The organism is Streptomyces sp. NPDC037401, from assembly GCF_055602345.1.
In genome coordinates this window covers 57672-115342 of record NZ_JBVJWO010000011.1, presented here as the reverse complement: position 1 = coordinate 115342, position 57671 = coordinate 57672, and the positions used below count along the sequence as shown (strand labels likewise).

Below are 57671 nucleotides of genomic sequence, written 5' to 3'. Positions count from 1 at the left end.
CCTGCCGCACGAACGGCTCTCGCCCCGCAGCGACACCGTCGGCCGACGCCTGGCCGTGCTGCGCCGGCTCGCGCACCCCAGCAAGGACGACCCGGCCGCCGGCCCGGTCTCCGTGGTCGTCGCGCCGATCCGCTCCGTGCTCCAGCCGCAGGTCAAGGGGCTCGGAGACCTGGTTCCCGTCTCCCTGCGCCAGGGCCAGAGCGCCGACCTCGGCGAGATCACCGAGGCGCTCGCGGCCGCCGCGTACGCCCGGGTGGAGCTCGTCGAGAAGCGTGGCGAGTTCGCCGTGCGCGGCGGCATCCTCGACGTCTTCCCGCCCACCGAGGAGCACCCCCTCCGCATCGAGTTCTGGGGCGACGACGTCGAGGAGATCCGCTACTTCAAGGTCGCCGACCAGCGGTCGCTGGAGGTCGCCGAGCACGGCCTGTGGGCACCGCCGTGCCGGGAGCTGCTGCTGACCGCCCAGGTGCGGGAGCGGGCCGCGGCGCTCGCCGAGCAGCACCCCGAGCTCGGCGAACTGCTCGGCAAGATCGCCGAGGGGATCGCGGTCGAGGGCATGGAGTCCCTGGCCCCCGTCCTCGTCGACGACATGGAGCTGCTGCTCGACGTACTGCCCCGGGGCGCCATGGCCGTCGTCTGCGACCCCGAGCGCGTCCGCACCCGGGCCGCCGACCTCGTCGCCACCAGCCAGGAGTTCCTCCAGGCCTCGTGGGCGGCCACCGCGGGCGGCGGAGAGGCTCCCATCGACGTCGGCGCGGCCTCGCTGTGGGGCATCGCCGACGTCCGCGACCGCGCCCGCGAGCTCGGCCTGATGTGGTGGTCGGTGTCCCCCTTCGCCGCGGACGACGCGGACGCCGGCGACGACACCCTCAAGCTCGGCATGCACGCCGCCGAGGCCTACCGCGGCGACACCGCCCGCGCCCTGGCCGACACCAAGGGCTGGCTCGCGGACGGCTGGCGCACCGTCTACCTCACCGAGGGCCACGGCCCCGCCGCCCGCACCGTCGAGGTCCTCGGCGGCGAGGGCATCCCGGCCCGCCTGGAATCCTCCCTGACCACGATCGAGCCGTCCCTCGTCCACGTGGCCTGCGGCGCGCTCGACACCGGCTTCGTCGACGCCGGGCTCAAGCTCGCCGTGCTCACCGAGACCGACCTGACCGGGCAGCGCACCGCCACCAAGGACCTGGGCCGGATGCCGACCCGGCGCCGCAAGACCATCGACCCGCTCACCCTCGAAGTCGGCGACTACATCGTGCACGAGCAGCACGGCGTCGGCCGCTACATCGAGATGGTGCAGCGCACCGTGCAGGGCGCGACCCGCGAGTACCTGCTCGTCGAGTACGCACCCGCCAAGCGCGGCCAGCCCGGCGACCGCCTCTACATTCCCACCGACCAGCTGGAGCAGGTCACAAAGTACGTCGGCGGCGAGGCGCCCACCCTGCACCGGCTCGGCGGCGCCGACTGGACCAAGACCAAGGCGCGCGCGAAGAAGGCCGTCAAAGAGATCGCGGCCGACCTCATCAAGCTCTACAGCGCCCGGATGGCGGCCCCCGGCCACGTCTTCGGCCCGGACACCCCCTGGCAGCGCGAGCTGGAGGACGCCTTCCCGTACGCCGAGACGCCCGACCAGCTGACCACGATCGCCGAGGTCAAGGAAGACATGGAGAAGTCGGTCCCGATGGACCGGCTGATCTGCGGAGACGTCGGCTACGGCAAAACCGAGATTGCAGTGAGAGCGGCCTTCAAGGCCGTGCAGGACGGCAAGCAGGTCGCCGTCCTCGTCCCCACCACCCTCCTCGTCCAGCAGCACTACGGCACCTTCTCCGAGCGGTACGCCCAGTTCCCGGTCGTCACGAAGGCCCTGTCGCGGTTCCAGACCGACACCGAGGCCAAGGCCACCCTGGAAGGCCTCAAGGAGGGCTCGGTGGACGTCGTCATCGGCACCCACCGCCTCTTCTCCTCGGAGACCAAGTTCAAGGACCTGGGCCTGGTCATCGTCGACGAGGAGCAGCGCTTCGGCGTCGAGCACAAGGAGCAGCTGAAGAAGCTCCGCGCCAACGTCGACGTGCTGACCATGTCCGCCACCCCCATTCCCCGTACGCTCGAAATGGCCGTCACCGGCATCCGCGAGATGTCGACGATCACCACCCCGCCGGAGGAGCGGCACCCGGTGCTGACCTTCGTCGGCCCGTACGAGCAGAAGCAGATCGGCGCGGCCATCCGCCGCGAACTGCTCCGCGAGGGCCAGGTCTTCTACATCCACAACCGCGTCGAGTCCATCGACCGGGCGGCCGCCAAGCTGCGCGAGATCGTGCCGGAGGCGCGGATCGCGACCGCGCACGGGCAGATGTCGGAGACCGCCCTGGAACAGGTCGTCGTCGACTTCTGGGAGAAGAAGTTCGACGTGCTGGTGTCGACCACGATCGTGGAGTCCGGCATCGACATCTCCAACGCCAACACCCTGATCGTGGAGCGCGGCGACAACTTCGGCCTCTCGCAGCTCCACCAGCTGCGCGGCCGTGTCGGCCGTGGCCGCGAGCGCGGCTACGCATACTTCCTCTACCCGCCGGAGAAGCCGCTCACCGAGACCGCCCACGAGCGGCTCGCGACGATCGCCCAGCACACCGAGATGGGCGCGGGCATGTACGTGGCCATGAAGGACCTGGAGATCCGCGGCGCGGGCAACCTGCTCGGCGGAGAGCAGTCCGGCCACATCGCGGGCGTCGGCTTCGACCTGTACGTACGGATGGTCGGCGAGGCCGTCGCCGACTACCGGGCCTCCCTGGAAGGCGCGGTGGAGGAGGAGCCGCCGCTCGAGGTCAAGATCGAGCTTCCGGTCGACGCGCACGTCCCGCACGACTACGCACCGGGCGAGCGGCTGCGCCTCCAGGCGTACCGGTCCATCGCCGCCGCCAACTCCGAGGACGACATCAGGGCGGTCCGCGAGGAACTGACCGACCGCTACGGCAAGCTGCCGGAGCCGGTGGAGAACCTGCTGCTGGTGGCCGGGCTGCGGATGCTGGCGCGGGCCTGCGGGGTCGGCGACATCACCCTCCAGGGGCCGAACATCCGCTTCGGCCCGGTGGAGCTGCGGGAGTCGCAGGAGCTGCGCCTCAAGCGGCTCTACCCGGGCGCGGTCCTCAAGCCGGCGACCTCTCAGGTGCTGATCCCGCGTCCGAAGACCGGCAAGATCGGCGGAAAGCCGCTGGTCGGCCGGGAACTGCTCGCCTGGACCGGGGAGTTCCTCACCACGATCCTCGGTTCGTAGCGTTCGTAGCGTTCGTAGCGCTCGTAGCGCTCGTACGCGGGGAGCGGCGGACGGTGTCTAGGATCGGGCCCCATGCGCCGTCTCCCCGCCTCCGCCGCCCTGTTGCTCGCCTGCACCCTCGTGCTGACCGGATGCACGCAGCCGGAAGGGTCCGGGCCGGGGGCCTCGGGCGGCCCGGGAGCCGGTGCCGGGCGCGGCGGCGAAGGCGGCAGGGCACTGCCCGCCGTCGGCGCCCTGACCGTCAAGGGCCGGGCGCCCAGGACGGGGTACGAGCGCGAGCAGTTCGGCCGCGCCTGGCTGGACACGGACGGAAACGGCTGCGGGACCCGCGAGGACATCCTCCGGCGGGACCTGACGGACACCCGGTTCAAGGACGGCGGCCGCTGCAAGGTGGCCTCGGGGGTCCTGGAGCGCGACCCGTACACCGGCAAGCGGCTGGAGTTCCGGCGCGGGCGCACCGGCATAGACGTCGACCACGTGGTCGCCCTGTCGGACGCCTGGCAGAAGGGCGCGCAGAAGTGGGACCGCCGCAAGCGGATCGCCTTCGCCAACGACCCGCTGAACCTGCTGGCCGTGGACTCCTCGGCCAACCGCCGCAAGGGCGACGGCGATGCGGCGACCTGGCTGCCCGCCGACCGGCAGTACCGCTGTGCGTACGTCGCCGCGCAGGTCGCGGTGAAGCGGAAGTACGGGCTGTGGGTCACCCGCGGGGAGCGCGACGCGATGGAGCGCGTCCTCGGCCGCTGCCCCGAACAGGCCCTGCCCGCGGGCGGGAACCCGACCGAGGCCCCGGCCCGCGTCAGCCGCTGACCGCGTCAGCCGCAGGGTCAGGCGGTCTTGCCGCCGCGACGCAGCTTGTCGGCGTCGACGACGTCCGTGTCTGCGGGCGGGGCGACGTTCACGGGCTTGTCGTAGTCGGAGAAGGTGAGCTCCCCCGGGTCCTTCTCGCCGGTCTTGGTCGCCCGCAGCAGGTACGGCTCGCCCCGGGTGGCGACGTAGTACGTCTCCAGCCCGCCGGGGGAGGCCGTGGTCACGGTCATCGCCGGCCGGCCGGCCACCGCGGTCAGGCCGCCCTTGCGCGCCACCGGGCTGCTCTTGCCGAAGGAGGCGAGCAGTTTGTCGAGGTCGCACATCTGCGCCGACTGCCGGGCCTCGGCGCTGCTCGACCGCATCTTCAGCCAGCGGTCGGCCAGCATGGCGACGACGGCGTCCACCTGGTCCGCGGGCGCGTTGCCTGCCTGGGAGCGGTAGAGCTTCTCGTCGCCCTTGTAATAGAGGAAGTCGGCCGACTTGATGATCTCGGCCTTGCCCGTGCCGCCGATTTCGACGGTGCCGGCGCACTCGCCGCGGGTGTTGAGGGCGAGGTTCATCCTCATGTCCTTGCCCCCGGTGCGGACGTTGCCCGCGATCCGCAGGGAATCCGCACGCTTGGTGGCGGCGTAGGCCTTCTCGTGGATCTCGGGACCGGAGAGGCCTGCGAAGGGCTCCGCCGGCCTCGCGGGCGCCGAGGAAGCGGGCGCGGGCTTCTCCGAGCCGGCGGCCTTGGCAGCCTTGGCGGCCTTGGCGGCCTTGTCGTCCTGTGACCCGCTCGAGCCGGTGCAGGACGTGAGCCCGGCCAGCGCGGCGGCGGCGAGTGCGGCCGCGGTCAGCGTGCGGATGCGCATGTGGATCCCCCCTGTGCAACTGCGGTGTGCCCGCAAGGGCCGACACTAGCCGACCCCCCGGACAAGCCCCCGGGGCCGACGTGCCGTCAGGCTGCCGTTCCCCTGGGACCGTTCTGCCCGGTCGCGCGGCCGGTGAAGCCGCCCTCCCCTCGCGGGGCGGCTGCACCGGCCGGCGCGGTCCGTGCAGGTCCGGCTTCAGCCGAGCTTGGACATGTCGACGACGTCCTTGTCGGCGGGCGGGGTGACGTTCACCGGCCGGTCGAATCCGGAGAAGGCCAGCTCGCCCGGGTCGGTGCCGTCCTTCTGGGAGGCCTTGATCAGGTACGGCTCGCCCTTCGCGGCCACGTAGAGCGTGCCGGTGCCGCCGTCGACGGGCACGGTCAGGGGGATGGCCTGCTGCCCGTCGACCGTGGTCGGCGCGCCCTTGCGGGCGGTGCTGGACCCGTCCTCGAACTCCTTGAGCAGCTCGTCCAGGTCGCAGATCCCGGTGAAGTCCTTGGCGTCCGGGGAGGTGGCCGGGGTCTTCATCCAGCGGTCGGCGAGCATCTCGACCACCGCGTCCGTCTGCTCCTTGGGCTCGCCCTTGGAAGCGGCGCGGTAGAAGGCCTCGTCGGCCTTCACGTAGACGTTCGCGGTCGACTTGATCAGCTCGAAGCCGCCCTCGCCCGCCGTGCGCATGCTGCCCTTGCACTCGTCCTTGGTGCTCAGGGACAGGTCGACGGTCATGGCCTTGCCGTCCTCGGTGACCTTGCCCTTGACGGTCAGCGAGGACGCCTTGCGGGTGGCGGCCAGGGACTTGTCGAGCAGCTGAGGACCGGTCAGGTCCGCGTGCGGGGTGCTCTGTGCGGCGGGCTTGGCGGCCGTCTTGCCGCCGGGCTTGCCCGCCGCGGACTCGGAGCCGGAGGTGCCGCAGGCGGTGAGCCCGAGGAGGGCGGCGGAGGCCAGAGCGGTGGCGGCGAGGGTGGTGGTGCGCATCGGGGAGCTCCCTGCGGTGCAGTGGGGTGAGCGGACGCTTCGGTGTGACGATGGCAATCACAACAGATCCTGTGAACCGAGTCAACGCGGTTCACAGGAAATCTTCGATTCACGCCGTGAAGGGGTCTGGTAGGTGTGTACGGGTATGCTCGGCGGCACGCAGCGGGACGCCTGACCAGCCTGACCAGGGGAGCGAGACAGTGCCGGAGAACACCGCAGAGGTGACCGCAGCCGAAATCGCACGGCTCGCCGGCGTCGGCCGGGCGGCCGTCAGCAACTGGCGCCGCCGGCACACCGACTTCCCCAAGCCCGTCGGCGGCACCGAGACCAGCCCCTCCTTCGCCCTGCCCGAGGTCGAGCAGTGGCTGCGCGACCAGGGCAAGCTGGCCGAGGTCCCGCTCCGCGAACGCGTCTGGCAGCAGCTCTCCGGACACCCCGCCGGCGCGGTCCCCGCCCTCGTCCACGCGGGCTGCGCGCTCCTCGTCGTACGCGACCGCCCCACCGACTGGCTGGAGCTGGCCGCGGTCTCCGACGCGCTGCTGGCCGACCGGCTGCGGCCGGTGCTCGGCCAGGTGCTCACCGCCCGCTTCGGCGACGCGCCCCCGGTCCGCGCGGACGGCATCGGACCGGCTTCCGCCCCCCTGATGCGCGCCGCCGCCGAGCTGGCCGCCGAACTCGGCGCCCGCCAGGCCTTCGAGTTCCTGCTCGGCCGCCACCTCGACGCCAACCCGCGGCAGTACACGCTCACCCCGCCCGGCCCCGCCGAGCTGATGGCCGCACTCGCCTCCTCGTCCGCGTCCTCCGCCGCCTCCTCCGGCTCCACCGCAGCGGCGGGCGCCGCACCCTTCTCCGTCCTCGACCCGGCCTGCGGAACCGGCACCCTGCTGCGCGCCGTCCCCCGGGCCACCGCCCTGTACGGCCAGGACGCCCACCCCGAACTGGCCGCCCTCACCGCCCTGCGCCTGGCCCTCGCCGGAGACGCCACGGTCCGCACCGCCGCCGCCGACAGCCTGCGAGCCGACGCCTTCGCCGGGACGGCCGCCGACGTCGTGCTCTGCCACCCGCCGTTCAACGAACGCAACTGGGGCCACGACGAACTGGCCTACGACCCCCGCTGGGAGTACGGCTTCCCCGCCCGCACCGAGTCCGAGCTCGCCTGGGTGCAGCACGCCCTCGCCCGGCTCCGCGACGGCGGCACCGCCGTCCTGCTGATGCCCCCCGCCGTCGCCGCCCGCCGCTCCGGCCGCCGCATCCGCGCCGACCTGCTGCGCCGCGGCGCACTGCGCGCCGTGATCGCCCTGCCCGCCGGCGCAGCGCCCCCGTACGGCATCCCGCTGCACCTGTGGGTGCTGCGCAGGCCCGCGCCCGCCGCCGCACCCGCACCCGAACTGCTCCTGGTGGACACCGCCGAGCTCGGCTCCGACGGGCGGGCCGCCGCCGACGGCCGCGACAAGGGCTCCTGGCCCGCCGTCCACCGCGCCGTGACCGAGGCCTGGGCCGCCTTCGACCGCACCGGCACCGCCGAGCAGGTCCCCGGCGTCAGCCGCTCCGTGCCCGTCATCGAGCTCCTCGACGACGACGTCGACCTGACTCCGGCCCGCTACCTCCCGCCGCCCGCCGCGGGCGGCGGCCCCGCCGGACTGGCCGCCGTCCGCGAACGCCTCGACGCGACCCTGCTGCTGGCCACCCGCCTCGCCCCGCCCGCCGCCGACGCCGCGGGCGCCCCCGCCGACGCGGTCCGCCGGACCGCCACCACCCTCGGCGAACTCGCCCGCGCGGGCGCCCTGGTCCTGCGCTCGGCCGGTGCCGCCGACGAGCCGGTGCTCACCGCGCCCGGAGACGTGGTCGTCCCCGTCGTCGGCGCCACCTCCGTCGCCCGGGTCGTCGACGAGTCCACCGCCGGCGAGCCCCTCGGCCGCGGCCTCCAGTTGCTGCGCCCCGACCCGGCCGCGCTCGACCCGTGGTTCCTCGCCGGCTTCCTGCGCGGCACCGCCAACAACCGTCAGGCCAGCAGCTACGCCTCCACCGCCACCCGGCTCGACGTGCGCCGGCTCCAGCTCCCCCGGCTCCCGCTCGCCGACCAGCAGCTGTACGGTGAACGCTTCCGCGCCCTCGCCGAGTTCGAAGAAGCACTGCGGCTGGCCGGCCGGCTCGGAGAGCAGCTGGTCCAAGGGCTCTACGACGGTCTGACCGACGGCACCATCCCCGCCTGATCGGTTCAACAACGGTTCGGTACAACCCGGAGCCGCTTGTCCGCGTCGGTGTATACCCTCGGTCCGTCGACCGACCACACATCCGCACTCGTCAGGAGCAGCAATGCACGGCCAAGGCTATGCACCCCCTCAGCCGGGGCGCCCCGCCGGCAGCACTCTGGCCGCGCTGCGCGCCCTCTTCGCAGGGCTGACCCTGCTCAGCTGCGGGTTCCTCGGCTGGGTGCCGATGCTGCGGCTGGCGATCGTCACCCGCAGAGCACTGCACTGGGCGCTGTTCTGCCTGGTCATCGCGCTGAACATCGGCCTGCTCGTGTTCGCGGGCGTCGCCGTCCCCGAGGACGAGAACGCCGAGCTGAGCGACTCCGCCGCCGCGGTCATCCTCGTCTGGCTGCTCGTCAACACCGTGGGCGTCCTGACGTACTACTTCTACGCCGAGCTGCGGCACTTCGAGAAGCTGGACACGGCCGCGGACGGCCCGGTCCGGCAGCCCGCAGTCCCGCCGATGCCGCCCGTCGGCTACGGCTACCCGCCGGTCCCGCAGCAGGCGCCGCCGCACCACACCCCCGCTCCGCAGCCGCCGCACCACACCCCGGCCCCGCAGCAGCCGCCCCACCACACCCCGGTTCCGCAGCCGCCCGCCCCCCAGCCGCCCCAGCGCATCGGCCAGGTCCGCGCCGAACTGGACGAGCTGAGCGAGCTGCTGCGCCGCCAGGAGCGCGACCAGTGAGCGGACGCGTCATCGCGGACCGGTACCAGCTCGCCACCCTGCTCGGCCAGGGCGGCATGGGACAGGTCTGGACGGCGTACGACCAGCGGCTGGACCGCCGCGTCGCGGTCAAACTGCTGCGCCCCGACAAGGTCACCGGCCCGGTGGGCTCCACGGCCGCCGAGGAGATGCGCCGCCGCTTCGTCCGCGAGTGCCGGGTCACCGCCCAGGTCGACCACCCCGGACTGGTCACCGTCCACGACGCGGGCAGCGACACCGACGACCTCTACCTCGTGATGCAGTACGTCGAGGGCTCCGACCTCGCCGACCACATCGCCGAGCACGACCCGTACCCCTGGCCGTGGGCGGTCTCCGTCGCGGCGCAGCTGTGCGCGGTGCTCTCCGCCGTCCACGCGGTGCCGATCGTGCACCGCGACCTCAAGCCGCGCAACGTCATGGTCCGCCCCGACGGCTCGGTCGTCGTGCTCGACCTCGGCGTGGCCTCCGTCATGGACTCCGACACCACCCGCCTCACCCACACCGGCTCGCCCATCGGCAGCCCCGCCTACATGGCCCCCGAGCAGGCGATGGGCGGCGCCGTCGGCCCGTACACCGACCTCTACGCCCTCGGCGTCCTGCTCCACGAGCTGCTCAGCGGCGGGGTGCCGTTCGCCGGATCCACCGCGCTGGGCGTCCTGCACCGCCACCTGTACGAGCCCCCGCTGCCGGTCCGCCAGCTGCGCCCCGAGGTGCCGCACCAGCTGGAGGCGCTGGTGCTGCGGCTGCTCGCCAAGGACCCGCAGCACCGGCCCGGCTCCGCCCAGGAGGTCTACGAGGCCCTGGCCCCGCTGCTGCCCACCCGGGCCACGCCCGCCTCCGGGCCGCTCGACCCCACCCGGCCGTTCGTCCGCCCGCACGCCCCCTGGCCGGACCGGGCGGCGGCGCCCGCGGACAACCCCGTGCGGCAGCAGACGCCGGTGCCCGGCCGCCCCGACATCGCCGGGGCCGTGGACCAGGTCAAGCGGCTCCTCGACGAGGGCCGGCTCACCCAGGCCGTGGACATCCTCGGCGGGATCCTGCCGGGCGCCGCCGCCGAGCACGGCGAGAAGTCCCCCGTGGTCCGCTCCCTGCGCAAGCAGTACGCCGCCACGCTGATGGACGACGGCCAGTACCGGCGCGCCCTGCCCGAGCTGCGCCGCCTCGCCGACGAGTACGCCCGGGACTCCGGCGCCGGCGACCCGCAGTCCCTGCGCTTCCGCTACGACGTCGCCCAGTGCCTGGAGCAGCTCGGCGAGCCCGCGGCCGCGCTGGCCGAGTACCGCTCGCTGCTGCCGTACTTCGAGAACCAGTACGCCAACGACGACCGGGAACTGCCCCTCGAAGTGCGCCGCCGCATCGGTCAGTTGCTGCTCGCCCTCGGGGACCGGGCGGGCGCCCGCGACACGCTCGCCCGGCTGCTGTTCGACGCCGAGCGGCTGCACGGTCCGCACCACCCCTTCACCGGCGAGATCCGGCGCACCCTGCACTGGCTGGGGCAGGTCCACGGCTGAGCCGGGGCCGGGCGCGGGCCCGGGGCAGGACCAGGGCGCGGCTGATCGGGCGGCGCACCCGGATCCGCGGCGAATCGTTGGTCGAATCGGTGGCCCAGGCCACCCCGACTGCATACCATCGATCACCGCAAGGCCTTGTGCACCAAAGCACAATCCTTTAGCCGGGAGGCTCCTTTGCACCGTCGCACTGCGCTCTCCGTCTCCGCCGCCCTGCTCGCCGCGGCCCCCCTGCTGGCCGCCTGCTCGGGCGAGGCCCGCCCCGGCACCGCAGCCGTCGTCGGCGGTGAACGCATCACGATCTCGGCCCTCCAGGCCCAGATGAAGGACGTGCGCGACGCCCAGAACCGCTCTCCCGACGCCGCGCAGCTCATCTCGGACACCGCCGGTCTGGAGAAGTACAAGCTCAACTCGATGATCCAGAGCAAGGTGCTCGACCGGACCGCGCAGAACGCCGGGATCGAGATCACCACCGCGGACCTGGAGGCGGCCCGCAAGGAGCGGATCGCGCAATCCGGCGGGACGGAGCAGTTCGAGGCCCTGGCGCTGCAGAAGGGCGGCCTCGCCCCGGACCAGATCGACCGGGCCATCCGCGACCAGCTGATCCTGGCCCGCCTCAACGAGAAGTACGGCGAGGGCAAGATCGCCGCTCCGGCCGCGGCCGCGGCCAAGGAGCTCGGCGTCGAGGTCAACCCGCGCTACGGCTCCTGGGACGCCTCCCAGCTCACCGTGGGCCCCGCGACCACGCCGTGGATCCGCCAGGTCACCAAGCCCCAGCAGGAGCCGGAGGTACCCGTGGCGGGATGACCCGGGGCCCGGAGGTAGGTTCGAAGCGTGACTGCTTCTGATCCCGCCGCCCCCTCGGCCGCCACCGGCCGCATCGTCCTGCTGACCACCAGCCACCGGGTCGCCGCCGGCCTGCTGTCCTGGCAGGCCTGGCAGACCCTGCGCGCCGCGGACCGCGTGCTGTGCGCCGACCCAGGCCACCCGCAGCTGCCGTACCTGCGCGAGGCGGGCATCGCCGTCGCACACGAGCTCCTGGACGCCCGGGAGCTCGTCGAGGCGTGTGCCGGCGGGCACACCGTGGTGGTCGTCCAGAGCGGCGAGGGCGACCGGCGGCTCACGGACGGGCTGGCCCGGATGGCCGGCTCGGGCCGCCAGAGCATGCCGGACCTGGAGCTGCTGCCCGGCTCGTACGACCTGCCCGGCGCCCGGCTGCTCGACCTGGTCCAGGTCATGGACCGGATCCGGCGCGAGTGCCCCTGGTCCTCCCGCCAGAGCCACGAGGACCTGGCCAAGTACGGGATCGAGGAGGCGTACGAGCTCGTCGAGGCGATCGAGGACGGGGACCGCGAGGCGCTGCGCGAAGAGCTGGGCGACGTACTGCTCCAGGTGGTCTTCCACGCGCGGATCGCGGAGGAGGCCGGCGAAGACGAGGAGCGGTTCTCGATCGACGACGTGGCCGGGACGATCGTGGAGAAGCTCGTACACCGCCATCCGCACGTCTTCGGCGACGCCAGCGCCGAGACGCCGGAGGAGGTCAAGGCCCACTGGACGCGCACCAAAGCGGTCGAGAAGCAGCGCGATTCGGTGACCGAGGGGATCCCGCTGGGGCAGCCGGCGCTCGCGCTCGCGGCGAAGCTGGCGGGCCGGGTCCGCTCGGGTGCCGTGGACGTGCCGCTGCCCGAGGGGGAGGGCATCGGGTACGAACTGCTGGCGCTGGCGGCGCGCGCCGAGGCGCAGGGGGTGGATCCGGAGACCGCGCTGCGCGCGGCGGCCCGGGTGTACCGGGACGCGATCCGTGCCGCCGAGGGCGTCGGCGGGCAGGCGTCGGCCTAGGGAGACCTAGCGGTCGCGCCGGGGATCGCGCGGGGCGCGGCCCGAGGGGTTGTGCCAGTGCGGTGCGGGCCGGTCGAGGAACCACTCGCCGAAGCCCAGTGGCCGGGTCCGCGTCGAGCCGGTGGCCGGTACGGAGTCGTAGAACGTCCGGCCGGGGTCCGCGCCGAGCTCCTCCAGGAGGTGCGCGGTCTCGTCGATGAACAGCGGCGGGCCGCTGAGGTACACGTCCTGGTCGGGCCAGCTGCCCCGGTTGCTCAGCGCGGTCGCGAGCCGGTCGGTGGCCTGGTTGCGGTGCTGACCGGGCGCGGGGGTGATGTAGGTGACGGACAGCCACGGCATGCGGTCCTGCCAGGCGTCGATCAGCGGGCGGTCGTAGAGGTGCGCGCCGTCGCGGGCGACCACGAACAGCCGCACGCGCTGGTCCGGAGGCTGCCGGACCAGGTCCTCCAGCATGGCGCGCACCGGTGACCAGCCGGTGCCGGCGGCGACGAAGCTCAGCGGGCGCCCCGATCCGCGGCGCAGGGTCATCGCCCCGCCCGCGGCGCCCAGCCGGACCGACTCCCCGGGCTGCACGTCCTGTACCAGTGCGGTGCTGACGCGGCCGCGGTCGATCCGGCTGACGTGCAGGTCCAGGGTGTGGTCGGGGCGTGGCGCGTTGCCGATGGAGTACGTGCGCCAGGTGGTCGGCACCCGCTCGCTGCTGAGGCTGACGTACTGGCCGGGCACGTAGGGCAGCGGTGCGTGCGGGCGCAGCGTCAGTACGGCGATGTCCCGGCCGTACTGGAGGTGCTGGACGATCTCCGCGTCCCACCAGGGCGGGCCCGTACTGGAGGAGGCGCCCGCCATCATCGCGTCGGCGATCGCCGAGTACGCCTCGCCCCACGCCTTCTCCACGGCGGGGCTCCAGGCGTCGCCCGAGGCCTCGGCGAGGGCGGCGAGCAGGCTGGTGCCCACGGCGGCGTAGTGCTCGGGGCCCGCCAGGAACTTGCGGTGGTCGCGCCCGAGGTCGCGCAGGTAGCGGCCGAGGGCCTCGTCCTCCAGGTGGGTGATCACATGGGTCAGGGCTGCGAACAGCCGGTCCCGCTGGCGCTCCATGTCCTCGAACGCCGGCGGGAACATCTCCCGGACGTGGGGGTTGTGCCAGAAGAGGTGCGAGTAGAAGAACTTGACCGCGTGCTCGGCCCGTCTCTCCACCACCGCGAAGCTGCTTTTCAAGATCCTCACATCCACAAAACCGAAAGTAGGAACGGCCGCTCGCCTCAGGTCAAGGTCTGTCCGATCTACGGACAGCCGTCACGAACCAGTCATATGGGATGTGCGGTGGCCTGGCGGGTTACGGTCGGGTGGTGCACGAAGAGACCGCCGCAGCCCCCGCCGCACCCCCGGCCCCGAACCTGTTCGACTGGGAGTTCGCCACCGACCCGTACCCGGCCTACGCCTGGCTGCGCGAGCACTCCCCGGTCCACCGCACCCGGCTCCCCAGCGGGGTCGAGGCCTGGCTCGTCACCCGGTACGACGACGCCCGTCAGGCCCTCGCCGACCAGCGGCTGAGCAAGAACCCGGCCCATCATGCGGAGCCCGCGCACGCCAAGGGCAAGACGGGCATCCCGGGCGAGCGCAAGGCCGAGCTGATGACGCATCTGCTCAACATCGACCCCCCGGACCACACCCGGCTGCGGCGCCTGGTGTCCAAGGCCTTCACCCCCCGCCGGGTCGCGGAGTTCACCCCGCGGGTGCAGGAGCTCACCGACCACCTCATCGACGGCTTCGCGGCCCGGGGGGAGGCGGACCTCATCCACGAGTTCGCCTTCCCGCTCCCCATCTACGCCATCTGCGAGATGCTCGGCGTACCACGGGAGGACCAGGACGACTTCCGCGACTGGGCCGGGATGATGATCCGGCACGGCGGCGGTCCGCGCGGGGGAGTGGCCCGGTCGGTCAAGAAGATGCGGAACTACCTCGTCGAGCTGATCCACCGCAAAAGGGACGACCTGGGCGACGACCTCATCTCCGGTCTGATCCGGGCGAGCGACCACGGCGAGCACCTGACGGAGAACGAGGCCGCCGCCATGGCCTTCATCCTGCTCTTCGCCGGCTTCGAGACCACGGTGAACCTCATCGGCAACGGCGTTCACTCGTTGTTTGCGAATCCGGAACAGCGCGCGCGGCTGCAGACCTCCCTCGCTGCGGGCGAAACCGGACTCCTCGCCACCGGTGTGGAGGAGCTGCTGCGCTACGACGGACCGGTCGAGCTGGCCACCTGGCGGTTCGCCACCCGCCCGCTCACCCTCGGCGGCCGGGACATCGCGGCCGGGGACCCGGTGCTGGTCGTCCTGGCTGCCGCGGACCGCGACCCGGCGCGCTTTGCCGACCCGGACGCCCTGGATCTCTCGCGCACGGACAACCAGCACCTCGGATACGGGCACGGGATCCACTACTGCCTCGGCGCTCCGCTGGCCCGGCTGGAGGGCCAGACCGCGCTGGCGACCCTGCTGACCCGGCTGCCGGACCTGCGGCTTGCCGTCGATCCGTCCGAACTGCGCTGGCGGGGCGGGCTCATCATGCGCGGGCTGCGCACACTTCCCGTGGAATTCACCCCGCAAACGAACTGAACCGGAGTCAATCATTCCTGACAAGGCGTCAGGAGTGTGACCTTTACGTGATCTGCGCTGCATCGACTTGTGACAAGCGTTCGAAGCCCGCTACGTTCGCCGTCGCCCCTTTGCCCCCACGTGAAAGGTCCAACACATGCGTTCCGGGAACGGCCGTCACAGGCGCCCTCGTCAGGCCCCCGCGCTCGTCGTCACGGCCGGAGTCACCGGCTCCGCACTCGCGCTGCCCCTGCTCGCCGCCACGAACGCGTCGGCCGCGGACACCGCCACGTGGGACAAGGTCGCCGAGTGCGAGAGCGGTGGCACCTGGAGTGCCGACTTCGGCAACGGCTCCTACGGCGGGCTGCAGTTCACCCAGGAGATGTGGAAGTCGGCGGGCGGGCTGGAGTTCGCCCCGCGCGCCGACCTGGCCAGCCGCTCGCAGCAGATAGCCGTCGCCGAGAAGGTCCTCGGCTCGAAGGGGCCCGAGGCCTGGCCGCTGTGCGGCAGCACCTCGGGGCTCACGAAGTCCGGCCCCGCCGCCGACGTGGACCCCGGCTCGGCCGCGTCCCCGCGCCCGGTGGCCCCCTCCCCGGTCCGCCCGGACCACGTCGTCCCCGGCGCCGGGAAGCCGGAGGAGCCCGCGACCCCGGCCACCCCCGGCACGCCGGCCACCCCCGGCACGCCCACGACCCCGGGCACGCCGACGACGCCCGGTACGCCGACCACGCCCGCCACCCCCGGTACGCCGACCGTGCCCGGCACCCCGGGCACGCCCACGACCCCGGGCACTCCGGGCACGCCCGGCACTCCCGGAACCCCGGGCACGCCCGGAACTCCCGGCACCCCGGGGTCGACCGACCCGGGTTCGCCGACGCTGCCCCTCACGCCCGGGACTCCCGGCACGCCGGTCCTGCCCGGCACCCCCGGCTTCCCCGCCACCCAGGCCGCGCCGGAGACCCCCGGCGCCACCACCACCCCCGCTCCGGGTGAGGGCACCGGCCGCCACCGCGGCGCGCCGGCCGACGAGATCCCGCTCGGCGCTGACGACCCGTCGAAGGTGACGCCCGAGCCCTCGTACACCGTCAAGCCGGGTGACAGCCTGTCGGAGATCGCGGATGCCAAGGGCGTGAAGGGCGGTTGGAACGCTCTGTACGAGGCGAACGAGCGCCTGATCGGCGAAGACGCGGACCTGATCAAGCCTGGCCAGAATCTCGATCTAAGCGAGAAATAGGGGCACTTCGGGCGGCCCTGATGACCCGTTACGGTAGCAAATGTCCGACTTCTTCGAAGTGAGACATGCATCTCTTCCCGTCAGTGGGCGAGTTCCGCCGTGATGGTTCCGTAATACACCCGCTCACCTGCGCAAACGCTTCCCGCGTAGGGGTGGGTAAGGGCGTTTTCTCCCCGATGTCCGACCTTGAACATCGGGGAGACGTCTGTCTACGGTCTGAACCGCTCGCCACCGCGGGCTCCTTCGACCGCATCGCCGAATCCTGCCGGCGGACGGGGGGAACAGTCGTCGCGCAAGCGCCGAAGGCAGGAGCGGGGGACCCAAGGTAAGTGCCGGACCCGGCCGTTGAGAGACGGTCACGGAACGGCTTGGGGTGAAGCCGCGCGCCAGTCGCGCGGCCGGGCGACTTCATCCGCCCGAACCCGACAGCTCACCTCGCAGGCGTCGGTGAGGAGAAGTTCCATGCTGCTTTCGGGCAAGGGCAAGCACCGTCGTCCCAGCAAGGCCACCCGCATCGTGACCCTCGCCGGTGTCACCGGTGCCGCGGTCGCCGCCCCGCTCATGGCCGCCGGCACCGCCAGCGCCGCCACCACCTCCGAGTGGGACGCCGTCGCCCAGTGCGAGTCCGGCGGCAACTGGTCCATCAACACCGGCAACGGCTACTACGGCGGCCTGCAGTTCGCCCCGTCCACCTGGGCCGGCTTCGGCGGCACCGCCTACGCCCCCAACGCCCACCAGGCCTCCAAGTCCCAGCAGATAGCCGTGGCCGAGAAGGTCCTCGCGGTCCAGGGCAAGGGTGCCTGGCCGAGCTGCGGCGTCGGCCTGTCCCGCGCCTCGAACGGCGGCTCCTCGGACGAGGGCTCCTCCTCCGGCTCCTCGAAGCCGGCCGAGAAGCGCAAGGAGACCCGCGAGGAGTCGGCGCCGACCACCCGCTCCGAGCGCTCGAAGGCCCCGGCAGCCTCCGCGCCGTCCGCCGCCCCGGCCACGGGCTACAAGAAGGGCAACGGCTCGTACGAGGTCAAGGCCGGCGACACCCTCGGCACCATCGCCGACGCCCAGAAGGTGTCCGGCGGCTGGGAGAAGCTCTTCGAGCTGAACAAGGACATCGTGAGCGACGCGAACCTCATCTACCCGGGCCAGATGCTCAAGCTCTCCTGACCCCGCCCGGCTCCGGCCGGACCTCCCCCGGCCCCCGGCCGGACCGCGGCAACCAGGCCCCGCCCGGTGCGCACTTCCCCCCGGCGCACCGGGCGGACGCGTGTCTCCGGGCAGTTGATCAAGGGCTGATTGTCCTGGAACACGGGTATTCGGACCCTTTTTCGTCCCAGGACCCGGGCGGTCGGGCGGCCGACCGCCCCGGGGCGGTTAGGCTCTAGACCGGCAGGGCCACCGCACGGCCCACGCGCCACCGCACACCCAGCGTCACATCCCAGAAGGAGATGCTCGTGCCGTCCATCGACGTCGTCGTAGCCCGGGAAATCCTGGACTCCCGAGGCAACCCCACGGTCGAGGTCGAGGTGGGCCTCGACGACGGCAGCACCGGCCGTGCTGCCGTTCCGTCCGGCGCCTCCACCGGTGCCTTCGAGGCCATCGAGCTCCGCGACGGTGACCCCAACCGCTACATGGGCAAGGGCGTCGAGAAGGCCGTCCTGGCCGTCATCGAGCAGATCGGCCCCGAGCTGGTCGGCTACGACGCCACCGAGCAGCGCCTGATCGACCAGGCCATGTTCGACCTGGACGCCACCGACAACAAGGGCTCCCTCGGCGCCAACGCCATCCTCGGCGTGTCGCTCGCCGTGGCCCACGCCGCGTCCGAGGCCTCGGACCTGCCGCTCTTCCGCTACCTCGGCGGCCCGAACGCGCACCTGCTGCCCGTTCCGATGATGAACATCCTGAACGGCGGCTCGCACGCCGACTCCAACGTGGACATCCAGGAGTTCATGATCGCGCCGATCGGCGCGGAGTCCTTCTCCGAGGCCCTCCGCTGGGGTGCCGAGGTCTACCACACCCTCAAGAAGGTCCTGCACACCAAGGGCCTCTCGACCGGTCTGGGCGACGAGGGCGGCTTCGCCCCGAACCTGGAGTCCAACCGCGCCGCGCTCGACCTCATCGTCGAGGCCATCAAGCAGGCCGGCTACGTCCCGGGCAAGGACATCGCGCTCGCGCTCGACGTCGCCGCGTCCGAGTTCTACAAGGACGGCAAGTACGAGTTCGAGGGCCAGTCCCGCTCGGCCGCCGAGATGACCGAGTACTACGCCGAGCTCGTCGAGGCGTACCCGCTGGTCTCCATCGAGGACCCGCTGTTCGAGGACGACTGGGCCGGCTGGAAGGTCATCACCGACAAGCTCGGCGCCAAGGTCCAGATCGTCGGTGACGACCTGTTCGTCACCAACCCCGAGCGTCTGGCCCGCGGTATCGAGGAAGGCTCCGCCAACGCCCTGCTCGTGAAGGTGAACCAGATCGGTTCGCTGACCGAGACCCTGGACGCCGTCGAGATGGCCCAGCGCAACGGCTTCAAGTGCATGATGTCGCACCGCTCCGGCGAGACCGAGGACGTCACCATCGCCGACCTCGCCGTCGCCGTGAACTGCGGTCAGATCAAGACCGGCGCCCCGGCCCGCTCGGACCGCGTCGCCAAGTACAACCAGCTGCTGCGCATCGAGGAGATCCTCGACGACGCCGCCGTGTACGCGGGCCGCTCCGCGTTCCCGCGGTTCAAGGGCTGAACCGGCCGAACAGGCTGAACCGCAGAACCCGCTGAACCTCTAGATCCCTCTAGAGCCTCCCTGCGTCCCCGCACTCGGTCCCGTACCGTGTGCGGGGACGCAGGCGCTTAGAGAAGGGGAGGCGGACATGGCCGGGAACCGGGACCGGTTCTCCACCGCGACCAGACTCAAGCAGCTCGGGGAGCGGACCGCCGCCCACGTCTACCGCTCGCAGTCCCGCCGGCAGGTCCGGCGCAGCCGGCTGACCGGCCGTGCGGCCCTGCTCGCCCTCGTCCTCTGTACCCTGGTCGTCGCTCTCGCCTACCCGATGCGGCAGTACGTCTCCCAGCGCTCGGAGATCGCCGAGCAGCAGCGCACGGCCGACGAGGCGCGCCAGCGCCTCGAGGAGCTGCGGGACGAGAAGGCGCGCTGGCAGGACCCGGCCTATGTGGAACAGCAGGCGCGCCGGCATCTGCACTACGTGCGTCCGGGGGAGATCGGCTACACCGTGATCGACCCCGAGGCGGCGGAGGAGGAGCGCCGCCGCGCCGAGGACGGCACGAACGACCGCCCCTGGTACTCCAACGTCTGGGACGGAGTCGACAAGGCCGACCGCCCGGACGACGACTAGCCAGACCGGTCGGACCGGTCATGCCGGTCAGACCAATCCGACCACGAACGAAGAGACTTCACAGCAGGCATGGACACGCCCCCGCCCCAGACCGACCGGACCGAGCCCACGGCCGCCGACATCGAAGCGTTCCAGCAGCAGCTCGGACGCCCGCCGCGCGGCCTGCGGGCCATCGCCCACCGCTGCCCCTGCGGCCAGCCGGACGTGGTCGAGACGGCCCCGCGGCTGCCGGACGGCACCCCGTTCCCGACCCTGTACTACCTGACCTGCCCGCGTGCCGCCGGTGCCATCGGCACCCTGGAGGGCTCGGGGCTGATGAAGGAGATGCAGGACCGGCTCGCCACCGACCCGGAACTGGCCGCCGCCTACCGGGCCGCGCACGAGGACTACATCGGCCGCCGCGACGCCATCGAGGTGCTCCAGGGCTTCCCCAGCGCCGGCGGCATGCCGGACCGGGTGAAGTGCCTGCACGTGCTCGTCGGCCACTCCCTGGTCGCGGGCCCGGGCGTGAACCCGTTCGGCGACGAGGCCCTCGCGCTGCTGCCCGAGTGGTGGGCCAAGGGCGCGTGCGTCACCCCCTGCGCTGACCAGAAGGCCGGGGAGGGGTCCGAGTGACCCGGGTCGCGGCCGTCGACTGCGGTACGAACTCCATCCGGCTGCTGGTCGCGGACTGCGACCCGGAGACCGGAGAGCTGGTCGAGCTGGACCGGCGGATGACCATCGTCCGGCTCGGCCAGGGCGTGGACAAGACCGGCCGGCTGGCCCCCGAGGCCCTGGAGCGGACCTTCGCGGCCTGCCGCGAGTACGCCGCCGTGATCAAGGAGCTCGGTGCCGAGCGGCTGCGCTTCGTGGCCACCTCGGCCTCCCGGGACGCCGAGAACCGCGACGACTTCGTCGCGGGCGTCCTGGACATCCTGGGCGTCGAGCCCGAGGTGATCTCCGGTGACCAGGAGGCGGAGTTCTCCTTCACCGGCGCCACCAAGGAGCTCGCGGGCGCCGCGCACCTGGACAAGCCGTTCCTGGTCGTCGACATCGGCGGCGGTTCCACCGAGTTCGTGGTGGGCGAGGAGCACGTGCGGGCGGCCCGCTCGGTCGACATCGGCTGCGTCCGGATGACCGAGCGGCACCTGGTCGTGGACGGCGTCGTCACCGACCCGCCCACCGCGGCGCAGGTCGCGGCGGTCCGGGCCGACATCGAAGCCGCGCTGGACCTGGCAGCCGAGACCGTCCCGCTGACCGAGGCCCGGACCCTGGTCGGCCTGGCGGGCTCGGTGACCACGGTCGCCGGGATCGCCCTGGGCCTGCCGGAGTACGACTCCGCCGCGATCCACCACGCCCGCATCCCGTACGAGACGGTCCGCGAGATCTCCGGGCGGATGCTGACCTCGACCCACGCCGAACGCGCCGCGCTGGGCGTGATGCACCCCGGCCGGGTCGACGTCATCGGCGCGGGCGCCCTGGTCCTGCTGGCGATCATGGAGCGCATCGGCGCCTCGGAGGTCGTCGTCTCCGAGCACGACATCCTGGACGGCATCGCCTTCGCCACCGCAGCCGCGGCGGAATCGGCGCACCGGCCCTCCTGACCTGCCCGGCCACGCACAGCGGCGCCCCGGTGACCCCACCGGAGCGCCGCTGCCGCGTTCAGCTGCCGCGGTAGACGCCGCGACGGTCGCCGACTTCGACGACGAGGACGACGAGCTCGCCGTCCGTGGAATGCCGGTTTTGCGGCGTCCTTGGAATCCTTCGCGTACGGGCGGGACTTCGGAGGAAACGCGGGGCCGAAGCGGTCGGGCTCCTCTGAGGGTGCCTTCCGGAGGGGTGATCGGCCGTGTTTTGAGGCGTCGGCCGAACGAACTTCGTGAAGTTCTTCACAAGGAATTTGGGCCCCTCGGCCCAACCGGGCGGTGCATCGGGGCCCGTTGGACGCTCGTTCGGGCCCGGCGTGCCCCTTTCGTGCGATTGCCGGGGCGTGCCGCCTCCGGGTCGGAGGTATCGACGAAACCGCGTGGTCCAGGGCTGCGGGAGGGCTGGAGGCCAGCTCAGGACGGGTGTACAACGCGTTTGCGGACACCGTGGTTCCCGTTGCGGACCATGACCTGGGTCACGTGGGCCGCGCAGTGTAGCAGAGGGCCTCGCACTCCTTGTGAAGGGGCTCACGAGCGCCCCTCCAACGGGTGCTGGATACTCGATGGCATGAGCACCACGGAGCGTCCCAGGATCCTCGTTGTAGGAGGTGGGTACGTAGGCCTGTACGCGGCCAAGCGCATTCTCAAGAAGATGCGCTACGCCGAGGCGACCGTCACGGTCGTCGACCCGCGGTCGTACATGACCTACCAGCCCTTCCTCCCCGAAGTGGCCGCAGGCAGCATCTCGCCTCGGCACGTCGTCGTCCCGCTGCGACGCGTGCTGCCCAAGGCTGAGGTTCTCACCGGCCGGGTCACCAGCATCGACCAGGACCGCAAGGTCGCCGTCGTCACGCCGCTGGTCGGCGAGGCGTACGAGCTGCCCTTCGACTACCTGGTGATCGCGCTCGGTGCCATCTCCCGTACCTTCCCGATCCCCGGCCTCGCCGAGCAGGGCATCGGCATGAAGGGCGTCGAGGAGGGCATCGGCCTGCGCAACCACGTCCTCGAGCAGCTCGACAAGGCCGAGTCCACGACGGACGAGAACGTCCGCCGCAAGGCCCTCACCTTCGTCTTCGTGGGCGGCGGCTTCGCCGGCGCGGAGACCATCGGCGAGGTCGAGGACATGGCCCGCGACGCCGCGAAGTACTACACCAACGTGAAGCGCGAGGACATGCGCTTCATCCTGGTGGACGCAGCGGACAAGATCCTCCCCGAGGTCGGCCCCAAGCTGGGCACCTGGGGCAAGGAGCACCTCGAGTCCCGCGGCATCGAGATCTACCTCAGCACCTCCATGGACTCCTGCGTGGACGGCCACGTGGTGCTGAAGAACGGCCTCGAGGTCGACTCCAACACCATCGTCTGGACCGCCGGCGTCAAGCCGAACCCGGCCCTGGGCCGCTACGGCCTGCCGCTGGGCCCGCGCGGTCACGTCGACTGTCGGCCGACCCTCCAGGTCCAGGGCTCGGACTACATCTGGGCCGCGGGCGACAACGCCCAGGTCCCGGACATGGCCCTGCGCAAGGCCGGCGTCGAGAACGCCTGGTGCCCGCCGAACGCCCAGCACGCGCTGCGCCAGGCCAAGGTCCTCGGCGACAACGTGGTCTCCGGCATGCGGGGCTTCCCGCAGAAGGACTACGAGCACCACAACAAGGGTGCGGTGGCGGGCCTCGGCCTCCACAAGGGCGTCGCGATGATCGTCATGGGCAAGATGAAGATCAAGCTCAAGGGCCGTCTCGCCTGGTACATGCACCGTGGCTACCACGGCATGGCCATGCCGACCTGGAACCGCAAGATCCGCGTCTTCGCCGACTGGACCCTCGCCATGTTCCTCAAGCGCGAGGTCGTCTCCCTCGGTGCCCTGGAGACCCCCCGCGAGGAGTTCTACGAGGCGGCCAAGCCGGCCCCGGTCGCCGCGGCCCCCGCCGAGAAGGCGGAGAAGGCCAAGGCCTCCTGACCCGGTACGACCCGCAGGACCTGCACGACCCCGAAGGGGCCTCCCGCCATCCGTGGTGCGGGAGGCCCCTTCGGGTATTTCCCGGCGGCTCCCGGCGTTTCGCTCCGCTTACCGGGCGCGGCGGTGGGGTAGCTCGGTGGGTTGGAGCCCACTGGAGGTGTTGCCATGACCGACGCCGCTCCGCGGCTGACCGCACTCGCCGAGACCCTGCTCGGCGCGCCCCTCCCCATCCGCATCCGGGCCTGGGACGGCAGCGCATCCGGGCCGCCGGGGGCTCCGGCGCTGGTCGTCCGGCACCGCAGGGCGCTGCGCCGGCTGCTGTGGAAGCCCGGGGAGCTGGGGCTGGCCCGCGGCTGGGTGGCCGGGGAGCTGGACGTCGAAGGAGACCTGTACGAGCTGCTGGCGGGCCTCGGCGGCCTGCTGTGGGAGCAGCCCCGGCAGGAGGCCGATGCTGCCGCCCCGGCGCCCGTGGAACCCGTCCGGGCCCGGCTGCGCGACCCGCAGGTCCGGGCGGCCCTGCGGGACCTCGTACGGCTCGCGGGACCGTGGCCGCAGCCCGCGCCGCCGCCCGAGGAGGCGGGCCGGCGGATCGGGCCGCTGCACACCCGGCGCCGCGACCGGCAGGCCGTCAGCCACCACTACGACGTGGGGAACGACTTCTACGAGCGCGTCCTCGGGCCCTCGATGGTGTACTCCTGCGCGTACTGGCGGCCGGACGCCACCCTGGAGGAGGCGCAGTACGACAAGCTCGGCCTTGTCTGCCGCAAGCTGGCCCTCGCGGAGGGCGACCGGCTGCTGGACGTGGGCTGCGGCTGGGGCTCGATGGCCCTGCACGCGGCTCGCGAGCACGGCGCCCGGGTCACCGGCATCACCCTGTCCCGCGAGCAGGCGGCGTACGCCCGCAAACGCGTCGCGGAGGAGGGCCTCGCGGACCGGATCGAGATCCGGGTCCAGGACTACCGGGACGTCAAGGACGGTCCGTACGACGCGATTTCCTCGATCGGGATGGCCGAGCACGTGGGCTCCCGGCGCTACCGGGAGTACGCGGGCACCCTGTTCGCCCTGCTGCGCCCCGAGGGGCGGCTGCTGAACCACCAGATCGCGCGCCTCCCCGAGCCGGACGAATCGGCGTACCGCCTCGACGAGTTCATCGACGCGTACGTCTTCCCCGACGGCGAGCTGTCGCCGCTGGGCACGACGGTCGGGGAGCTGGAACGGGCGGGCTTCGAAGTGCGGGACGTGGAGTCGATCCGCGAGCACTACGGGCTGACCCTGCGGGCCTGGGTGGCCCGGCTGGAGGAGCACTGGAAGGAGGCGGTCCGCCTCACCTCGCCGGGCCGGGCCCGGGTCTGGCGGCTGTACATGGCGGCCTCGGCGCTGGGCTTCGAGCACAACCGGCTGGGCGTGAACCAGGTGCTGGCGGTCCGGCCGGGCCCCGGCGGCGCCTCGGGCCTGCCGCTGCGCACGCGCGAGTGGAAGGCGCTCTGAGCGTGCTTGCAGGGCCCTGACGGACGCACGGGGGCCTTGAGACGGACAGGGGCCTGACGGACGCACAGGGGCCCCGCGGCACACTGCCGCGGGGCCCCTGTCCGGTACTCCGGTCCTGCTACTCGGTCTTGATGGCCGTGAGCATGTTCAGCCGGGCGGCGCTGCGGGCCGGCCACATGGCGGCCAGGACGCCGACCAGGCCGGCCAGGAGCAGGAAGATGCCGATCCGGTCGAACGGGATCACGAGCGAGTAGCCCGGGATCGAGTTCTTGATGGTCTGGCCGATGGCCCAGGCGAGGAAGGTGCCGAGGCCGATGCCGATGACTGCGCCGAAGAGGGAGATGACCACGGCCTCCAGGCGGATCATGTTCTTGACCCGGCCGCGGTCGAGGCCGATCGCCCGCAGCATGCCGATCTCCTGCTGGCGCTCGAACACCGACATCGCAAGGGTGTTGACCACGCCGAGAACCGCGATGATCAGCGCCATGCCGAGCAGGCCGTACATGATGTTCAGCATCATGTTGATGATGCCGCCGAAGGTGTTGCGGATGTCCGTCTGGTCCTGGACGCTCACGGCCGGGTTGCTGCCCAGCGCGTCGACGATCTTCTGCTCGTTGGCCGCGGACTCGCCGCCGGACATCTTCACGAAGACCTGGCGGATGTCGGAGCGCTCGCCGTCGGAGTGGCGGTCGAGGATCTTGGCGTCGAGGACGTACGGCGAGACGAACTCGTTGGGCTCGTAGATCGCCCCGACGGTCAGCGTCTCCTTCTTGCCGTCGTCGAACTGGACCTCGAGGGTCTTGCCGACGGACAGGCGCGCGCTCTTGGCGGTCTTCTCGTCGACCGCGACCTTGCCCTCGCCGAGCGAGGCGGTCGAGCCGCTGAGGACCTCGAGCCTGAGGAGCTGGTCGATGCCCTTCGGGTTGACGCCCGAGGCCGAGTGGTACTCCTCGCCGACCTTGAAGTAACCGGCCTGCTGCGGGGAGACGGCCTCGGCGCCGGCGGCCTTCTCCAGGGCCGGCAGGACCGACTTGTCGAGGCTGTCGCCGCTGGCCATCGTGACCATGTAGTCGGCCTTGATCACGTCGGTGGTCATGCGGTCGACGGCCTTGCCGACCGTGACGCCGAGCACGGTGAGGCCGGTGACCAGGGTGAGGCCGATGGCGAGCGAGGCGGCGGTGACGCCGGTGCGGCGGGGGTTGCGCACGGCGTTCTGCGCGGCCAGCTTGCCCGCGACGCCGAACACGCGCTGGAGCAGCGGCCGTACGGCGGCGATGACCGGGCGGGACAGCATCGGGATCAGGATGATCACGCCGATCAGCGCGAAGAACGCACCCGCGCCGATCGTCATGCGGCCGTCGGAGCCGGAGGCGGCACCTGCCACCACGGCGCCCAGGCCCAGCAGGGTCAGCACGGCGCCGATGCTGTTGCGCAGCACCAGGGACTTCATGGTCGCCGGGAGGTGGGCGCTGCCCATGGCGGCGACCGGGGCGATCTTGGCGGTACGGCGGGCCGGCAGCCAGGCGGCGAGCATCGTCACGACGATGCCGATGACGACGGCGGTCAGGATCGTGGACGGTGCGATGACCAGCGGGCCGTCCGGGATCTTGGCGCCGAAGCTGCCCATGGCGGAGCGCAGGCCGATCGCGAGGCCGATGCCGGCGACCAGGCCGATGGCGGAGGAGATCACGCCGACGACGAGCGCCTCGGTGAGCACCGAGCGCTTGACCTGGCTGCGGGAGGCGCCGACGGCGCGCAGCAGGGCGAGCTCCTTGGTGCGCTGGGCGACCAGCATGGTGAAGGTGTTGTAGATGAGGAAGATGCCGACGAACAGTGCGATGGCGGCGAAGGCGAGCAGCACCTGGTTCATGCCGCTCATGCCCTCCTCGATGTCCTTCGCGTTGCGCTCGGCGAGGGCGGCACCGGTCTCGGCGGTGGCGTGGTCGCCGACCAGCGGCTTGACCTCGGACAGCAGCTTGTCGGCGCTCGCACCGGCAGTGGCGGAGACGGTGAGCTCGGAGAAGTAGCCCGGCTTCAGGTACAGCTTCTGGGCGACCGGGGTGTCGAACAGGACCAGGCTGCCGCCCGCGTTGACCTGGCCGTCCTCGGTGGTGAAGACACCGGCGAGGGTGTACTCCTTCACCGGGCCGTTGGTGGCCACGCGGACCGGGTCGCCGACCTTGTAGCCGCCCTTGGAGGCGGTCTCCTTGTCGAGCGCGATCTGGTCGGCCGACGCCGGGCCGCTGCCCTCGGTGAAGGTGTAGCGCGGGTCCTCGCCGTCCTTGGCGGGGGCGAAGTTGGAGCCGTTGTTGGCCCAGCCGTTGCCTATCAGCTTGCCCTTGGCGTCGGCTACGCCCGCGAAGCCGTTGACCCGGCCGGAGACGGACTGGACGCCGTTCAGGGCGGCGACCTTGTCGAGCGTCTTCTGGCTCAGGCCGGGCTCGCTCTTGGTGCCGTTCTCCTCGCGGACGCTGCCGTAGGAGGTGACGGAGACGGCGACGCCGTCGTAGCTCTTGGCGGACTGGCCGCTGAGGGCCTTGCCGAGGGTGTCGGTGAAGACGAGGGTGCCGGAGACGAAGGCGACGCCGAGCATGACGGCGAGGACCGTCATGAGGAGCCTGGCCTTGTGCGCAAGGACGTTGCGCAGGGCGGTACGGAACATGGTGGAGGATTCCAGGAGGTCGAGGTGGGCCGGGGCCGGAGTCAGGGGTGGAACGGCCTCAGCTGGTGCGGCCCTTGGAGTCGAAGGCCTTCATGCGGTCGAGCACGCTGTCGGCGGTCGGGCGCAGCATCTCGTCGACGATGCGGCCGTCGGCGAGGAAGATGACGCGGTCGGCGTAGGACGCGGCGACCGGGTCGTGCGTGACCATGACGACGGTCTGGCCCAGCTCGCGCACGGAGTTGCGCAGGAAGCCCAGGACCTCGGCGCCGGAGCGGGAGTCGAGGTTTCCGGTGGGCTCGTCACCGAAGATGATCTCCGGCTTGGAGGCGAGGGCGCGGGCGACGGCGACGCGCTGCTGCTGGCCGCCGGAGAGCTGGGTCGGCCGGTGGCTGAGGCGCCCGGACAGGCCCACCATCTCGATGACCTTGTCCAGCCACTGCTTGTCGGCCTTGCGGCCGGCGATGTCCATGGGGAGCGTGATGTTCTCCAGGGCGGTCAGCGTCGGCAGCAGGTTGAACGCCTGGAAGATGAAGCCGATCTTGTCCCGGCGCAGCTGCGTGAGCTGCTTGTCCTTGAGGCTGCCGAGCTCGGTGTCGCCGATGCGGACGGAGCCGCTGGAGAAGGTGTCCAGGCCGGCGACGCAGTGCATCAGCGTGGACTTGCCGGAGCCGGACGGCCCCATGATCGCGGTGAACTGCCCCTGGACGAAGTCGACGGAGACGTTGTCGAGCGCGACCACCTGGGTCTCGCCCTGCCCGTACACCTTGGACAGCTGCGCGGCGCGGGCGGCCACGGCGGTGGTGCGGGGGGCGAAGTTCATGGTGGTCACGGAGGCTCCTGGGGAACGGCGGTCGGTCTGCGGGACCTTTCCATCCTCACCGCCGCCGGCCGCCGGGGGATCAGCCGCCGAGCCCGTTCTCCGGCCCACTGGAGTCTGACCCGGAGGTCTGGCCCTCCTCCTCTGGTATGACTCCGCCCCCTGGAGCGGTGGGGTGGCGTTGGGTGGCGCAAAGGCCTGGCGAAGGCCATCGAAATCTCGTCATTTCCCTACAGACGTTCGCGATGGCGGGGAGCTGCGGGCAGCGGGTGGACCGCGCGTTCTGATGTCTGACGCACCCTCAAGCGCCAATAAAATCAGACAACATCGGAACGATCTTCTCTGATCGGATGCCGGCTTCCGGATAGGCTCACCCTGCGTTGCAAGGCTCCTCGCGGAGTCGCCCGCCTTGCCCGGATGGTGGAATGCAGACACGGCGAGCTTAAACCTCGCTGGCCTTTGGGCCGTGCCGGTTCAAGTCCGGCTCCGGGCACGCAGCGCTTCCCTCCCCTCCCGCGTACAACCATTCGACTCCGTCGGCGGTCGAGCATCCGTACGTATTCACGGGAGGAAGCTCATGCACCAGTTCCGGATCTCCGGACGCCTGCTGGGGACGGCCGTCGCCGTGGCCCTGGCCGCCACCGCAAGTCCGCTCGCGGCGCCCGCCCTCGCCGCCCCCGCGGCGGGGCAGACGCAGGCCCGGACGCCGGCCGCCGCGTCCGTCCCGGCGTCCGTCCCGAGTGTCGCCCCGGGCTCGGAGGTCCTCGGCGCGGGCCCCACCGGCTTCCTCACCCAGGATGCCGACGGACGGGTCTGGACGAAGTACGCCGACGGATCCCGGACCCGGTTCGGCAAGGCGAGCAACACCTGGGGCGGCGAGGACTTCGGCGCGGTCGAGGACGTCGTCGCGGAGTACACGAAAGCGGGCTCGGCCCACTCGGTCGCCCTGACCGACACCCGCACCGGCCGGACGACCGTGCTCGACCTGACCGGCTACGACTACGTCGGCACCGTGGGCCGGACCGTGCTCGCGGAGCGCCACGACGAAGAAGGGGAGGGCTTCTACCTCCTCGACGGGTCCGGCGCCGGCGCCCCGGCCCGCAAGGTCGAAGGCTTCGGCGCATCGGACGAAGGCATCTCGATCGTGCAGGCCACCCCCGGCCACGCCCTCCTCTACGTCTCGTACTACGACGACATCCCCCCGAGCTACTACCTGATCGACCTGGCGAAGGCCCGGTACGTCGGTGGCTACGGGGACATGGGCGAGCAGCCCGAGGAGGCCATGTCCGCCGACCGCCTCGCCTTCGTCTACACGGCGGAGAACGAGCAAGGGAGCGGGGAGCGGACCCTGCTGCGCACCGTCGACCTGCGCACCGGCGCCGAGAAGGTCACCGAGGCACCGACGGGCAAGGAGGTCCCGCGCGCCCTCGGACTGGTCGGGGACCAGCTGGTGCACGGCCGGCGCGCCACGGTGTACGAGGGCACCGCCAAGGACGACCTCTCCCTCAAGACGGTCCCGCTCGCCGGGGGCACTCCGCGCAAGCTCCTCGACCACGCGACCTCGCTCGTCCGGACCCCCGACGGCGGCCTGCTGGTGCGCGGCGGCACGGCCGCCTCCGGCGAGGGCCTGTACAAGATCGCCCCGGGCGCCGATGGCACCGCGGCGGTCTCCCTGGCCGCCACGACGGGCGAGCCCACCAAGGTCGAGATCATGGAGACGGACGTCGAGAAGGCCGTCGCCCTCGACGAGCGCTCGCACCGGATGCGCTGGAAGCTGTCCCGGCTGAACGTGAAGGTCACCGTCACGATCACCCACACCGCCACCAAGCAGACGGGCACCTGGCACCCGAGCCCGTGGAGCCCCCAGCCCGGGCCGGGCTGGGTGACCCTGGACTGGGCCCGGAGCCTCGCCACCCCCGGCCGCCCGCTCTCGGCGCCCAACGGCGACTACACCTGGAAGGCCACCTTCACCCCCGTCAACGGCATCGGCCCGGCCACCAGCACCACCGGCGCCTTCAAGGTCACCCGCAAGTCCCACCCGCACGACTACACGAACAACGGCTCCCCGGACCTCCTGGACCGGGACTCCGCGGGCCGCGTGTGGCTGTACGACTCCGTCTGGAACCCGAGCGGACGTAAGTACTACCCGACGGGCGAGTTCCGCGAGCGCAAGCAGGTCCCCGGCAGCTGGGCGGGGTACAACCGGATCGTCGCGGCCGGCAACGCGGCGGGCGCCGCCGCGGGCGACCTCGTCTCCCGGGACGCCGCGGGCGCGCTCTGGCTCCACCTCGGCAAGGGCGACGGCACCTTCGACACCCGCATCAAGGTCGGCGCCGGCTGGCAGATCTACAAGCAGCTCACCGCCCTCGGCGACGTGACGAACGACGGCAGGGCGGACCTCCTGGCCACCGACGCCGCCGGAGTGATGTGGCTGTACCAGGGCACGGGCTCCTGGAAGACCCCGTACCTCCCCCGCAAGAAGGCGGGCGCGGGCTGGCAGGGCTACAACAAGATCCTGTCCGTCGGCGACATCGCCGGCACCAAGGCGGGCGACCTGGTCGCCCGGGACACCGCCGGGGTGCTGTGGTTCATGCAGGGCAAGGGCGACGGCACCTTCGCCCCCCGGGTCAAGATCGAGTCCGGCTGGGGCGGCCTCCCGCACCTGGTGGGCCTCGGAGACGGCGACCAGAACGGCCGCCCGGACCTCTTCGCCTCGAACGCCAGGACCGACTACCTGTACCGCTCCACCGGCGACGCCACCAAGCCGATCAGCGGGCGCTACACCCTCCGCCAGGACTACCCGGGCACCCCGGTCTACACGGCCGTCTTCTAGCCGCCGCCCGGGATGCCGGGACGAACGGCGGCTGAAAAGATCCTCCCTGAGCAGTAGGGTGGATTCTTTGCTAACGCATTACTGTTGTACGCAAGGCCGCGCACGGTGGCCACAGAGGAGTGAAGGATGAGGAGCAGCAACCCGGTCTTCTCGCGACGGGGGTTCAGCCGCGACAACGGCTACGCGGGCTTTGACGCGCAGCAGGTGCAGGCCGGGACCGCGACCAACCCGTACGCGACCAACCCGTACGCCGTGGACGCGCAGACCGGCATGCCGGCGGCGCCGCCCCGCGGCAACGTGATGACCATCGACGACGTCGTGAGCCGTACGGCCATGACGCTCGGCACGGTCGTCCTGACGGCGGTCCTGTCCTGGGTCCTCCTCCCGGTCGACCCGGCCAACGTCAACAAGTCGTACGGCATCGCCATCGGCGCCGCGCTCGTCGCCTTCGTGCTCGCGATGGTGCAGTCTTTCAAGAGCAAGCCGGCTCCCGCGGTCATCCTGGCCTACGCGGCCTTCGAGGGCGTGTTCCTCGGCGTCATCAGCTCGGCCGTGAGCACGTACATCAGCTCAGGCGTGGTCATCCAGGCCGTCCTCGGCACGATGTGCGTCTTCGCCGGCGTGCTCTTCGCGTACAAGATGCGCTGGATCCGCGTGACCCGACGCTTCTACGGCTTCGTCATGGCCGCCGCGGTGGGCTTCATGCTCCTCATGGTCGCCAACCTGCTCTTCAGCGTCTTCGGCGGCGGCGACGGCCTCGGCTTCCGCAGCGGTGGCCTCGGCATCCTCTTCGGTGTCATCGGTGTCATCCTCGGCGCCTGCTTCCTCGCCCTCGACTTCAAGCAGGTCGAGGACGGCGTGACGTACGGCGCACCGCGCGAGGAGTCCTGGCTGGCGGCCTTCGGCCTCACCATGACCCTGGTGTGGATCTACCTGGAGATGCTGCGGCTCTTCTCGATCCTCTCCGGCGACGACTAGTCGGACCGGTGCCGAGCGCACCGGTCCGAACAGGAAGGCCCCGCGGGCAGTGCCCGCGGGGCCTTCCCGCATGTCGGGCGGGATGAAGAGGGAGAAAAGAAGAGGGAGATAGGAGAGTGGAGAGGGAGAGAGCGGGGCCTAGCCCAGTCTGCGGGCGGCGCGGCGGAGGTCGTACTCGTGGATGATCGCCTTGGCCTGGCCGTACGAGAGCTCGTGCTCACCGCGGAGCCAGCTGACCTTCTCGTGGAAGTCGATGAGGGAAGGGCCCTCGTCGACGGCGCGGAGCCAGTCGGAGATGTCACGACCGGTGGACTGAGGGATTCTGGAGATCATGTTCCGGTGGGTTTGCTCGGAGAACTCTACGGACATGGGCGCCTCCGGAGGCATGCGACGAGCCTTGTTCTCTTCACGCCACCGTGCCCGACCGTTCGCCCGTTGGCAACAGTGCCGGACGGGCGCGTAGGGTCGCGGCGTGCTCGATACCTCACCGCTGACCGCCGCCGTGGAACGTTTCGCCGACCGGCTCAGGGCGGCCCCGCAGAGCCGCCTCCAGCGCGGAGCCGCCGCCGAGGCCCTGGAGCTGGCCCGCGAGCTCTCGCGGCGCGCACAGGCCCTCGAGGGGCACCCGCACGGGCAGCCCCCGCGCGAGATGCCGGACGCGGGCGTCTTCGTCGTCGGGGATCAGGTGGCCGTGGCCGGCCAGGACCTCGCCGAGGCGCTCCAGGCAGCGGAAACGGCCCCGTCCGCACTGCTGGACGAGGCCGTGACGCTGGTGGAGCAGGCGGAGGTCAGAGCGATGCGATGACCCGGTCCGCGAGGATGTAGACGTTGTTCGCCGGGTTCTCGGCGTCGGCGTCGTCGCCGCCGCAGGAGAAGGTCAGCGCGTACGCACCCGAGATGCCCGAGCCGCCGAGCAGGACCGGCGCGCTGCCCGAGCGCAGGGCCTCCGCGAGGCGCTCGGCGGTCTCCCGGTGCCCCGGGGTCATGCAGAGCGTGGTGCCGTCGGTGAAGACGTACACGTCGAGCGTGCCCAGCGGGCCGGGACGGACGTCCGCGAGCGCGGTACGGGCCTCGGCGAGCTCCTCGAGGCGGCTCACGGTGCGCTCGTGGTCGGCGTTCGGGGACGGCTGGACCGGAACGAAGTCGGGGTGCGAGGGGTGCCGGCGGCGGGCCGCAGCCAGCTCGGGGGAGTCCTCGGGGAACTCGGTGGCCGGCTCCTCGTCGAGGAGCGGCTCCAGGCCCACCATGTCGGCCTGGCGCGGCAGGAAGAGCGGGTTGTCCTCGCCGAGCCCCGGCAGGCCGCCCAGGAGCGAGGGGGCGTCCGCGGCGTCGCGGGCCTCCTGCGCCGCCCAGAAGGCACGCGCCTCGGCCAGCTCGCGCTCGCGCTCCTCGGCAAGGGCCTCGGCCACGGCGGCCCGTATCTCGGCAGCGGGGGTTTCGACGGTGCTGCGGGCGTGCGGGACGGTCGTCCCACGGTGGGTGACCGTCGCGGCGAGCTCGCCGCGCAGGGCCGTGACCTGCTTGCGCAGACCGTGGACTGCGTGCAGCGCAGCAGCGCCCACGGCCGTGGCAGCGGCCGTGGTCAGCAGCAGGGCAAGAGACATGGCGCTCACTGACTAACTCCTGATGTGTTCGGTCCCCCGACTTCCTACATCAGCTTGTCCCGACCTGGGAATGGCGTGCAGTGCATTACGTCACGAATTGGACAGGTCTTTTGGCCCGGAGGTTTAGGCCCCACCGGCCTGACCTGGGGAAAGACAAAACCCCAGGATAAAAGTCACATCCTGGGGGAGATTCGGTCACGGGTCGGCCGCGGCGGGGTTGGACCGCGCGTCAGTACGGGCGCCCCGATACGCGCCCTCCCCAAGTGCCCCTTGGGGTGAGCCTGACCGTGGGTGATCGTTCCGGCTCCGCCGGAACGATCACCCACATCAAAAAGCTGTTGGAGCTCGGGCTCCGGCTCAGCTCAGCCGCTCGCTTGTTTGGCCGCGCTGAGCTTCGCCACCGCTGCGGGCAGGTGCCGCCTTCGTTCCTCAGGCAGCCCCTACCCTCCGCTCCGGCTCAGCTCAGCCGCTCGATCACCATCGCCATGCCCTGGCCGCCGCCCACGCACATCGTCTCCAGGCCGAACTGCTTGTCGTGGAACTGGAGGCTGTTGATCAGCGTGCCGGTGATGCGGGCGCCGGTCATCCCGAAGGGGTGACCCACGGCGATGGCCCCGCCGTTGACGTTCAGCTTGTCGAGGTCGACGCCGAGGTCGCGGTACGACGGGATCACCTGGGCCGCGAAGGCCTCGTTGATCTCGACCAGGTCGATGTCGCCGATGGTCAGGCCGGCCCGCTTCAGGGCCTGCTTGCTCGCCTCGACCGGGCCCAGGCCCATGATCTCGGGGGAGAGGCCGGAGACGCCCGTGGACACGATGCGCGCCAGCGGGGTCAGGCCCAGCTCGCGGGCCTTCGTGTCGCTCATGATGACCAGGGCCGCGGCGCCGTCGTTCAGCGGGCAGCAGTTGCCCGCGGTGACCAGGCCGTCGGGGCGGAAGACGGGCTTCAGGCCCTGGACGCCTTCCAGCGTGACGCCGGCGCGCGGGCCGTCGTCCGTGCTCACGACCGTGCCGTCGGGCGTGGTGACGGGGGTGATCTCCCGCTCCCAGAAGCCGTTCTTGATCGCGGCCTCGGCGAGGTTCTGCGACCGCACGCCGAACTCGTCCATGTCCTGGCGGGTGACGCCCTTGAGGCGGGCCAGGTTCTCGGCGGTCTGCCCCATCGAGATGTACGCGTCGGGGATCAGGCCGTCCTCGCGCGGGTCGTGCCAGGACGCGCCCTCGCTCTGCGCGACGGCCGCGGTACGGGCCTCCGCGTCGGCGAAGAGCGGGTTGTGGGTGTCCGGCAGGCCGTCGCTCGTGCCCTTCACGGACCGGGAGACCATCTCGACGCCGGCCGAGATGAAGACGTCGCCCTCGCCCGCCTTGATGGCGTGCATGGCCATGCGGGAGGTCTGCAGCGAGGACGAGCAGTAGCGCGTGACCGTACAGCCCGGCAGGTGGTCCATGCCCATCTGCACGGCCACGATCCGGCCGAGGTTGTGGCCCTGCTCGCCGCCGGGCAGGCCGCAGCCGAGCATCAGGTCGTCGATCTCGCGCGGGTCCAGCTCGGGGACCTTGGCCAGCGCGGCCTGGATGATCGTGGCGGTGAGGTCGTCCGGGCGGATGTCCTTGAGGGACCCCTTGAAGGCGCGGCCGATGGGCGAGCGGGCTGCGGAAACGATGACGGCTTCGGGCATCACGGCTCCAAGGAGGTGTACGGATTCGGGCAGGACCGCATGTGAAGTTACCGGTCCGTACGGTCGAGGTCACCGCCCTCACCGTGTGACGCGTACCCCATTCCCCGTCCCCGGCCTTTTACCCGGCCCTCTTACGCGGGCCTCCACGCGGCCCCCGCGGGGTCCGACTCCGGCACCCGGCGCCGCCTGCGGTACTTCAGCAGGGCCCACGGGGCGCGGGCCGCCGTGACTTCCGTACCCGCCTGTCCGGCCGCCGCGGAAGCGGCCTTCGCCACCGGCAGCATGTCTTCGTTCCGGGCGATGTCGAGGCGGTCCGCCTCGGGCCACAGGCCCAGCGCCGCGCACACGGTCGGCAGCACCGCCATCGCCGCCGTCGCGTACCCCTCGGCCGACGGGTGGTACGAGTCCGGCCCGAACATCTCCCGCGGATTCGCCGCGAACTCCGGCCCCAGCAGGTCCCCCATCGAGACCGTACGGCCGCCCTGCTCGATCACTCCGATGGTCTGCGCGGCGGCCAGCTGCCGGGACACCCGCCGGGCCACCCAGCGCAGCGGCTGGTAGACCGGCTCGATCGTGCCCAGGTCGGGGCAGGTCCCGACGACCACCTCCGACCCCGCACCGCGCAGCCGCCGGACCGCCGCCGTGAGCAGCCGCACCGACTGGGTGGGCGGCATCCGGCGCGTCACGTCGTTCGCACCGATCATGATCACGGTCACATCGGGGAGGAAGCCCACGTCGTCCAGGATCAGCCGCACCTGCCGGTCGAGGTCGTCGGACATCGCACCCGACTGGGCCACGTTGCGCAGCTCGACCGGGCGCTCGGCCACCGCCGCCAGGCCCGACGCGAGCAGCGCCGCCGGTGTCTGTCTCGCCCGGTGCACGCCCAGTCCCGCGGCCGTGGAGTCGCCCAGCATGGCCAGCCGCAGCGGCTCCGCGCCCGGACCGCCGAACTCCGTGCCGTAGCGGCCGTTCGTCCGCGGCGGATCCGACAGCACGCTGCCCACCGTCCGCTTGGCCAGCTGCACCTCCGCCAGGACCAGCCCGACCGCCGCCGCGCCGAGCAGGCCGATCCCGCCTCCGCCGTAAGCCGCGCCGGCCGCGATCCGGCGCGCCGTCCTCGCCCTCGACACTCTTCCAGCCACCTCCTCGACGCGACCCGGCCGTACGTGGCGTCACACGCCCTCTACCTGCCCCGTACTGCCGGTCGGCCAATCGCTTTCCGCTTACTCTGGCGGTGCCTCCCGGAGAACCCGTGGAGTCCCCTCCTTGGAGAACATGGTGCATTTCCACGACTCGATGATCAGCCTCGTCGGCAACACCCCGCTGGTGAAGCTCAACCGCGTGACCGAAGGTATCCAGGCGACGGTCCTGGCCAAGGTCGAGTACTTCAACCCGGGCGGTTCCGTGAAGGACCGCATCGCCGTACGCATGATCGAAGCGGCCGAGCAGAGCGGTGCGCTCAAGCCGGGAGGCACGATCGTCGAGCCGACCAGTGGCAACACGGGTGTCGGACTCGCCATCGTGGCCCAGCAGAAGGGCTACAAGTGCATCTTCGTCTGCCCTGACAAGGTGTCCATGGACAAGATCAACGTGATGCGCGCGTACGGCGCCGAGGTCGTGGTCTGCCCGACCGCGGTCGACCCCGAGCACCCGGACTCGTACTACAACGTGTCCGACCGCCTCGCGCGAGAGCCCGGCGCCTGGAAGCCCGACCAGTACAGCAACCCGAACAACCCCCGTTCGCACTACGAGACCACCGGCCCCGAGCTGTGGGAGCAGACGGACGGGAAGATCACCCACTTCGTCGCGGGCGTCGGCACCGGCGGCACGATCTCCGGCACCGGCAACTACCTGAAGGAGGTCAGCGGCGGGAAGGTCAAGGTCATCGGCGCCGACCCCGAGGGCTCGGTGTACTCCGGCGGCTCGGGCCGCCCGTACCTCGTCGAGGGCGTCGGCGAGGACTTCTGGCCGACCGCCTACGACCCGAACGTCACGGACGAGATCATCGCGGTGTCCGACAAGGACTCCTTCCAGATGACCCGCCGCCTCGCCAAGGAAGAGGGCCTCCTCGTCGGCGGCTCCTGCGGCATGGCGGTCGTCGCCGCGCTGAAGGCTGCCGAGGGCCTCGGCCCGGACGACGTGGTCGTCGTGCTCCTCCCGGACAGCGGCCGCGGCTACCTGAGCAAGATCTTCAGCGACGAGTGGATGTCCGGACACGGCTTCCTGGAGGACGCGGGCTCCTCGGCGCGCGTCCGCGACGTGCTGGCGGACAAGGAGGGCGCCATGCCGTCCCTGGTCCACATGCACCCGGAGGAGACCGTCGGCGAGGCCATCGAGGTGCTGCGCGAGTACGGCGTATCGCAGATGCCGGTCGTGAAGCCGGGCGCGGGCCACCCCGACGTGATGGCCGCCGAGGTCATCGGCTCGGTCGTGGAGAAGGAGCTGCTGGCGGCGCTGTTCGCGCAGCGCGCCTCGCTCACGGACCCGCTGGAGAAGCACATGAGCGCGCCGCTGCCGCAGGTCGGCTCGGGCGAGCCGGTCGCGGACCTGATGGCCGCGCTGGGCGAGGCCGACGCGGCGATCGTGCTGGTCGAGGGCAAGCCGACCGGTGTGGTCAGCCGTCAGGACCTGCTCGCGTTCCTCGCGCGCACCGCGAAGTAGCCGCTGCGGGCGGCAGGTTCACCCGGACGGGGGGCCTGCCGTCCGCCGGTGGTGCTGCGGTCGCGCAATCGGTACGAGCGCGACACGTCACGGCAGCACCCGCTTAACACGCCTCCGGCACAGTGGTGGTTGTCGGCAAGGGCCCACGGGAAGACACGACGACCCGGCGGGATCCGGCCGGCACCACCGAACGGCGTCACGGACTTCCGGAGCGGCTCCCGGACCCCGTCGGCGCCACGGACGCGGACAACCGGCCCTGACCCGGCCCGTGTCCTTCGCGGGGACCGCCGTCGTCCCGCCCCCCGGGAGACCGGGGGTGCGGCGGTCCCCGCGCAACACCCCTGTACTCAAGGCCCCGAGCGGCTCACGCCCGGCCGGACCGGCGTACGGTCAGCCGTCCCACTCCGACTTCTGCGCACCGCGGCGGGAACGCGACTTGGCCGCGTGGGCGAAGTTGACGCCCAGGATGCCACCCCAGCTGATCAGCAGCCCCGTGACGCCGGCGTTCACGACGCCGATCGCGGAGAGCGGGACCGCGATGGCCAGACTGATGATCCCGAAGCCGTAGCGGGCGCCGAAGGCCGCCGTCGCGTCGGCCGGCTCGCGGGCGCCGCGGGCCGCGGCCGTGCGCTGCTCCGCCAGGCGGCGCCGGACCTGGGTCTGCACCTCGGAGTCCAGGCGGGAGTCGATCTTCGCGAGGAAGGACTCGACGAGCGCCGGTTCGTACTCGGGACCGAGCTCGCGCCGCGCCTGGAGCGTGGCGTCGAGTTCCTTGCGGAGTTCGGCGTCTTCGGCGAGCCCGGGGTTCTGAGCCTGAGCGTTCATGGGTCCACCGTAGGGACGCGCACGGCCGCCGGTCGGTAGGGCTAACCCCCCAATCCGGCGGCCCGCCCGGCCGGCCGCCGGGTCTCGCGGAACGGGCGCCGCTTGCCGTCCTGCATAGATGCATGCAGGCTGCTGCCAGACTGAATGGAGGGGACGGGATGAGCGCGACGAGCGCGACGAGCGGGGCGGGTGACAGCCCGGCCGCACGGCTGCAGAAGCTGTTCGAGGGACACCGGCTCACGCCGACGCAGCGCCGGATCGCCCACTGCATGGTGCGCGGGGCCGCCGACGTGCCGTTCCTGTCGAGCGTCGAGCTCGCGGAGCTGGCCGGGGTGAGCCAGCCGTCGGTGACGCGGTTCGCGGTCGCCCTCGGCTTCGACGGCTATCCCGCCCTGCGCCGCCACCTGCGGGAGGTGGCCCCCGCCGGGCCGCGGCCCGCCGCGGACAGCGATACGTACAACTCCTACCAGCAGGCCGTGCAGGCGGAGATCGAGAACCTTCGCCACCTGTCGGCCCTGCTCGCCGACCCCGCGCCGGTTGCGGAGGCGGGCCGCGTGCTCGCGGCCTCCCGCCCCCTGCCGGTCCTCGGGCTGCGCGCGGCGTCCTCGCAGGCGCGCGGTTTCGGGTACTTCGCGGCGAAGGTCCACCCGGACGTACGACTGCTCGACGAGGGCGGCTCGATGCTGACCGACCGGATCGACGCGGCCCGCTCCGCGGGGGCGACGGCGCTGATCTGCTTCGCCCTGCCGCGGCACCCCCGCGAGGTCGTGGAGGCGCTGGAGTACTCCCGCGCGGCCGGGCTGACGGTGGTCACCGTCGCGGACTCCGCATTCGCCCCGGTCGCCCGCCACTCCGACCTGCTGATCCCGGCCCCGGTGGGCACGGGGCTGGCCTTCGACACGGCCTGTGCCCCGATGCTCCTGGGGCGGGTCCTGCTGGAGGCCATGGCGGACGCCCTGCCCGACGCGCAGGCCCGCCTGGAGGCCTTCGACACGGCGGCCGCCGCGCGGGGCCTGTTCGTGGAGTGACGCCCGCCGCGCCCGGTCCTGCGCGCCGTCCTACGCCCCGTCCAGCAGCGCGTCGGCGTGGCCGCCGCCGGCCTCGGCGACCAGGTCCGAGAGCTGCTGCGCGGGCCGGACCAGGCTGAAGCGGACCCGGCCCGGACCGTCGGTGCGGAAGCCGTGGACCGCGGGGCGGGGCAGGCTGTTGTAGCCGTAGTGGGCCGTGAAGAAGTACGCGCCGGTGTCCGGGGCGACGACGAGGTCGCCCGGGGACAGCAGCGGCAGCGGCCGGTTCTCCGCCAGGAGGTCGCCCGAGAAGCACGCGGGCCCGGCGACGTCCTGCCCCACCGGCTCCCCGGTGCGCGGCAGGCCCTTCGCGTCGTACGCGAGGATCCGCAGCGGCCAGGACGCCGGGGCGTAGACGGTGCGGGTCGCGACCTGCACGCCCGCGTGGGTCAGGGCGATCGGGCGGCCCCCGGAGCTCTTCGTGTACTCGACCCGCGCGATCAGCAGGCCGTGCTTGGCCAGCAGCGACCGGCCGAACTCCGTGACCAGTCCGTACCGCCCCTCGAACAGCCCCGGGACGGCCTCCCGGAGCGCCCCGACGTACTGCGCGTACGTCGGGGTCTGCGCGTCCGAGGTGAAGTTGACGGGCAGCCCGCCGCCGATGTCGAGCGTGTCGATCTGCGTGCGCCCGGCGGCGGTGTTGATCTCCTCGGCCAGCTCCCACACCGCGCGGACGCCCTCGGCGAGCCGGGCCGGCGGCACGCCCTGCGAGCCGGAGTGGGTGTGCAGCCGGGTCAGCCAGGGGCGGTCCAGGACGGCGCGGACGATCCGGGCGCGCGCCCCCTCGTCGCGCAGCGCGAAGCCGAACTTGGACGTGGCGGTGGCCGTGGAGGTGGCGCCGATCGTGCCCGCGCCGGTCTGCGGGTTCACCCGCAGGCCCACGGTGGAGCGGCCGGGTGCCGATGCCATCAGTGCGTCGATGCGCTCCAGCTCCTGGGCGTTGTCGGCGTTCACGGCGATGCCGAGGGCGAGTGCCTCGCGCAGCTCGGCGGGGGTCTTGGCGGGGGAGTCGAGCACGGTCCGCTCCGGAGCGGTGCCGGCGGCCCTGGCCAGGGCCAGTTCCCCCGGGCTCGCCACCTCGCAGCCGATGCCGGCGGCCGCCAGCAGCCGCAGGACGGGCACCAGGGGCGCCGCCTTGACCGCGAAGGAGTGCAGGACGGGGGTGCCGGGCGGCAGCGCGGCGGCGAAGGCGGCCCGGAGGGCGGCGGCGGAGGCCTCGATGCCCGCCGCGTCCAGCAGGCAGACCAGGGGGTCCACGCCATCGGCCCCGCCGACGAGACCCTGCTCGACGGCGGCCCGTACGGCCAGGTCACGGCGCGCGGCGGCGCCTTCGGTCAGCACGTCATCGGCCATGTCCGCCAGCCAATCATCCGGCAGGCCCGGCCGCAGCCGTTGACTACTTCTATTCAGCAGGTAAGGATGTGAATGGATTGACCAACATCGGAGGAGGCACCGCCATGTCAGGACCCCGCCCCGTACGTGCCGCGCGAGGCACCGAGCTCAGCACCCTGGGATGGCAGCAGGAGGCCGCGCTGCGGATGCTCCAGAACAACCTCGACCCCGAGGTCGCCGAGCACCCCGACAAGCTCGTCGTCTACGGCGGCACGGGCAAGGCCGCACGCGACTGGCGCTCGTACGACGCGATGGTCCGCACCCTCCAGACCCTCAAGCAGGACGAGACGATGCTCGTCCAGTCCGGCCGCCCGGTCGGCGTGATGCAGACCCACGAGTGGGCGCCGCGCGTCCTGCTCGCCAACTCCAACCTGGTCGGCGACTGGGCGAACTGGGAGGAGTTCCGCCGCCTGGAGCAGCTCGGCCTGACCATGTACGGCCAGATGACGGCCGGCTCCTGGATCTACATCGGCACCCAGGGCATCCTCCAGGGCACGTACGAGACCTTCGCCGCGGTCGCCGCGAAGAAGTTCGGCGGCACCCTCGCGGGCACCATCACCCTCACCGCCGGCCTCGGCGGCATGGGCGGCGCACAGCCGCTGGCCGTGACGATGAACGACGGCGTCGCGATCTGCATCGACGTCGACCCGCGCGCCATCGAGCGCCGGATCGAGCACCGCTACCTCGACGTGAAGGCCGACAGCCTCCAGCACGCCCTGCAGCTGGCCGTCGAGGCCCGCGACGCGCGCAGGCCGCTCTCCATCGGCCTGCTCGGCAACGCCGCCGACCTGCTCCCGCAGATGCTCGCCGAGGGCGCGCCGATCGACATCGTGACGGACCAGACCTCCGCCCACGACCCGCTCGCCTACCTGCCGACCGGCGTCGACTTCGACGACATGGCCGACTACGCCGCCAAGGACCCGGCGGGCTTCACCACCCGCGCCCGCGAGTCCATGGCCAAGCACGTCGAGGCCATGGTCGGCTTCATGGACGCGGGCGCCGAGGTCTTCGACTACGGCAACTCCATCCGCGGCGAGGCCCAGCTGGCCGGCTACGACCGCGCCTTCGCCTTCCCCGGCTTCGTCCCCGCCTACATCCGCCCCCTCTTCTGCGAGGGCAAGGGCCCCTTCCGCTGGGCGGCCCTGTCCGGCGAGGCCTCGGACATCCACAAGACCGACAAGGCGATCCTCGACCTCTTCCCGGAGAACGAGTCCCTGCACCGCTGGATCAAGATGGCCGGCGAGCGCGTCCACTTCCAGGGCCTGCCCGCCCGGATCTGCTGGCTCGGCTACGGCGAGCGCGACAAGGCCGGCGAGCGCTTCAACGACATGGTCGCGAGCGGCGAACTGGCCGCCCCGCTGGCCATCGGCCGCGACCACCTCGACTGCGGCTCCGTCGCCTCGCCGTACCGCGAGACCGAGGCCATGCTCGACGGCTCCGACGCCATCGCCGACTGGCCGCTGCTCAACGCCATGGTCAACGTCGCCTCCGGCGCCTCCTGGGTCTCCCTCCACCACGGCGGCGGCGTCGGCATGGGCCGCTCCATCCACGCCGGCCAGGTCACCGTCGCCGACGGCACCCCGCTCGCGGGCGAGAAGATCCGCCGGGTCCTCACCAACGACCCCGGCATGGGCGTCATCCGCCACGTCGACGCGGGCTACGACATCGCCGAGACCGTCGCCGACGAGCGCGGCGTCCGCGTCCCCATGCGCGAGGGCGACCAGGCGTGACCTTCCACGAGATGTGGGCCGACCTCGCGCCCATCGGCCGCCACGCGGACTCCGGCGGATACCGCCGGTTCGCGTGGACCGGCGCCGACGCCGACTGCCGGGAGTGGTTCCGGGCACAGGCCGAGGCCCGCGGCCTGACGTACGAGGTCGACCGCAACGGCAACCAGTGGGCCTGGCTCGGCGACCCCCTCGCCGGGGACGCCGTGGTCACCGGCTCGCACCTGGACTCCGTCCCCGACGGCGGGGCCTTCGACGGCCCGCTCGGCGTGGTGTCCTCCTTCGCGGCCCTGGACGAACTGCGCCACAGGGGTGCGGAGTTCACCAGGCCGCTCGCCATCAGCAACTTCGGCGACGAGGAGGGCGCCCGCTTCGGGCTCGCCTGCGTCGGCTCCCGGCTCACCGCCGGGCAGCTGACGCGGGAGAAGGCGTACGAGCTCCGCGATGGCGACGGCACCACCCTGCCGCAGGCCATGGAGGCCGCCGGGTACGACCCCGAGACCCTCGGAGCCGACCCCGAACGCCTCTCCCGCATCGGCGCCTTCGTCGAACTGCACGTGGAACAGGGCCGCGCCCTCGACCTCTCCGGCGACCGCGTCGGCATCGCCTCCGCGATCTGGCCGCACGGCCGCTGGCGGTTCGACTTCCACGGCGAGGCCAACCACGCGGGCACCACCCGCCTGGAAGACCGCCGCGACCCGATGCTCACGTACGCCGCAACCGTCCTCGCCGCCCGCGAGGAGGCCCGGCTCGCCGGCGCCGTGGCGACCTTCGGCAAGATCTCCGTCGAACCGAACGGCGTCAACGCCATCCCCTCGCTGGTGCGCGGCTGGCTCGACTCCCGGGCCGCCGACCAGGCAGCCCTGGACACCGTCGTCACGGCCATCGAGAAGGCCGCCCGGGAGCGCGCCGAGCGCGACGGCATCGACCTGCGGATCGTGCGCGAGTCCTTCACCCCCGTCGTGGAGTTCGAACACGCCCTGCGCGACGAGCTGGCCCGGATCCTCGGCGGATCCGTCCCCGTCCTCGGCACCGGCGCGGGACACGACGCCGGAATCCTCTCCGGATCGGTCCCGACCGCGATGCTGTTCGTACGCAACCCCACCGGCGTCTCGCACTCCCCGGCGGAATTCGCCGCGGAGGACGACTGCATCGCCGGTGTCCTCGCCCTCGCCGACGTACTGGAAGGTCTCGCGTGCAGGTGAAGACATTCTGGCTGGAGCACGCCTGGCTCGGCACGCACGTCGAGCCGGGCGTCGCCCTGGACGTGGCCGACGGCCTGATCTCCGCCGTCCGCACCGGGGTGGACACGCCCCCGCCAGGCGCCGAGGTCCTGCGCGGCCTGACGGTCCCCGGCCTCGCCAACGCGCACAGCCACTGCTTCCACCGGGCGCTGCGCGGCACCGTACAGGTCGGCTCCGGGACCTTCTGGACCTGGCGCGAGATCATGTACGGCGTCGCCCAGAACCTCACCCCCGACTCGTACTACACGCTCGCGCGCGCCGTGTACGCGGAGATGGCCCTCGCCGGCATCACGGCCGTGGGTGAGTTCCACTACCTCCACCACGCGCCCGGCGGCACCCCCTACGACGACCCCAACGCCATGGGCGAGGCCCTGATCGCGGCCGCCGCCGAAGCCGGCATCCGCATCACCCTCCTCGACACCGCGTACTTGTCCGCAGGCTTCGGAGAACCGCCCCAGCCGCACCAGCTGCGCTTCTCCGACGGCACCGCCGAAGCCTGGGCCGAGCGCGCCGCCGCCCTCAAGGGCCGCGACCACGCCCGGATCGGCGCCGCCGTGCACTCCGTGCGCGCCGTGCCGGCCGACCAGCTGACCACCGTCGCCCGCTGGGCCGAGGAGCGCCGCGCCCCGCTGCACGTCCACCTCTCCGAGCAGACCGCGGAGAACGACGCCTGCCAGGCCGCCCACGGCCGCACCCCGACCCGGCTGCTCGCCGACCACGGCGTGCTCGGCCCGCACACCACCGGCGTCCACAACACGCACCTCACCGACGAGGACATCGCGCTCCTCGGCGGCACCAGCACCGGCACGTGCATGTGCCCCACCACCGAACGCGACCTCGCCGACGGCATCGGCCCGGCCGTCCGCCTCCAGCAGGCCGGCAGCCCGCTCTCGCTCGGCAGCGACAGCCACGCCGTCATCGACCTGCTGGAAGAAGCGCGCGCGATGGAGCTCAACGAGCGCCTGCGCAGCCGTACCCGCGGCCACTGGACCGCCGCCGCGCTGCTGCGCGCCGCCACGGCCGACGGCCACGCCGCCCTCGGCTGGACCGAAGCGGGCGCCCTGGAGCAGGGCCGGCTCGCCGACTTCACGACGATCGCCCTCGACTCCGTCAGGACGGCGGGCCCGGTGCCGCGCCTCGGCGCCGAGACGGCCGTCTTCGCGGCCTCGGCCGCGGACGTCCGGCACACCGTGGTCGGCGGCCGGCACGTCGTCCGCGACGGCCACCACACCCTGGTCCCCGACGTCCCGTCCGCCCTGGCGTCCGCCATCGCGGCCGTGCGGAGCTGACGCCCACCCGCCCTCCCACCGTCCCCGGGGCCGGGGCGCAGCCCCGGTTTCGGGAAGGGGAGGGGTGGGGGAGCAAACCACTCGACCATCGCGAGGAACCATGACCACCACAGCAATCACCAACATCGGCAGCCTCGTCACCAACGACCCCGCCCTCGGCGACGGCTCCCCCCTCGGCCTGATCCAGGACGCGGCCGTGGTCATCGAAGGCGACACCGTCACCTGGGTCGGCGAAGCCGCCAAGGCCCCGGCCGCGGACGCGGCGTACGACGCCCAGGGCCGCGCGGCCATCCCCGGCTTCGTCGACTCCCACAGCCACCTCGTCTTCGCGGGCGACCGCACCGCCGAGTTCAACGCCCGCATGTCCGGCCGCAGCTATTCCGCCGGAGGCATCCGCACCACCGTGGCCGCCACCCGCGCCGCCTCCGACGAGCAGCTCGAAGCGAACCTGCTGCGCCACCTCCACGAGGCCCGCCGCCAGGGCACGACCACCTTCGAGACCAAGTCCGGCTACGGCCTGACCGTCGGGGACGAGGCCCGCGCCCTGCGCATCGCCGCCGCCCACACCGACGAGGTCACCTACCTCGGCGCACACATCGTCTCGCCCGACTACGCCGACGACCCGGCCGCCTACGTCGACCTCGTCACCGGCGAGATGCTGGACGCCTGCGCCCCGTACGCCCGCTGGGTGGACGTGTTCTGCGAGAAGGGCGCGTTCGACGGGGACCAGGCCCGCGCGATCCTGACCGCCGGGCGGGCCAAGGGCCTCGTCCCGCGCATCCACGCCAACCAGCTCTCCCACGGCCCCGGAGTGCAGCTGGCCGTGGAGCTGGAGGCGGCGTCCGCCGACCACTGCACCCACCTGACCGACGCGGACGTCGACGCCCTCGCGCAGTCGTCCACGGTCGCCACCCTGTTGCCGGGCGCGGAATTCTCCACCCGCGCGCAGTGGCCCGACGCGCGCCGCCTGCTCGACGCCGGAGCGACCGTCGCCCTGTCCACGGACTGCAACCCCGGCTCCTCCTACACCAGCTCCATGCCCTTCTGCATCGCCCTCGCCGTCCGGGACATGGGCATGACCCCGGACGAGGCCCTGTGGTCCGCCACCGCGGGCGGCGCCCGCGCCCTCCTCCGCACCGACATCGGCGTGCTGACCCCGGGATCCCGCGCGGATCTGGCCCTGCTCGACGCCCCCAGCCACGTCCACCTCGCGTACCGCCCGGGCGTCCCGCTCGTCTCCGCCGTGTGGCAGCGGGGTGACCGGGTGCTCTGACCGGGCGCCCGATCCGGGCCGTCCTTTGTCTTCCCTCGGCAAGGTCCCAGGCGTACCTTGGCGCCCAATCTGACGTTGAGTCAGGAACTTTGGCCCGAGGGAGACGCAGAGGTGTCCAAGCAGCAACGCTCCGCCGCGCTGGCGCTGGCAGCGGCGCTGGCCGGTACGGCGGTACTGGCGGCCGCCCCCGTCGCCCACGCCGACGTCGTGGACGTCAAGTACGACTGCAAGACGCCGATCGGTCCAAAATCGGCGGTCTCGCCGATCGACATCACGGCAGTCAAGACGGGCAACGCCTACAAGCTGACGATGTCCTTCCAGAAGGGCGTCTCCTCCAGCCCGATCGAGCTCGGCAAGGGCGCGATGAACCCGAGCGCCGTGATCCGGGTCGGCGGCGCGGAGACCGGTACCGTCGCGGTCTCCGGGCCGCCGAACGCCGCGGCCGCGCCCGCCAACACCCCCATCAAGATCAGCGACCTCTCCGGCACGTACACCCCGAAGAGCAGCGGCAAGGTCACCTTCACCCCGGGCGTCCTGACCATCAAGGCCCTGATGACGGTCACGACCTGCACCCCCGGCAACAGCCCCGGGCCCGCCCTGGAACTGGACGTCACGGCCGCGGGCGGCGGCAAGGAGACCGCCGCCAACCCCGCCGGCAAGACCGGGACCCTGCCCCAGACCGGCCCGATGGACTCCGCGCTCGCCCTCGGCACCCTCGGCGGCACCGTCCTGCTCTCGGGTGCCGCGGGCGTCCTCTGGCTCACCCGCCGCGGCCGGCACGCGCGGGTCTGACCGGAGGACGAGGGGGACCGGCCATGCCGTCGCGCACCAGCCGCACCAGCCGTAGCAGCCGCACCGGCCGTGCCCACCGCCCCGCGGCCCGTCGTGGCGCACCCTCCGCCGTGGGGGCCGTCGCGGCCGTCCTGGCCGCCGTCGGCGTGCTGCTGGGCGCACCCGGGCAGGCCCGGGCGGAACCCGGCTGGACCGCCGCCCCCGCCGCGGGCGCCGCCACCCGCCCCGGCAGCGGCGACGAACGCCCGTACTTCTACCTCCAGGGCGTACCCGGCACCGTGCTGGAGGACCGGCTCGCCCTGTCCAACCCCTCCGACCGGCCGCGCACCGTCACCCTGCGCGGGGCCGACGCGTACAACGCCCCCGGCGGCGCCCTCGCGGTCCGCCCCGCGGCGGGATCCACCGGTGCCGGGGCCTGGATCCGCTTCGCCGACACCCGCGTGGAGATCCCGCCGCGGACCCGGGCCGTGGTCCCCTTCACCGTCACCGTGCCGCCCGCAGCGGTCCCCGGCGACCACCCGGCCGCGGTCGTGGCCTCCGAGGGCGGCCGGGAGGCCGGGGTCCGCATCCAGCTGCGCGTCAGCGGCCCCACCCTGTCGGCGCTCACCGTCGAGGACGTCGCCGTGACCGGCGCGGGCGGGGCGGCCGTCATCCGGTACGCGCTGGTCAACCGCGGCAACACCGTCCTGGCCCCGCAGCTCGCGGTCCGCGCCGAGGGAGTCTTCGGGGAGCTGCCCGGCCCCCCGGCCCGCGCGCTGCCCCTGGAACTGCTGCCCGGCCAGCGGGTCGAGCTGACCGAACGCTGGCCCGGGGCACCGGCCTTCGATGCCGTGGACCTCACCCTCACCGTCACCGCGGGCGGCGGGGCGCGCGCGACGGGCACGGCCGGGGCGCGGTTCGTGCCCTGGGGAGCGGTGGCCGGGACCGGCGCGGGGCTGCTGGGCCTCGGCGCGGTCGCGCTGCTGCTCGTACGCACCGCACGGGCCCGGCGGGCGGCGGCGGGCGGGCCGACGGCGCAGCCCGCAGAGCCCGCGCGGGCGCCGGAAGGTGCCGGGACGGACGAGACCGGGCGGGCCGGACGGCCGGCTCCGGAAGCCGAGTTGACGGGAGCGGTCGGGTGAGCGGCGAGGTCGGGCTCCGGTTCCGGGGACGCAGGACGGGCCGGTGCGCACCGCGCGCGGCGTACGTACGGTGCACGCGGTGCGTGGGGTACGGGCTGACGGCCCTCGCCCTGGCCCTGCTGGCCGCGCTCGCGGTCGCCCTGCCCGCCGCCCCGGCGGCCGCGGCCGAGGGCAGGCCCGCCGTCGAGCTCTCGCTCCAGGAGGTCGCCAAGGGCACGGAGGTCACCGTCGCAGGCACCGGCTGGCGCCCCCGCACCCTGCTGACCCTGCTGGTCTGCGGACAGAACATGATCGGCGGCACCAACAGCTGCGCCAACGCCGACGGCCGGGCCGTCACCACCGACGACCTCGGCCGCTTCGGCAAGCAGCTGCCCGTGGTCGCGCCGCCCAAGCCCTGCCCCTGCGTGGTGGCGGTGGCCACGGTCACCGGGGACCAGGCGCAGGTGCAGGTTCCGCTCGAGATCACCGACCATCCCGTGGCGGCCCTCCCCTCGCAGACCGGCACCGCCCGGCTGGCGGTCCTCGCGGCCGCGCGGCTGGAGGGCGAGGACGGCGTCCTCACCTGGTTCGGCGCCCCGCCCTCCCGCACCCTCGTCGTCACCGTCGGCAACCTCGGCTCGGCGCCCGTCAAGGACCCCGTCTTCCAGGTCGGCACCTCCCACGGGGTGTTCGCGCCGGTCTGGGAGGAACAGCAGTGGCGCGGCACCGTCCCGCCCGGCGCGAAGGCCCGTATCGAGCTGAAGACCTCGCTGACCGCGGGCGCCCACGGCGACTACACCGTCTCGCTCAAGTACGGCGAGAAGCTCCTCGTGGTGCAGCCCTGGGGGGTGGACCGGCCGTACGGGGTGACGCTCTTCTGGATCCTGCTGTGCGTGGTGGTCCCGGCCGGGCTCTTCCGCATCGGCATGGCCGTCGTCGACCGGGTGCGGCCGCGCACCGGCGCGGGCGGACGGCACCGCGGGGCGGCCAGGCTCCCGGAGGCGGCCGCGGCGGTCACGGCGAAGCTCCCGCGGATCCCGGCGCGCGCGCCGAAGCAGCCGGTGCCCGCGGCGCAGGCCCCCGAGACCCCCACGGCGGCCCTGCCGTGGTTCACCCCGGACAGCGCGCCGGGAGCGCAGGCACCACAGACGTCCGCACCGTCTGAGAACCGTTCCATGACGAAGGGACACCAGTGAAAACCCAACGGAGGGTGAGCGCGGCGGCCGTCGCGCTGCTGCTCGGCGGCGCGGGCATCTTGATGGTGGCCACGCCGGCCCAGGCGGCGGAGATCACTTTCAAGGTCAAGTGCGTGCCGCCGGCAGGCGGCGGCGGGCCGGTGGAGGGCGAGACCACCGCCAGGATCACGGCACCGGCCACCGCGAAGGTCGGCGACGAGGTCGAGGTGGTCTGGAAGACCGTCAAGCCGGCCTCGAACAACACCGACCTGATGGACATCCCGCAGGACGCGGTCCAGCCCACCGGGTGGCTGACGGTCGGCGGCGGGATGGGCGAGCTCAAGCTGGTCGGCGAGAAGAAGAACCCGCCGATCCCCAAGAAGGCCCCCATGGTCATGTCCGACATGAAGGGGAAGCTCAAGCTGACCAAGGCCGGCAAGATCACGCTCACTCCGGCCAAGTACGACGTGGCGGTCACCTTCTCCTTCGGCACGTTCACCACGAAGTGCGCGCCGGTGGGTACGGTCTCGACGGCCCACACCATCACGGTGACGGGCGGCTCCAGCGGCGGTACGACGTCCGGCACGACGTCGGGGACCACGTCCGGCACGACGTCCGGAACCACCTCGGGCACGACGTCCGGAACCACCTCGGGTACGACGTCCGGAACCACCTCGGGTGCGACGTCCGGGACGACCGCCGGAACCACGTCCGGTACGACCTCGGGCACCACGTCCGGAACCACCGCCGGCACCGGCGGCCCCAGCGACGTCGCCGGCAAGGCGGTCACCGTCACCTACGACTGCAAGCCGTTCGTCCAGGAGGCGATCAAGGCCCCCGCCACCATCAACGCCAAGAAGAGCGGTGGCAGCTGGAACCTCACCGTCAAGACCGGCAAGGGCATCATGAAGAGCCCGGCCGACCTCGCCGCGGGCGCCCTCAAGCCGTCCATGAAGATCAAGCTCGGCGGTGCGGACAGCGGCACGGTCGACGTCAGCGGTCCGGCGAACACCACCGCCGTCAAGGCCGGCGACCCGGTCGACCTCGCCGACATGACCGGCACCTACAAGCCCGGCAAGTCCGGCAAGGTCACGCTGAGCCCCGACGAGCTGCTCATCACCGTCTCCGGCAGCATCAAGGTGCCCTGCAAGGCCGTCAGCAGCGGAGTCTCCGTCGAGCTGGACACCGCCGCCCAGCCGGGCGGCAGCGCCGGCACGACCGGCACCTCCGGCAACTCCTCCGGCAACGGCAGCACCACCGAAGGCCTCGCCGAGACCGGCGCGGGCGACGACGGCGGCATCAAGGCCCTCGCCCTGGTCGCGGGCACGGTGATCCTGCTCGGCGGCGCGGTGTTCACCTTCACCCCGTGGCGCCGCCTGCGCGGCACCCGGTAACGCGCCCGCAGGGGCCCGGACACGGGAACGGCCCGGCACACCTGGTGGTGTGCCGGGCCGTTCCCGTGCCGCAGGGGGAGTGCGTCAGTGCACGTCACCCATCAGCGCGTTGACCTTCTTGCGGTACATGAAGATCGCGACACCGGCGAGCACGGCGGCGAACGCCTCGAAGGCGACCACGCCGACGCCGTTCAGCTTCACGTCGGCCAGGCCGAGCAGACCCGTGATGCAGTCACCGGCGGTGACGGCCAGGAACCACACGCCCATCATCTGGGAGGCGTACTTCTGCGGGGCCATCTTCGTGGTGACGGAGAGGCCGACCGGGGAGAGGCACAGCTCGGCGACGGTGTGCATCAGGAAGATCAGCACCAGCCACCACATGGTGACCTTGGTGTCGGTGCCTGCGGTCTGGCTGAGCGGGATGCAGAACACGAAGAACGAGGCGCCGACGATGACCAGGGCGATCGAGAACTTGACGATCGTGCTGGGCTCGCGGTTGCGGCGGGCGAGGGCCAGCCACATCCACGCGAACAGCGGGGCCAGCAGCACCACGAAGAACGGGTTCAGGGACTGGAAGAGGACGTTCGGGAGCTCCCAGCCGAACAGGCCGCGCTCGGAGTTGTCGCTGCCGAACAGAGAGAGCGTCGAGCCGCCCTGGTCGTAGATCATCCAGAACACGGCGGCGGCCACGAAGAACCAGATGAAGGCGCTCATCTTGGTCTGCTCTTCGGAGCTCAGGTCCTTGTCCCGCCTGATCCGGGTGAGGACGGCGACCGGGATGACCAGGCCGGCGATCGTGATCGGGTACAGCGCCCACTTGATGGTGAACATGTCCAGCGCGACCACGGCGCCGTAGAACACGGCGACGGCGAGGACGGCGAAGACGCTCTTGCGGATGACGTTGTCGCGCTCCGCGGCCGTCAGCGGGTTCGGGACGACGCTGCTCTGCGGGTTCAGGGTGTGGCCGAACGCCAGGAAGAACACCAGGCCGAGGCCCATGCCCACGGCGGCGAGGGCGAAGCCCAGGTGCCAGTTGACGAGCTCGCCGACCATGCCGATGCCGACCGGGGCCAGGAGGGCGCCCAGGTTGATGCCGACGTAGAAGATCGTGAACCCGCTGTCGCGGCGCACGCCGTCCTTGCCCGCGTACAGGTGGCCGACCATCGTGGAGATGTTGGCCTTGAGCAGACCGGAGCCGATCGCGACCAGCAGCAGACCGATGAAGAACGCGATCTGGCCGGGCAGCGCGAGCGACACGTGGCCCGCCATGATCACGAAAGCGGCGATGGTGACCGTCTTGCGGGCGCCCCAGACGCGGTCGCCGAACCAGCCGCCGGGCATGGCCATCAGGTAGACCATGGCCACGTAGACGGAGTAGATCGCCGTGGCCGTCGCCGCGGTGTATGCCAGCCCGCCGCCCTGGCTGCCCTTCGCGGCGTCGACGCCGCCGGAGACCAGGTACAGGACGAGGAGCGCACGCATGCCGTAGTAGGAGAACCGCTCCCACATCTCGGTCATGAACAGCGTGGCCAGGCCGATCGGGTGGCCGAGGAAGGTCTTCTCGTGAGCGGCGCTCGGCGAGTCCTTCGTCAGGCTGGAAGCCATGGTCGATCCTTGCTTGCTCGGGACGCCGCGCCTCGTGAGCTCGTCGGCGCCCGGTGGGGGGTGGCCGGCACCGGCGGGGGAAGGCTCCGCACCCCACGCCCAGGGGTCCCGCTCCGTTGTACGGCGCGGAGGAACAGTCCCTACCGGGATCCACGCCCGGCTCGCGTCGTTGCGTGCAGGGCCCGGCCCACAGGTCGTTCGCTGCCCGGGAACCGGACGGGGCCTTCCAGAAGGCTGTCGGTCCGGCTCGGACAGAAATAGAGACCTTCGACCGCGATTACGGCACAAAGGTCCCCGGGTAGTGCATCAGGCGTCTCGCCACCATACGACACGACACTGCCGGATATGGAAGGACTTGAGATATGGATCACAGGTGGTGGCGGGAACCGTTCCGGCAATTCGAAGGGTACGGACCATTCAAGTGCCCACATCCGCAGGGCAACATGATCCCTTGGTGATCGCACGACGGGGCTGACCCGCCGCGGACTACCATCACCCACATGACGCGTGTACTGCTCGCCGAGGACGACGCATCCATCTCGGAGCCCCTGGCCCGCGCCCTGCGCAGGGAGGGATACGAGGTCGAGGTCCGCGAAGACGGACCGACCGCCCTCGACGCCGGACTGCAGGGCGGCGTCGATCTCGTGGTCCTGGACCTCGGCCTGCCCGGCATGGACGGCCTGGAGGTCGCACGCCGCCTGCGTGCCGAAGGCCACGGCTTCCCGATCCTCGTGCTGACGGCCCGCGCCGACGAGGTCGACACCGTCGTCGGCCTCGACGCCGGCGCCGACGACTACGTCACCAAGCCGTTCCGCCTCGCCGAGCTGCTCGCCCGGGTACGGGCCCTCCTGCGGCGCGGCGCCACCGAGCCCGCGCAGCCCCCCGCCACCCACGGCGTCCGCATCGACGTCGAGTCGCACCGCGCCTGGATGGGCGAGGAGGAGCTCCAGCTCACCGCGAAGGAGTTCGACCTGCTGCGCGTCCTCGTCCGCGACGCCGGCCGGGTCGTCACCCGCGACCAGCTCATGCGCGAGGTCTGGGACACCACCTGGTGGTCCTCGACCAAGACCCTCGACATGCACATCTCCTGGCTCCGCAAGAAGCTGGGCGACGACGCGGCCAACCCGCGCTACATCGCCACCGTGCGCGGAGTCGGCTTCCGCTTCGAGAAGAGCTGAGCTGTAGCCACGCCATGCGCCGCCGCCTGATCAGCTCCACCCTCGCCGTGGTGCTCGTCGTGATCGCCGTGTTCGGGGTCTCCCTCGTCATCGTCGAGACCCGGACCATCACCAACAGCGCCCAGGAGAGCGTCGACTCCCAGGCGCTGAGCCTCGTCGGCATCGTCGAGTCGGACGTCCTGGAGAAGAAGTCGGTCGACGCCGACGCGCTCGCCGAGGTCCTCGACGCGGGCCGCTACGCCCGCATCACCGTCCCCGGCAGCCTGCCCGTCGAGATCGGCAAGCGCATCGACGGCAGCGTCATCCGGGCCACCGCCGAGGGCGGGCAGGGCGAGACCGTGGTCGTCGAGGAACCCCGCGACACGGTCACCAAGGAGATCGGCCGGACCCTGGCCGTGGTCGGGGCCGTGGCGCTGCTCGCCGTCGTGGCGGCAGTCCTGCTCGCCGTACGCCAGGCCAACCGGCTGGCCTCGCCGCTCACCGACCTGGCCGAGACCGCCGAGCGGCTCGGCTCCGGCGACCAGCGGCCCCGGCACAAGCGGTACGGCGTGCCCGAGCTGGACCGGGTCGCGGACGTGCTCGACTCCAGTGCCGAACGCATCGGGCGGATGCTCACGGCCGAGCGCCGCCTCGCCGCCGACGCCTCCCACCAGCTGCGCACCCCGCTGACCGCGCTGTCGATGCGGCTGGAGGAGATCACCGTCACGGAAGACCTGGAGACCGTACGGGAAGAGGCCTCGATCGCCCTCGCGCAGGTCGAGCGGCTCACGGACGTGGTCCAGCGGCTGCTGACGAACTCCCGCGACCCCCGGACCGGCTCCGCCGTCCCCTTCGACCTCGACGAGGTCGTCAAGCAGCAGGTCGAGGAGTGGCGCCCCGCCTACCGGAGCGCGGGCCGGGCCATCGTCCGCTCGGGCAAGCAGGGCCTGCGGGCCGTGGGCACCCCGGGCGCGGTGGCCCAGGTGCTGGCCGCACTGATCGAGAACTCGCTCATGCACGGGGGCGGCACGGTCGCCCTGCGGACCCGTGTCACCGGCAACCAGGCGGTCATCGAGGTGACGGACGAGGGCCCGGGCGTTCCCGCGGACCTCGGCAACCGGATCTTCGAGCGGGCCATCAGCGGCCGCAACTCCACCGGGATCGGCCTGGCCGTGGCCCGCGACCTCGCCGAGGCGGACGGGGGCCGGCTGGAGCTGCTCCAGACCCAGCCGCCGGTCTTCGCGATCTTCCTCAGCCGGACCGCACCGGAGCACGTGGAGCCGGAGAAGACGGTCCGCTAGCCCCGGCGGCGTCCGCGGGCTGCGGCAGGGCGCGGAACACCCAGGTGCGGTACGACCAGAACCGGAATGCCGTGGCCACCGCGATGCCCAGGAACTTGAACACGTTGCTCTGGAGCGGGCTGTCCCAGCCCATTCCGTAGGTCGCCGCGTAGAGCAGGCCGTTCTCGATCACCAGGCCCACCACGCTGAACAGCAGGAACAGCGTCATCTCACGGGTGCGGCCGCTCTTGTCGCGGTCACGGTAGGTGAAATAGCGGAACCCGACGTAGTTGAAGACGATGGCGACGACGGTCGCTATGACGCTCGTCCGCACCACCGCGAGCTCGGTGGTGTGCCGGAGCAGGTTGAAGACGCCCAGGTTGACCAGCAGGCCGAGACCGCCGACGGCACCGAACTTGGCGATCTCCCGGGCGAGGCCGCGGGCCCTGTGGACGAGGGCCGCCCTCGATGCACTCATGGTGATCGTTCAGCCCCTGTCAGTCGATTGCGTCAACAAAGCCATCGTAGACGGCGCCCCAGCGGGCCGCCCGGGGGTGCCTGATCAGGGGCCGGAGGGAGGCCGGAGCGGGGCCGGAGGAGCGTTGGAGGGGCGCTTCAGGGGGCCGATGCGCGCCGGCGGGGGCCTCGGACGGCCGGGGACCCGGGCCGGTTTCTGCGGCGGATACCCTGGAGGAGTGACGTTCCCGGTAGTCGGCATGGTCGGCGGCGGTCAGCTCGCCCGCATGACCCACGAGGCGGGTATCCCCCTCGGCATCAGATTCAAGCTCCTCAGTGACACCCCACAGGACTCGGCGGCCCAGGTCGTGAGCGACGTCGTCATCGGCGACTATCGCGACCTGGAGACGCTGCGCGCTTTCGCGCGCGGCTGCGATGTGATCACTTTCGATCACGAGCACGTACCCACCGAACACCTGCGGGCCCTGGAAGCGGACGGTATCCCCGTCCGGCCGGGGCCCGACGCATTGGTGCACGCCCAGGACAAGGGGGTGATGCGCGCCCGGCTCGACGAGATCGGCGCGCCCAGCCCCCGCCACCGGATCGTGAGCGATCCGGAGGACGTGGCAGCCTTCGCGGACGAGGCCGGCGGGTTCCCCGTCATCCTCAAGACCGTGCGCGGCGGCTACGACGGCAAGGGCGTGTGGTTCGTACGTACGGCCGAGGACGCAGATGCGCCCTTCCGCGCAGGTGTCCCCGTCCTCGCCGAAGAGAAGGTGGACTACGTCCGCGAACTCGCGGCCAACATCGTCCGCTCCCCCCACGGCCAGGCCGTGGCCTACCCCGTCGTGGAATCCGTCCAGGTGGACGGCGTCTGCGACACGGTCATCGCCCCCGCCCCGAACCTCTCCGAGGAGCTCGCGGGCGAGGCCCAGGCGCTGGCCCTGCGCATCGCCAAGGAACTCGGCGTCGTCGGCCACCTGGCCGTCGAGCTCTTCGAGACCACCGACGGGCGGATCCTCGTCAACGAGCTCGCGATGCGTCCGCACAACTCCGGGCACTGGACCCAGGACGGCGCGGTCACCTCCCAGTTCGCCAACCACGTCCGGGCCGTGCTCGACCTCCCGCTCGGCGACCCGCGCCCGCGCGCACCCTGGACGGTCATGGCGAACGTCCTCGGCGGGGACTACCCCGACATGTACCAGGCGTACCTGCACTGCATGGCCCGGGACCCCCAGCTCAAGATCCACATGTACGGCAAGGACGTGAAGCACGGCCGCAAGGTCGGCCACGTGAACACCTACGGCGACGACCTGGACGACGTGCTGGAGCGCGCCCGTCACGCTGCCGGCTACCTGCGAGGGACGATCACGGAATGAGCACTTCTCCCCTCATCGGCATCGTGATGGGCTCCGACTCGGACTGGCCCGTCATGGAGGCCGCCGCGCAGGCGCTGGACGAGTTCGAGATTCCCTACGAGGTCGACGTCGTCTCCGCGCACCGGATGCCGCGCGAGATGATCGCGTACGGCGAGGAGGCCGCCGAGCGCGGTCTCAAGGCGATCATCGCGGGCGCCGGCGGCGCCGCCCACCTCCCGGGCATGCTCGCCTCCGTCACCCCGCTCCCCGTCATCGGCGTCCCCGTGCCGCTGAAGTACCTCGACGGCATGGACTCGCTGCTCTCGATCGTGCAGATGCCGGCGGGCGTGCCGGTCGCGACCGTCTCGGTGGCCGGCGCGCGCAACGCCGGCCTGCTCGCGGCCCGCATGCTGGCCGCGCACGACCCGGACCTGCTGGCCCGGATGCGGGAGTTCCAGCAGGAGCTGAACGACCAGGCGACGGAGAAGGGCAAGCGGCTGCGGGCGAAGGCCGCGGGCCAGGAGTCGTTCGGATTCGGCAAGTGAGCGCGGCGGACCGGCTCGCCGAGGCCCGCGAGCTCCTGGCCGAGGCGCCCGTCGTGGACGGCCACAACGACCTGCCGTGGGCCCTGCGCGAGCAGGTCCGCTACGACCTCGACCGGCGCGACATCGCCGCCGACCAGTCCGCCCACCTGCACACCGACCTGGCCCGGCTGCGGGCCGGCGGGGTGGGGGCGCAGTTCTGGTCCGTGTACGTACGGTCCGACTACGCCGGCGACACGGCGGTCAGCGCCACGCTCGAGCAGATCGACATCGTCGGCCAGCTGATCGACCGTCACCCCGGGGACCTGGCACGGGCCCTGAC

General features: G+C 72.2%; 47 protein-coding genes, 1 tRNA gene and 1 riboswitch (2 of these 49 cut by a window edge). Of the genes, 35 read left to right on the top strand and 13 right to left on the bottom strand.

The window, feature by feature from the left end:
- Together mfd and ACZ7H1_RS13920 are read left to right on the top strand one after the other, a co-directional pair.
- On the top strand, nt 1-3268 hold the 3' portion of the coding sequence (gene mfd, locus ACZ7H1_RS13925; RefSeq protein ID WP_470786462.1) for a transcription-repair coupling factor. 266 nt of this gene lie to the left of the window's left edge; 3268 of the gene's 3534 nt are visible here — the last part of the coding sequence; the start codon falls outside the window, past its left edge; the stop codon is at nt 3266-3268.
- Nucleotides 3269-3340: 72 nt separating this feature from the next.
- A complete protein-coding gene (locus ACZ7H1_RS13920; protein ID WP_470786460.1) occupies nt 3341-4078 on the top strand; it encodes an HNH endonuclease family protein in 738 nt (245 codons plus the stop codon).
- A gap of 17 nt (nt 4079-4095) precedes the next feature.
- Here the strand turns inward: ACZ7H1_RS13920 and ACZ7H1_RS13915 are convergent, their stop codons facing one another.
- Together ACZ7H1_RS13915 and ACZ7H1_RS13910 are read right to left on the bottom strand one after the other, a co-directional pair.
- Nucleotides 4096-4932, bottom strand: coding sequence for a hypothetical protein (locus tag ACZ7H1_RS13915; RefSeq protein WP_470786458.1), 837 nt, complete (start codon nt 4930-4932; stop codon nt 4096-4098).
- Nucleotides 4933-5127: 195 nt separating this feature from the next.
- Nucleotides 5128-5907 carry a hypothetical protein gene (locus ACZ7H1_RS13910; RefSeq protein ID WP_470786457.1) on the bottom strand — a complete coding sequence of 260 codons (780 nt, stop codon included), beginning with the start codon at nt 5905-5907 and terminating at the stop codon, nt 5128-5130.
- A gap of 200 nt (nt 5908-6107) precedes the next feature.
- Between ACZ7H1_RS13910 and ACZ7H1_RS13905 the strand changes: the two genes are divergently transcribed.
- The 5 genes from ACZ7H1_RS13905 to ACZ7H1_RS13885 all read left to right on the top strand — a co-directional run bounded on the left by ACZ7H1_RS13905 (nt 6108) and on the right by ACZ7H1_RS13885 (nt 12212).
- Nucleotides 6108-8120, top strand: a complete 2013-nt coding sequence (locus ACZ7H1_RS13905) for an N-6 DNA methylase (RefSeq protein WP_470786455.1) — start codon at nt 6108-6110, stop codon at nt 8118-8120.
- A gap of 103 nt (nt 8121-8223) precedes the next feature.
- The gene (locus ACZ7H1_RS13900; RefSeq protein WP_470786453.1) at nt 8224-8847 is read left to right on the top strand and encodes a hypothetical protein; all 624 of its coding nucleotides are present in this window, start codon (nt 8224-8226) and stop codon (nt 8845-8847) included.
- Nucleotides 8844-10376: a serine/threonine-protein kinase gene (locus tag ACZ7H1_RS13895; protein WP_470786451.1), complete on the top strand. Its 1533-nt coding sequence runs from the start codon at nt 8844-8846 to the stop codon at nt 10374-10376. The genes ACZ7H1_RS13900 and ACZ7H1_RS13895 overlap by 4 nt, the downstream gene beginning before the upstream one ends.
- A 174-nt stretch (nt 10377-10550) precedes the next feature.
- A complete protein-coding gene (locus ACZ7H1_RS13890) occupies nt 10551-11180 on the top strand; it encodes a SurA N-terminal domain-containing protein (protein WP_470786449.1) in 630 nt (209 codons plus the stop codon).
- 27 nt (nt 11181-11207) lie between these two features.
- Nucleotides 11208-12212, top strand: a complete 1005-nt coding sequence (locus ACZ7H1_RS13885; RefSeq protein ID WP_470786448.1) for a nucleoside triphosphate pyrophosphohydrolase — start codon at nt 11208-11210, stop codon at nt 12210-12212.
- A 6-nt stretch (nt 12213-12218) separates the two neighbouring features.
- On the opposite strand, the gene ACZ7H1_RS13880 is transcribed toward ACZ7H1_RS13885, so the two are convergent.
- Nucleotides 12219-13436, bottom strand: a complete 1218-nt coding sequence (locus tag ACZ7H1_RS13880; RefSeq protein ID WP_470786642.1) for a globin domain-containing protein — start codon at nt 13434-13436, stop codon at nt 12219-12221.
- 122 nt (nt 13437-13558) lie between these two features.
- Between ACZ7H1_RS13880 and ACZ7H1_RS13875 the strand changes: the two genes are divergently transcribed.
- The 9 genes from ACZ7H1_RS13875 to ACZ7H1_RS13835 all read left to right on the top strand — a co-directional run bounded on the left by ACZ7H1_RS13875 (nt 13559) and on the right by ACZ7H1_RS13835 (nt 24440).
- On the top strand, nt 13559-14824 hold the full coding sequence (locus tag ACZ7H1_RS13875) for a cytochrome P450 family protein (RefSeq protein WP_470786446.1): 1266 nt from the start codon (nt 13559-13561) through the stop codon (nt 14822-14824).
- Between the two features lie 136 nt (nt 14825-14960).
- Nucleotides 14961-16037, top strand: coding sequence for a transglycosylase family protein (locus ACZ7H1_RS13870; RefSeq protein WP_470786444.1), 1077 nt, complete (start codon nt 14961-14963; stop codon nt 16035-16037).
- Nucleotides 16038-16324: 287 nt separating this feature from the next.
- A riboswitch (cyclic di-AMP (ydaO/yuaA leader) is annotated at nt 16325-16496 on the top strand.
- Nucleotides 16497-16499: 3 nt separating this feature from the next.
- Nucleotides 16500-17195, top strand: coding sequence for a transglycosylase family protein (locus ACZ7H1_RS13865; protein ID WP_470786443.1), 696 nt, complete (start codon nt 16500-16502; stop codon nt 17193-17195).
- Nucleotides 17196-17476: 281 nt separating this feature from the next.
- Nucleotides 17477-18763, top strand: a complete 1287-nt coding sequence (gene eno / locus ACZ7H1_RS13860) for a phosphopyruvate hydratase (RefSeq protein WP_470786442.1) — start codon at nt 17477-17479, stop codon at nt 18761-18763.
- Nucleotides 18764-18890: 127 nt separating this feature from the next.
- Nucleotides 18891-19373 (top strand): FtsB family cell division protein, encoded by a 483-nt coding sequence (locus ACZ7H1_RS13855; protein WP_470786440.1) that lies wholly within the window; start codon nt 18891-18893, stop codon nt 19371-19373.
- A 69-nt stretch (nt 19374-19442) separates the two neighbouring features.
- Nucleotides 19443-19988 carry a DUF501 domain-containing protein gene (locus tag ACZ7H1_RS13850; protein ID WP_470786438.1) on the top strand — a complete coding sequence of 182 codons (546 nt, stop codon included), beginning with the start codon at nt 19443-19445 and terminating at the stop codon, nt 19986-19988.
- Entirely contained in the window at nt 19985-20956 is a 972-nt protein-coding gene (locus ACZ7H1_RS13845; protein WP_470786436.1) for a Ppx/GppA phosphatase family protein, read from the top strand. Before ACZ7H1_RS13850 ends, ACZ7H1_RS13845 begins: the two co-directional genes overlap by 4 nt.
- Nucleotides 20957-21566: 610 nt before the next feature.
- Complete coding sequence (locus ACZ7H1_RS13840; RefSeq protein ID WP_470786434.1) at nt 21567-22952, top strand: NAD(P)/FAD-dependent oxidoreductase; 1386 nt, start codon at nt 21567-21569, stop codon at nt 22950-22952.
- A 165-nt stretch (nt 22953-23117) separates the two neighbouring features.
- Nucleotides 23118-24440, top strand: coding sequence for a class I SAM-dependent methyltransferase (locus ACZ7H1_RS13835; protein ID WP_470786433.1), 1323 nt, complete (start codon nt 23118-23120; stop codon nt 24438-24440).
- A 118-nt stretch (nt 24441-24558) separates the two neighbouring features.
- Here ACZ7H1_RS13835 and ACZ7H1_RS13830 read toward each other — a convergent pair whose 3' ends face one another.
- Together ACZ7H1_RS13830 and ACZ7H1_RS13825 are read right to left on the bottom strand one after the other, a co-directional pair.
- Nucleotides 24559-27102: an ABC transporter permease gene (locus tag ACZ7H1_RS13830; protein WP_470786431.1), complete on the bottom strand. Its 2544-nt coding sequence runs from the start codon at nt 27100-27102 to the stop codon at nt 24559-24561.
- Between the two features lie 58 nt (nt 27103-27160).
- Entirely contained in the window at nt 27161-27931 is a 771-nt protein-coding gene (locus tag ACZ7H1_RS13825; protein ID WP_470786430.1) for an ABC transporter ATP-binding protein, read from the bottom strand.
- A 399-nt stretch (nt 27932-28330) separates the two neighbouring features.
- On the opposite strand from ACZ7H1_RS13825, the gene ACZ7H1_RS13820 reads away from it, so the two are divergent.
- From ACZ7H1_RS13820 to ACZ7H1_RS13810, 3 genes are all read left to right on the top strand, one after another.
- A tRNA-Leu gene (locus ACZ7H1_RS13820) sits at nt 28331-28412 on the top strand.
- A gap of 84 nt (nt 28413-28496) precedes the next feature.
- Nucleotides 28497-30752, top strand: coding sequence for an FG-GAP repeat domain-containing protein (locus ACZ7H1_RS13815; RefSeq protein WP_470786429.1), 2256 nt, complete (start codon nt 28497-28499; stop codon nt 30750-30752).
- 126 nt (nt 30753-30878) lie between these two features.
- Nucleotides 30879-31730, top strand: coding sequence for a Bax inhibitor-1/YccA family protein (locus tag ACZ7H1_RS13810; RefSeq protein ID WP_470786428.1), 852 nt, complete (start codon nt 30879-30881; stop codon nt 31728-31730).
- 138 nt (nt 31731-31868) lie between these two features.
- Here ACZ7H1_RS13810 and ACZ7H1_RS13805 read toward each other — a convergent pair whose 3' ends face one another.
- Nucleotides 31869-32099, bottom strand: coding sequence for a DUF4287 domain-containing protein (locus ACZ7H1_RS13805; RefSeq protein WP_470786426.1), 231 nt, complete (start codon nt 32097-32099; stop codon nt 31869-31871).
- A 103-nt stretch (nt 32100-32202) separates the two neighbouring features.
- On the opposite strand from ACZ7H1_RS13805, the gene ACZ7H1_RS13800 reads away from it, so the two are divergent.
- Nucleotides 32203-32535 (top strand): hypothetical protein, encoded by a 333-nt coding sequence (locus tag ACZ7H1_RS13800; RefSeq protein WP_470786424.1) that lies wholly within the window; start codon nt 32203-32205, stop codon nt 32533-32535.
- Here ACZ7H1_RS13800 and ACZ7H1_RS13795 read toward each other — a convergent pair.
- The 3 genes from ACZ7H1_RS13795 to ACZ7H1_RS13785 all read right to left on the bottom strand — a co-directional run bounded on the left by ACZ7H1_RS13795 (nt 32519) and on the right by ACZ7H1_RS13785 (nt 36142).
- On the bottom strand, nt 32519-33334 hold the full coding sequence (locus ACZ7H1_RS13795; RefSeq protein ID WP_470786641.1) for a hypothetical protein: 816 nt from the start codon (nt 33332-33334) through the stop codon (nt 32519-32521). The genes ACZ7H1_RS13800 and ACZ7H1_RS13795 overlap by 17 nt on opposite strands.
- A 457-nt stretch (nt 33335-33791) precedes the next feature.
- Nucleotides 33792-35012 carry an acetyl-CoA C-acetyltransferase gene (locus tag ACZ7H1_RS13790; RefSeq protein ID WP_470786423.1) on the bottom strand — a complete coding sequence of 407 codons (1221 nt, stop codon included), beginning with the start codon at nt 35010-35012 and terminating at the stop codon, nt 33792-33794.
- A 131-nt stretch (nt 35013-35143) separates the two neighbouring features.
- Complete coding sequence (locus tag ACZ7H1_RS13785) at nt 35144-36142, bottom strand: SGNH/GDSL hydrolase family protein (RefSeq protein WP_470786421.1); 999 nt, start codon at nt 36140-36142, stop codon at nt 35144-35146.
- A gap of 148 nt (nt 36143-36290) precedes the next feature.
- Here ACZ7H1_RS13785 and ACZ7H1_RS13780 point away from each other — a divergent pair, with 148 nt between their 5' ends.
- The gene (locus ACZ7H1_RS13780) at nt 36291-37673 is read left to right on the top strand and encodes a cystathionine beta-synthase (RefSeq protein WP_470786639.1); all 1383 of its coding nucleotides are present in this window, start codon (nt 36291-36293) and stop codon (nt 37671-37673) included.
- Between the two features lie 390 nt (nt 37674-38063).
- Here the strand turns inward: ACZ7H1_RS13780 and ACZ7H1_RS13775 are convergent, their stop codons facing one another.
- A complete protein-coding gene (locus ACZ7H1_RS13775) occupies nt 38064-38498 on the bottom strand; it encodes a hypothetical protein (protein ID WP_470786420.1) in 435 nt (144 codons plus the stop codon).
- Nucleotides 38499-38656: 158 nt separating this feature from the next.
- Between ACZ7H1_RS13775 and ACZ7H1_RS13770 the strand changes: the two genes are divergently transcribed.
- Complete coding sequence (locus ACZ7H1_RS13770; RefSeq protein ID WP_470786418.1) at nt 38657-39526, top strand: MurR/RpiR family transcriptional regulator; 870 nt, start codon at nt 38657-38659, stop codon at nt 39524-39526.
- 30 nt (nt 39527-39556) lie between these two features.
- On the opposite strand, the gene ACZ7H1_RS13765 is transcribed toward ACZ7H1_RS13770, so the two are convergent.
- The gene (locus ACZ7H1_RS13765) at nt 39557-40918 is read right to left on the bottom strand and encodes a type III PLP-dependent enzyme domain-containing protein (RefSeq protein WP_470786416.1); all 1362 of its coding nucleotides are present in this window, start codon (nt 40916-40918) and stop codon (nt 39557-39559) included.
- A 104-nt stretch (nt 40919-41022) separates the two neighbouring features.
- Between ACZ7H1_RS13765 and hutU the strand changes: the two genes are divergently transcribed.
- The 8 genes from hutU to ACZ7H1_RS13725 all read left to right on the top strand — a co-directional run bounded on the left by hutU (nt 41023) and on the right by ACZ7H1_RS13725 (nt 50951).
- Complete coding sequence (gene hutU, locus ACZ7H1_RS13760; RefSeq protein WP_470786414.1) at nt 41023-42687, top strand: urocanate hydratase; 1665 nt, start codon at nt 41023-41025, stop codon at nt 42685-42687.
- Between the two features lie 11 nt (nt 42688-42698).
- Nucleotides 42699-43889, top strand: coding sequence for an allantoate amidohydrolase (locus ACZ7H1_RS13755; RefSeq protein WP_470786637.1), 1191 nt, complete (start codon nt 42699-42701; stop codon nt 43887-43889).
- Complete coding sequence (locus tag ACZ7H1_RS13750) at nt 43880-45217, top strand: formimidoylglutamate deiminase (RefSeq protein ID WP_470786412.1); 1338 nt, start codon at nt 43880-43882, stop codon at nt 45215-45217. Before ACZ7H1_RS13755 ends, ACZ7H1_RS13750 begins: the two co-directional genes overlap by 10 nt.
- Nucleotides 45218-45317: 100 nt before the next feature.
- Entirely contained in the window at nt 45318-46490 is a 1173-nt protein-coding gene (gene hutI, locus ACZ7H1_RS13745; RefSeq protein ID WP_470786410.1) for an imidazolonepropionase, read from the top strand.
- Nucleotides 46491-46601: 111 nt separating this feature from the next.
- On the top strand, nt 46602-47282 hold the full coding sequence (locus tag ACZ7H1_RS13740) for an LPXTG cell wall anchor domain-containing protein (protein ID WP_470786408.1): 681 nt from the start codon (nt 46602-46604) through the stop codon (nt 47280-47282).
- A gap of 23 nt (nt 47283-47305) precedes the next feature.
- The gene (locus ACZ7H1_RS13735; RefSeq protein WP_470786407.1) at nt 47306-48403 is read left to right on the top strand and encodes a hypothetical protein; all 1098 of its coding nucleotides are present in this window, start codon (nt 47306-47308) and stop codon (nt 48401-48403) included.
- A gap of 83 nt (nt 48404-48486) precedes the next feature.
- Nucleotides 48487-49578: a hypothetical protein gene (locus ACZ7H1_RS13730; protein ID WP_470786406.1), complete on the top strand. Its 1092-nt coding sequence runs from the start codon at nt 48487-48489 to the stop codon at nt 49576-49578.
- A 14-nt stretch (nt 49579-49592) separates the two neighbouring features.
- On the top strand, nt 49593-50951 hold the full coding sequence (locus tag ACZ7H1_RS13725; protein WP_470786404.1) for a hypothetical protein: 1359 nt from the start codon (nt 49593-49595) through the stop codon (nt 50949-50951).
- Nucleotides 50952-51035: 84 nt separating this feature from the next.
- On the opposite strand, the gene ACZ7H1_RS13720 is transcribed toward ACZ7H1_RS13725, so the two are convergent.
- The gene (locus ACZ7H1_RS13720; protein ID WP_470786403.1) at nt 51036-52556 is read right to left on the bottom strand and encodes a peptide MFS transporter; all 1521 of its coding nucleotides are present in this window, start codon (nt 52554-52556) and stop codon (nt 51036-51038) included.
- A gap of 500 nt (nt 52557-53056) precedes the next feature.
- On the opposite strand from ACZ7H1_RS13720, the gene ACZ7H1_RS13715 reads away from it, so the two are divergent.
- Entirely contained in the window at nt 53057-53734 is a 678-nt protein-coding gene (locus ACZ7H1_RS13715; RefSeq protein WP_226734440.1) for a response regulator transcription factor, read from the top strand.
- Nucleotides 53735-53748: 14 nt separating this feature from the next.
- Nucleotides 53749-55014 carry an ATP-binding protein gene (locus ACZ7H1_RS13710; RefSeq protein ID WP_470786401.1) on the top strand — a complete coding sequence of 422 codons (1266 nt, stop codon included), beginning with the start codon at nt 53749-53751 and terminating at the stop codon, nt 55012-55014.
- Here the strand turns inward: ACZ7H1_RS13710 and ACZ7H1_RS13705 are convergent.
- A complete protein-coding gene (locus ACZ7H1_RS13705; protein WP_470786400.1) occupies nt 54965-55471 on the bottom strand; it encodes a GtrA family protein in 507 nt (168 codons plus the stop codon). The two genes, ACZ7H1_RS13710 and ACZ7H1_RS13705, sit on opposite strands and share 50 nt — an antisense overlap.
- A gap of 148 nt (nt 55472-55619) precedes the next feature.
- On the opposite strand from ACZ7H1_RS13705, the gene ACZ7H1_RS13700 reads away from it, so the two are divergent.
- The 3 genes in view from ACZ7H1_RS13700 to ACZ7H1_RS13690 are tightly spaced (each overlapping or abutting the next) and all read left to right on the top strand, a layout consistent with a single transcriptional unit that may run on beyond the window.
- Nucleotides 55620-56828, top strand: coding sequence for a 5-(carboxyamino)imidazole ribonucleotide synthase (locus ACZ7H1_RS13700; protein WP_470786399.1), 1209 nt, complete (start codon nt 55620-55622; stop codon nt 56826-56828).
- Nucleotides 56825-57352, top strand: a complete 528-nt coding sequence (purE, locus tag ACZ7H1_RS13695; protein ID WP_470786396.1) for a 5-(carboxyamino)imidazole ribonucleotide mutase — start codon at nt 56825-56827, stop codon at nt 57350-57352. Before ACZ7H1_RS13700 ends, purE begins: the two co-directional genes overlap by 4 nt.
- Nucleotides 57349-57671, top strand: partial view of a dipeptidase gene (locus ACZ7H1_RS13690; protein ID WP_470786394.1) — the 5' end (the start) only. The gene runs 853 nt beyond the window's last position; 323 of the gene's 1176 nt are visible here — the first part of the coding sequence; the start codon lies at nt 57349-57351; its stop codon lies off the right edge, out of view. Before purE ends, ACZ7H1_RS13690 begins: the two co-directional genes overlap by 4 nt.

Excerpts from the sequence above, each read along its gene's own strand:
- ACZ7H1_RS13920 (WP_470786460.1), top strand. The coding sequence starts at position 3,341 with ATGCGCCGTCTCCCCGCCTCCGCCGCCCTGTTGCTCGCCTGCACCCTC.
- ACZ7H1_RS13915 (WP_470786458.1), bottom strand. The coding sequence starts at position 4,932 with ATGCGCATCCGCACGCTGACCGCGGCCGCACTCGCCGCCGCCGCGCTG.
- ACZ7H1_RS13910 (WP_470786457.1), bottom strand. The coding sequence starts at position 5,907 with ATGCGCACCACCACCCTCGCCGCCACCGCTCTGGCCTCCGCCGCCCTC.
- ACZ7H1_RS13900 (WP_470786453.1), top strand. The coding sequence starts at position 8,224 with ATGCACGGCCAAGGCTATGCACCCCCTCAGCCGGGGCGCCCCGCCGGC.
- ACZ7H1_RS13870 (WP_470786444.1), top strand. The coding sequence starts at position 14,961 with ATGCGTTCCGGGAACGGCCGTCACAGGCGCCCTCGTCAGGCCCCCGCG.
- ACZ7H1_RS13865 (WP_470786443.1), top strand. The coding sequence starts at position 16,500 with ATGCTGCTTTCGGGCAAGGGCAAGCACCGTCGTCCCAGCAAGGCCACC.
- eno (WP_470786442.1), top strand. The coding sequence starts at position 17,477 with ATGCTCGTGCCGTCCATCGACGTCGTCGTAGCCCGGGAAATCCTGGAC.
- ACZ7H1_RS13855 (WP_470786440.1), top strand. The coding sequence starts at position 18,891 with ATGGCCGGGAACCGGGACCGGTTCTCCACCGCGACCAGACTCAAGCAG.
- ACZ7H1_RS13850 (WP_470786438.1), top strand. The coding sequence starts at position 19,443 with ATGGACACGCCCCCGCCCCAGACCGACCGGACCGAGCCCACGGCCGCC.
- ACZ7H1_RS13840 (WP_470786434.1), top strand. The coding sequence starts at position 21,567 with ATGAGCACCACGGAGCGTCCCAGGATCCTCGTTGTAGGAGGTGGGTAC.
- ACZ7H1_RS13835 (WP_470786433.1), top strand. The coding sequence starts at position 23,118 with ATGACCGACGCCGCTCCGCGGCTGACCGCACTCGCCGAGACCCTGCTC.
- ACZ7H1_RS13830 (WP_470786431.1), bottom strand. The coding sequence starts at position 27,102 with ATGTTCCGTACCGCCCTGCGCAACGTCCTTGCGCACAAGGCCAGGCTC.
- ACZ7H1_RS13815 (WP_470786429.1), top strand. The coding sequence starts at position 28,497 with ATGCACCAGTTCCGGATCTCCGGACGCCTGCTGGGGACGGCCGTCGCC.
- ACZ7H1_RS13810 (WP_470786428.1), top strand. The coding sequence starts at position 30,879 with ATGAGGAGCAGCAACCCGGTCTTCTCGCGACGGGGGTTCAGCCGCGAC.
- ACZ7H1_RS13805 (WP_470786426.1), bottom strand. The coding sequence starts at position 32,099 with ATGTCCGTAGAGTTCTCCGAGCAAACCCACCGGAACATGATCTCCAGA.
- ACZ7H1_RS13795 (WP_470786641.1), bottom strand. The coding sequence starts at position 33,334 with ATGTCTCTTGCCCTGCTGCTGACCACGGCCGCTGCCACGGCCGTGGGC.
- ACZ7H1_RS13790 (WP_470786423.1), bottom strand. The coding sequence starts at position 35,012 with ATGCCCGAAGCCGTCATCGTTTCCGCAGCCCGCTCGCCCATCGGCCGC.
- ACZ7H1_RS13775 (WP_470786420.1), bottom strand. The coding sequence starts at position 38,498 with ATGAACGCTCAGGCTCAGAACCCCGGGCTCGCCGAAGACGCCGAACTC.
- ACZ7H1_RS13770 (WP_470786418.1), top strand. The coding sequence starts at position 38,657 with ATGAGCGCGACGAGCGCGACGAGCGGGGCGGGTGACAGCCCGGCCGCA.
- ACZ7H1_RS13765 (WP_470786416.1), bottom strand. The coding sequence starts at position 40,918 with ATGGCCGATGACGTGCTGACCGAAGGCGCCGCCGCGCGCCGTGACCTG.
- hutU (WP_470786414.1), top strand. The coding sequence starts at position 41,023 with ATGTCAGGACCCCGCCCCGTACGTGCCGCGCGAGGCACCGAGCTCAGC.
- ACZ7H1_RS13755 (WP_470786637.1), top strand. The coding sequence starts at position 42,699 with ATGTGGGCCGACCTCGCGCCCATCGGCCGCCACGCGGACTCCGGCGGA.
- hutI (WP_470786410.1), top strand. The coding sequence starts at position 45,318 with ATGACCACCACAGCAATCACCAACATCGGCAGCCTCGTCACCAACGAC.
- ACZ7H1_RS13735 (WP_470786407.1), top strand. The coding sequence starts at position 47,306 with ATGCCGTCGCGCACCAGCCGCACCAGCCGTAGCAGCCGCACCGGCCGT.
- ACZ7H1_RS13720 (WP_470786403.1), bottom strand. The coding sequence starts at position 52,556 with ATGGCTTCCAGCCTGACGAAGGACTCGCCGAGCGCCGCTCACGAGAAG.
- ACZ7H1_RS13715 (WP_226734440.1), top strand. The coding sequence starts at position 53,057 with ATGACGCGTGTACTGCTCGCCGAGGACGACGCATCCATCTCGGAGCCC.
- ACZ7H1_RS13710 (WP_470786401.1), top strand. The coding sequence starts at position 53,749 with ATGCGCCGCCGCCTGATCAGCTCCACCCTCGCCGTGGTGCTCGTCGTG.
- ACZ7H1_RS13705 (WP_470786400.1), bottom strand. The coding sequence starts at position 55,471 with ATGAGTGCATCGAGGGCGGCCCTCGTCCACAGGGCCCGCGGCCTCGCC.
- ACZ7H1_RS13700 (WP_470786399.1), top strand. The coding sequence starts at position 55,620 with ATGCGCGCCGGCGGGGGCCTCGGACGGCCGGGGACCCGGGCCGGTTTC.
- purE (WP_470786396.1), top strand. The coding sequence starts at position 56,825 with ATGAGCACTTCTCCCCTCATCGGCATCGTGATGGGCTCCGACTCGGAC.